The organism is Streptomyces sp. NPDC055749 (assembly GCF_053617235.1).
The window spans coordinates 1-57,508 of record NZ_JBSHFH010000018.1; the positions used below are offsets into that span (position 1 = coordinate 1).

General features: G+C 70.0%; 49 protein-coding genes (1 of these 49 cut by a window edge). 15 read left to right on the plus strand and 34 right to left on the minus strand.

Annotated elements, in window-relative coordinates; translation table 11 throughout:
• The 3 genes from ACWGO0_RS15935 to ACWGO0_RS15945 all read right to left on the minus strand — a co-directional run.
• On the minus strand, positions 1-782 hold a 782-nt coding region (locus tag ACWGO0_RS15935), incomplete at its 3' end, for a transposase (protein ID WP_453534120.1).
• A gap of 142 nt (positions 783-924) precedes the next feature.
• Positions 925-2,103, minus strand: coding sequence for a hypothetical protein (locus tag ACWGO0_RS15940; RefSeq protein ID WP_453534123.1), 1,179 nt, complete (start codon positions 2,101-2,103; stop codon positions 925-927).
• Positions 2,100-3,074 (minus strand): 5-dehydro-4-deoxyglucarate dehydratase, encoded by a 975-nt coding sequence (locus tag ACWGO0_RS15945; RefSeq protein ID WP_453534126.1) that lies wholly within the window; start codon positions 3,072-3,074, stop codon positions 2,100-2,102. The genes ACWGO0_RS15940 and ACWGO0_RS15945 overlap by 4 nt, the downstream gene beginning before the upstream one ends.
• A gap of 256 nt (positions 3,075-3,330) precedes the next feature.
• Here ACWGO0_RS15945 and ACWGO0_RS15950 point away from each other — a divergent pair, with 256 nt between their 5' ends.
• Together ACWGO0_RS15950 and ACWGO0_RS15955 are read left to right on the plus strand one after the other, a co-directional pair.
• The gene (locus tag ACWGO0_RS15950; RefSeq protein ID WP_453534129.1) at positions 3,331-4,140 is read left to right on the plus strand and encodes an NAD-dependent epimerase/dehydratase family protein; all 810 of its coding nucleotides are present in this window, start codon (positions 3,331-3,333) and stop codon (positions 4,138-4,140) included.
• Positions 4,141-4,238: 98 nt separating this feature from the next.
• Positions 4,239-5,450: a TerD family protein gene (locus ACWGO0_RS15955; RefSeq protein WP_453534132.1), complete on the plus strand. Its 1,212-nt coding sequence runs from the start codon at positions 4,239-4,241 to the stop codon at positions 5,448-5,450.
• A 125-nt stretch (positions 5,451-5,575) separates the two neighbouring features.
• Here ACWGO0_RS15955 and ACWGO0_RS15960 read toward each other — a convergent pair whose 3' ends face one another.
• From ACWGO0_RS15960 to ACWGO0_RS15975, 4 genes are all read right to left on the minus strand, one after another.
• Positions 5,576-5,806, minus strand: a complete 231-nt coding sequence (locus ACWGO0_RS15960; RefSeq protein ID WP_073720249.1) for a hypothetical protein — start codon at positions 5,804-5,806, stop codon at positions 5,576-5,578.
• A gap of 266 nt (positions 5,807-6,072) precedes the next feature.
• Positions 6,073-7,551: an alkaline phosphatase PhoX gene (locus tag ACWGO0_RS15965; protein WP_453534135.1), complete on the minus strand. Its 1,479-nt coding sequence runs from the start codon at positions 7,549-7,551 to the stop codon at positions 6,073-6,075.
• Between the two features lie 186 nt (positions 7,552-7,737).
• Positions 7,738-9,225, minus strand: a complete 1,488-nt coding sequence (locus ACWGO0_RS15970; RefSeq protein ID WP_453534138.1) for a hypothetical protein — start codon at positions 9,223-9,225, stop codon at positions 7,738-7,740.
• Between the two features lie 82 nt (positions 9,226-9,307).
• Positions 9,308-10,015: an antibiotic biosynthesis monooxygenase gene (locus ACWGO0_RS15975; protein ID WP_453534140.1), complete on the minus strand. Its 708-nt coding sequence runs from the start codon at positions 10,013-10,015 to the stop codon at positions 9,308-9,310.
• Between the two features lie 163 nt (positions 10,016-10,178).
• Here ACWGO0_RS15975 and dapA point away from each other — a divergent pair, with 163 nt between their 5' ends.
• The gene (gene dapA, locus ACWGO0_RS15980) at positions 10,179-11,060 is read left to right on the plus strand and encodes a 4-hydroxy-tetrahydrodipicolinate synthase (protein WP_453534143.1); all 882 of its coding nucleotides are present in this window, start codon (positions 10,179-10,181) and stop codon (positions 11,058-11,060) included.
• Between the two features lie 50 nt (positions 11,061-11,110).
• Here the strand turns inward: dapA and dapD are convergent, their stop codons facing one another.
• Positions 11,111-12,109, minus strand: coding sequence for a 2,3,4,5-tetrahydropyridine-2,6-dicarboxylate N-succinyltransferase (gene dapD / locus ACWGO0_RS15985; RefSeq protein WP_453534146.1), 999 nt, complete (start codon positions 12,107-12,109; stop codon positions 11,111-11,113).
• A gap of 9 nt (positions 12,110-12,118) precedes the next feature.
• Positions 12,119-13,384 carry an MFS transporter gene (locus ACWGO0_RS15990; RefSeq protein ID WP_453534426.1) on the minus strand — a complete coding sequence of 422 codons (1,266 nt, stop codon included), beginning with the start codon at positions 13,382-13,384 and terminating at the stop codon, positions 12,119-12,121.
• Positions 13,385-13,536: 152 nt separating this feature from the next.
• Here ACWGO0_RS15990 and ACWGO0_RS15995 point away from each other — a divergent pair, with 152 nt between their 5' ends.
• Both ACWGO0_RS15995 and ACWGO0_RS16000 read left to right on the plus strand, forming a co-directional pair.
• Complete coding sequence (locus tag ACWGO0_RS15995; RefSeq protein ID WP_453534149.1) at positions 13,537-14,448, plus strand: winged helix-turn-helix transcriptional regulator; 912 nt, start codon at positions 13,537-13,539, stop codon at positions 14,446-14,448.
• Between the two features lie 214 nt (positions 14,449-14,662).
• On the plus strand, positions 14,663-15,715 hold the full coding sequence (locus ACWGO0_RS16000) for a DUF7847 domain-containing protein (protein WP_453534152.1): 1,053 nt from the start codon (positions 14,663-14,665) through the stop codon (positions 15,713-15,715).
• 27 nt (positions 15,716-15,742) lie between these two features.
• Here ACWGO0_RS16000 and ACWGO0_RS16005 read toward each other — a convergent pair whose 3' ends face one another.
• Positions 15,743-16,543, minus strand: coding sequence for a leucyl/phenylalanyl-tRNA--protein transferase (locus ACWGO0_RS16005; protein WP_453534155.1), 801 nt, complete (start codon positions 16,541-16,543; stop codon positions 15,743-15,745).
• 16 nt (positions 16,544-16,559) lie between these two features.
• Positions 16,560-19,850, minus strand: a complete 3,291-nt coding sequence (locus ACWGO0_RS16010; RefSeq protein ID WP_453534158.1) for an amino acid adenylation domain-containing protein — start codon at positions 19,848-19,850, stop codon at positions 16,560-16,562.
• Positions 19,851-20,088: 238 nt separating this feature from the next.
• On the opposite strand from ACWGO0_RS16010, the gene ACWGO0_RS16015 reads away from it, so the two are divergent.
• Positions 20,089-23,196: an EAL domain-containing protein gene (locus ACWGO0_RS16015; protein WP_453534161.1), complete on the plus strand. Its 3,108-nt coding sequence runs from the start codon at positions 20,089-20,091 to the stop codon at positions 23,194-23,196.
• Between the two features lie 91 nt (positions 23,197-23,287).
• Here ACWGO0_RS16015 and ACWGO0_RS16020 read toward each other — a convergent pair whose 3' ends face one another.
• The 9 genes from ACWGO0_RS16020 to ACWGO0_RS16060 form a co-directional block, all read right to left on the minus strand.
• A complete protein-coding gene (locus tag ACWGO0_RS16020; RefSeq protein ID WP_173312305.1) occupies positions 23,288-23,623 on the minus strand; it encodes a metal-sulfur cluster assembly factor in 336 nt (111 codons plus the stop codon).
• Positions 23,620-24,075, minus strand: a complete 456-nt coding sequence (gene sufU / locus ACWGO0_RS16025; RefSeq protein ID WP_453534166.1) for a Fe-S cluster assembly sulfur transfer protein SufU — start codon at positions 24,073-24,075, stop codon at positions 23,620-23,622. The genes ACWGO0_RS16020 and sufU overlap by 4 nt, the downstream gene beginning before the upstream one ends.
• Before the next feature lie 26 nt (positions 24,076-24,101).
• Complete coding sequence (locus ACWGO0_RS16030; RefSeq protein WP_453534169.1) at positions 24,102-25,370, minus strand: cysteine desulfurase; 1,269 nt, start codon at positions 25,368-25,370, stop codon at positions 24,102-24,104.
• Positions 25,367-26,131, minus strand: coding sequence for a Fe-S cluster assembly ATPase SufC (gene sufC, locus ACWGO0_RS16035; protein WP_453534171.1), 765 nt, complete (start codon positions 26,129-26,131; stop codon positions 25,367-25,369). Before sufC ends, ACWGO0_RS16030 begins: the two co-directional genes overlap by 4 nt.
• A gap of 7 nt (positions 26,132-26,138) precedes the next feature.
• Positions 26,139-26,456, minus strand: coding sequence for a bifunctional 3-phenylpropionate/cinnamic acid dioxygenase ferredoxin subunit (locus ACWGO0_RS16040; protein ID WP_185301523.1), 318 nt, complete (start codon positions 26,454-26,456; stop codon positions 26,139-26,141).
• Positions 26,456-27,673, minus strand: a complete 1,218-nt coding sequence (sufD, locus tag ACWGO0_RS16045) for a Fe-S cluster assembly protein SufD (RefSeq protein WP_453534174.1) — start codon at positions 27,671-27,673, stop codon at positions 26,456-26,458. The genes ACWGO0_RS16040 and sufD overlap by 1 nt, the downstream gene beginning before the upstream one ends.
• Positions 27,674-27,732: 59 nt before the next feature.
• The gene (gene sufB, locus ACWGO0_RS16050) at positions 27,733-29,154 is read right to left on the minus strand and encodes a Fe-S cluster assembly protein SufB (protein ID WP_453534177.1); all 1,422 of its coding nucleotides are present in this window, start codon (positions 29,152-29,154) and stop codon (positions 27,733-27,735) included.
• A complete protein-coding gene (locus tag ACWGO0_RS16055) occupies positions 29,151-29,888 on the minus strand; it encodes a helix-turn-helix transcriptional regulator (RefSeq protein WP_453534180.1) in 738 nt (245 codons plus the stop codon). Before ACWGO0_RS16055 ends, sufB begins: the two co-directional genes overlap by 4 nt.
• A 214-nt stretch (positions 29,889-30,102) precedes the next feature.
• Positions 30,103-33,609, minus strand: coding sequence for a S8 family serine peptidase (locus ACWGO0_RS16060; protein ID WP_453534183.1), 3,507 nt, complete (start codon positions 33,607-33,609; stop codon positions 30,103-30,105).
• A 421-nt stretch (positions 33,610-34,030) separates the two neighbouring features.
• Here ACWGO0_RS16060 and ACWGO0_RS16065 point away from each other — a divergent pair, with 421 nt between their 5' ends.
• From ACWGO0_RS16065 to ACWGO0_RS16075, 3 genes are all read left to right on the plus strand, one after another.
• Entirely contained in the window at positions 34,031-34,957 is a 927-nt protein-coding gene (locus ACWGO0_RS16065) for an ABC transporter ATP-binding protein (RefSeq protein ID WP_453534186.1), read from the plus strand.
• Positions 34,954-35,721, plus strand: coding sequence for an ABC transporter permease (locus tag ACWGO0_RS16070; protein ID WP_453534189.1), 768 nt, complete (start codon positions 34,954-34,956; stop codon positions 35,719-35,721). Before ACWGO0_RS16065 ends, ACWGO0_RS16070 begins: the two co-directional genes overlap by 4 nt.
• 73 nt (positions 35,722-35,794) lie before the next feature.
• Entirely contained in the window at positions 35,795-36,766 is a 972-nt protein-coding gene (locus ACWGO0_RS16075; RefSeq protein ID WP_453534192.1) for a COX15/CtaA family protein, read from the plus strand.
• Positions 36,767-36,786: 20 nt separating this feature from the next.
• Here ACWGO0_RS16075 and ACWGO0_RS16080 read toward each other — a convergent pair whose 3' ends face one another.
• From ACWGO0_RS16080 to ACWGO0_RS16090, 3 genes are all read right to left on the minus strand, one after another.
• Positions 36,787-37,923 (minus strand): amidohydrolase, encoded by a 1,137-nt coding sequence (locus ACWGO0_RS16080; RefSeq protein WP_453534195.1) that lies wholly within the window; start codon positions 37,921-37,923, stop codon positions 36,787-36,789.
• An 86-nt stretch (positions 37,924-38,009) separates the two neighbouring features.
• A complete protein-coding gene (locus ACWGO0_RS16085) occupies positions 38,010-38,366 on the minus strand; it encodes a hypothetical protein (protein ID WP_453534198.1) in 357 nt (118 codons plus the stop codon).
• A 96-nt stretch (positions 38,367-38,462) separates the two neighbouring features.
• Positions 38,463-39,416, minus strand: a complete 954-nt coding sequence (locus ACWGO0_RS16090) for a heme o synthase (protein ID WP_453534200.1) — start codon at positions 39,414-39,416, stop codon at positions 38,463-38,465.
• Positions 39,417-39,701: 285 nt separating this feature from the next.
• Between ACWGO0_RS16090 and tkt the strand changes: the two genes are divergently transcribed.
• From tkt to ACWGO0_RS16120, 6 genes are all read left to right on the plus strand, one after another.
• Positions 39,702-41,789, plus strand: coding sequence for a transketolase (tkt, locus tag ACWGO0_RS16095; protein ID WP_453534203.1), 2,088 nt, complete (start codon positions 39,702-39,704; stop codon positions 41,787-41,789).
• A gap of 34 nt (positions 41,790-41,823) precedes the next feature.
• Positions 41,824-42,942, plus strand: coding sequence for a transaldolase (gene tal / locus ACWGO0_RS16100; RefSeq protein WP_453534206.1), 1,119 nt, complete (start codon positions 41,824-41,826; stop codon positions 42,940-42,942).
• Positions 42,943-42,947: 5 nt separating this feature from the next.
• A complete protein-coding gene (gene zwf / locus ACWGO0_RS16105) occupies positions 42,948-44,480 on the plus strand; it encodes a glucose-6-phosphate dehydrogenase (protein WP_453534209.1) in 1,533 nt (510 codons plus the stop codon).
• Positions 44,477-45,520, plus strand: a complete 1,044-nt coding sequence (gene opcA, locus ACWGO0_RS16110) for a glucose-6-phosphate dehydrogenase assembly protein OpcA (RefSeq protein WP_453534212.1) — start codon at positions 44,477-44,479, stop codon at positions 45,518-45,520. The genes zwf and opcA overlap by 4 nt, the downstream gene beginning before the upstream one ends.
• Complete coding sequence (pgl, locus tag ACWGO0_RS16115) at positions 45,517-46,299, plus strand: 6-phosphogluconolactonase (protein ID WP_453534215.1); 783 nt, start codon at positions 45,517-45,519, stop codon at positions 46,297-46,299. The genes opcA and pgl overlap by 4 nt, the downstream gene beginning before the upstream one ends.
• An 80-nt stretch (positions 46,300-46,379) precedes the next feature.
• Positions 46,380-46,751: a VOC family protein gene (locus tag ACWGO0_RS16120; RefSeq protein WP_453534218.1), complete on the plus strand. Its 372-nt coding sequence runs from the start codon at positions 46,380-46,382 to the stop codon at positions 46,749-46,751.
• Here ACWGO0_RS16120 and ACWGO0_RS16125 read toward each other — a convergent pair.
• From ACWGO0_RS16125 to rapZ, 11 genes are all read right to left on the minus strand, one after another.
• Positions 46,723-48,252: a PH domain-containing protein gene (locus ACWGO0_RS16125; protein ID WP_453534221.1), complete on the minus strand. Its 1,530-nt coding sequence runs from the start codon at positions 48,250-48,252 to the stop codon at positions 46,723-46,725. The two genes, ACWGO0_RS16120 and ACWGO0_RS16125, sit on opposite strands and share 29 nt — an antisense overlap.
• Positions 48,249-48,752 (minus strand): PH domain-containing protein, encoded by a 504-nt coding sequence (locus ACWGO0_RS16130; RefSeq protein ID WP_453534224.1) that lies wholly within the window; start codon positions 48,750-48,752, stop codon positions 48,249-48,251. Before ACWGO0_RS16130 ends, ACWGO0_RS16125 begins: the two co-directional genes overlap by 4 nt.
• A 5-nt stretch (positions 48,753-48,757) precedes the next feature.
• The gene (gene pgi, locus ACWGO0_RS16135; protein WP_453534227.1) at positions 48,758-50,419 is read right to left on the minus strand and encodes a glucose-6-phosphate isomerase; all 1,662 of its coding nucleotides are present in this window, start codon (positions 50,417-50,419) and stop codon (positions 48,758-48,760) included.
• 154 nt (positions 50,420-50,573) lie between these two features.
• Positions 50,574-50,909, minus strand: coding sequence for an RNA polymerase-binding protein RbpA (locus ACWGO0_RS16140; RefSeq protein ID WP_136207022.1), 336 nt, complete (start codon positions 50,907-50,909; stop codon positions 50,574-50,576).
• A 106-nt stretch (positions 50,910-51,015) separates the two neighbouring features.
• Complete coding sequence (gene secG / locus ACWGO0_RS16145) at positions 51,016-51,246, minus strand: preprotein translocase subunit SecG (protein WP_362842466.1); 231 nt, start codon at positions 51,244-51,246, stop codon at positions 51,016-51,018.
• Positions 51,247-51,365: 119 nt separating this feature from the next.
• Entirely contained in the window at positions 51,366-52,142 is a 777-nt protein-coding gene (gene tpiA, locus ACWGO0_RS16150; protein WP_453534231.1) for a triose-phosphate isomerase, read from the minus strand.
• 6 nt (positions 52,143-52,148) lie between these two features.
• Complete coding sequence (locus ACWGO0_RS16155) at positions 52,149-53,360, minus strand: phosphoglycerate kinase (protein WP_453534234.1); 1,212 nt, start codon at positions 53,358-53,360, stop codon at positions 52,149-52,151.
• A gap of 114 nt (positions 53,361-53,474) precedes the next feature.
• Positions 53,475-54,485: a type I glyceraldehyde-3-phosphate dehydrogenase gene (gap, locus tag ACWGO0_RS16160; protein ID WP_453534237.1), complete on the minus strand. Its 1,011-nt coding sequence runs from the start codon at positions 54,483-54,485 to the stop codon at positions 53,475-53,477.
• 243 nt (positions 54,486-54,728) lie between these two features.
• Positions 54,729-55,718 (minus strand): DNA-binding protein WhiA, encoded by a 990-nt coding sequence (whiA, locus tag ACWGO0_RS16165; protein ID WP_362842476.1) that lies wholly within the window; start codon positions 55,716-55,718, stop codon positions 54,729-54,731.
• The gene (locus tag ACWGO0_RS16170; RefSeq protein WP_453534242.1) at positions 55,709-56,743 is read right to left on the minus strand and encodes a gluconeogenesis factor YvcK family protein; all 1,035 of its coding nucleotides are present in this window, start codon (positions 56,741-56,743) and stop codon (positions 55,709-55,711) included. Before ACWGO0_RS16170 ends, whiA begins: the two co-directional genes overlap by 10 nt.
• A protein-coding gene (gene rapZ, locus ACWGO0_RS16175; protein ID WP_453534245.1) for an RNase adapter RapZ crosses the window boundary here: on the minus strand, positions 56,740-57,508 show its 3' portion. 218 nt of this gene lie beyond the right edge of the window; the window shows 769 of its 987 coding nt (coding positions 219-987); the start codon falls outside the window, past its right edge; the stop codon is at positions 56,740-56,742. The genes ACWGO0_RS16170 and rapZ overlap by 4 nt, the downstream gene beginning before the upstream one ends.

The following is a 57,508-nucleotide window of genomic DNA, read 5'->3' on the forward strand; positions in this document are numbered from 1 at the left end:
TTCGAGATCTTGTGGTTGATGTCCTTGTTGCGGCGGGCCTCGCGGCCCGCGTACCTCTTCGCCCGCCGTTTCGCGGACTTGGTGTTCTTCTTCTGTAGTTTGGCCCGCAGTACCCGGTCGTTGGCCCGTTTACGGTTGATGCGGCGGCCCGAGTGTCGGGTGCCGTCGCTGGTGGCGGCGATGTTCACGATGCCCAGATCCACCCCGATGAACGCGACCGGGTGAGCGTTGAGGGTGGCTGCGGGGATCTCGCAGGTCGCGATCAGGAACCATGCACCACCCTGCCGCACCAGGTCCGACTCACCCTGCCGGTGCCGGGCCAGGACCTCCAACTGCCCGGCCTGCCCCATGAAGGCGACGTGCTTCAACCGCCCGGCGGTGGTCCAGATCGACACCGTGCGCCGCTCGTGCTGCCAGGACAGCATCCGGTCGTCGTACGGCACCGCCGCCTGCGGGCGGAAGGCGATCGGTTTGCCGGAGGCGCGGGTGTGGCGTTTGGAGCCGGGCCGGCCGTAGCGACCGGTGCGGAGGTTCGCCTGCAGGGCGGTGTAGGCATCGCAGGCCTTCTTGACCGCATGCTGGGCGGCCTGCGCACCCAGGCCCCACCGAGTCTTGACCTCCTGGTAGGTATGCCTGCGTAGAGGCAGGTTCCGGTAGGTGTTCTTCTCGAACGCGACCGACGCCGCCCAGGTCGCAGCCTCATTACAGGCCGTAAGGGTCGCCTCAAGTGCCGACGCCTGCACGGGCGTCGGCAGCAACTTGACCCGCACCACTACCTTCATGCCCCGGACATTAGTCCGCCGGTCGTACAAACCAGCCGGATCCGTACACCTTTCGCCCGATCAAGCGATCCATCAAACAGGCCTCCGCTTCGCTGTGTCCGGCTCCGCCAGGTAGCGGCACAGGCACTCCGCGCCCGGTCCGTCATCGCCCGATGCGTGAGAGCGCGTCGGCGACGGCTTCGAGGTCCGGTCCTGAGGCCAGCCCTGCGTGGTAGAGCCGCAGTTGGTTCGCGCCGAGCGAGGCCGCGTGCGCGGCGTCCCGGACGAGCGTGCCGGGGCTGCCGCCCATCCCGGAGACGACACCGAAGTTGGCGGCCAGCACACCGGTCCCGCCCGCGAACGGCCCGAGGACCGCCTCGCAGGCCTCGTCACCACCGGTGCAGGGCAGCACCACCCCGTCCGCGACGGAGAGGATGTGCCCCGCGTCGACACCCACGTTGGCGCCCGTACGGTACGCGGCGGGGTCGGCGTGCAGGAGCACCTGGAAGCCGGCCCCCGCGGCCTCCCTCACCGCGGCGACGGCGGACTCCTGGAGCGTACGGGCGACCTGGCCGCGCCACCGGAGTGTGGCATCGGCGACCTCGGCGCCGAGCAGCTCACCGACTCCGGACCAGCCCGCCCCCGCGGTGGCGGAACCGGCCCAGACCGGTTCCAGCGCGCGCCGCACCGAGGCGCTCAACTCATCGGCGTCCAGGCCCTGCTCGCCGTATCCGGCCCGGCAGTCCGGGCAGAAGCAGAGCGACATCAGGTACTGCGCCGCCTCCCCGAGCCCGACGCCCGCGATCTTGTCGTGGGCGTGCAGGTGGGCGAAGCCGTACCAGCCGCAGGACTCCAGCTCGGTGCCGTACGTCCCCTCGCGGACCGCGGCCTCGGCCGCAAGGTCCACCAGGTAGGCGCGGACGGCTCGCTGCGCGATGCAGGGCGCCCACGGGTAGCGGTCGCCGTAGGCGTTGACCACCGAGGTGTCCGGGTGTTCGGCGCCCAGCCGGGAGTTGTGCGCGAGGACGACCCAGCTGTGGACCTGGAGCCCGGCGTCGGTCAGCGCCCGCGCCGCCTCCGCGTACGGGTCGGCGCCCGGCACCCACGACTGCGCGTACGGCCGCAGCGCGCGTCCCGACCAGCGTGCCGCGTCCGACGGGTAGAGCACCGCGGCGTGCTCGGCGGTGACGATGCGGCGGCCCGGGTGACGCGGGGTCAGTGCACGGGTCGAGTGGTAGGCCGATGCGAGGGTGACCTGCTGGACGCCGAGGGCGGCGACGCGCGCCGCCGCGTCCGGGTCGCCGACGACGTCCCAGGGGTAGAGGAAGGCGGAGGTCCTCACTTCTGCTCCCCCGCTCCGCGCTGCCCGGCCCCGCGCCGCTCCAGCAGGGCGCGTCCGCTCGCGATGATCGCGGTGAGCTCCTCGATGTGGGCGGCGGGCGGTTCGGTGAGCGGGGTGCGCACCTCGCCGACGTCCAGCCCACCGAGCCGGACGGCTGCCTTCACGAGCGAGACGGCATAGCCGTGGCCCTTGGCGCGCAGTTCGACGAGCGGCCGGTAGAAGTGGTCGAGCAGTGCGTTGACCAGCTCGTCGTCGCCGGTGTCCAGGGCACGGTAGAAGGCGAGGGCGATATCGGGGGCGAAGGCGAAGACGGCCGAGGAGTAGAGCGTGACGCCGATGCCGCGGTAGGCGAGGCCGGTGAGTTCGGCGGTGGGCAGCCCGTTGAAGTACAGGAAGTCCTGGCCGGGCAGCCCGGTGCGTACGGCGCTGATGATGCGCTGCATCAGGTCGAGGTCGCCGAAGCCGTCCTTGAGCCCGATGATTCCGGGCGTACGGGCCAGGGCGACGACGGTCTCCGGGGTGAAGACGGCGTTGTCGCGCTGGTAGACGATCGTCTCCAGACCGGTGGCGGAGGCGAGCGCCGTGTAGTGGCGCAGCAGCCCTTCCTGACCGGCGACGACGAGGTAGGGGGGCATGGCGAGGAGTCCGTCCGCGCCCGCTTCCTCGGCGAGTTTCGCGTACTGGATCGCGAGCGCGGTGCCGTATCCGGCGCCCGCGACGACGGGCACCCGCCCGGCCGTCTCCTCGACCGCGGCGGCGACGAGGAGACCGAACTCCTCCGGGGTCAGCGCGTGGAACTCGCCCGTGCCGCAGCATGCGAAGACCGCGGCGGCGCCGGCGTCGATACCGTCGCGCACATGCGTGCGGAAGACATCGAGGTCGATGGCACCGTCCGGCCCGTACGCGGTGACGGGGAAGAAGAGCGGCCCGGCGACTCGGGTGAGCCGGGCGGCAAGGGGGGCTGAGGTCACGGACGCTCCCTGAGCAGGTTCAGGCGTGCACAATTCTGATCAGTGTCCATATTTATGAACGGCGCCACGCTAAGCCAGCCACCCGGAGCAGGTCAAGACAGGAACGCCGAGCCGGAGGCGGACTCACCCGCCCCACGAAACACTTGACGCGATCGACCGCGACTTCTTAGCTTGTCCATGCATGTGAATGTCATCCATGGATTTGACGCGTCGCGCGTCTCTGTCACGTCCGCGACCGCACCGAGGAGATCCCCGAATGCCCGCTCCCCGTACCGTCCTGCTCACCGGCGCCGCCGGCGGTCTCGGCACCCTGATGCGCGCCCTGCTGCCCGCGTACGGATACGAGCTCCGGCTCCTCGACATCGCCCCGGTCGAGGGCGAACCGGACGCGATCGTCGCCGACCTCGGGGACAGGGAAGCGCTGCGCGAGGCCGTGCGGGGCGTCGACGCGATCATCCACCTCGCGGGCATCTCCCTGGAAGCCTCTTTCGACAAGATTCTGCGCGCGAACATCGAGGGCACGTACAACCTCTACGAGGCCGCACGCGAAGAGGGCGTGCGGCGCATGGTGTTCGCCTCGTCCAACCACGCCATCGGCTACACCCCCCGCCCACTCCCGGGCGACCCGCTGATCCCGGTCGGCATCACACGCCGCCCCGACACCTTCTACGGGCTCTCCAAGTCCTTCGGTGAGGACCTCGCCCAGCTCTACTGGGACCGGCACGGCATGGAGACGGTGTCCGTGCGCATCGGCTCCTGCTTCGCGGAGCCGACGTCGGTACGGATGCTGTCGGTCTGGATGAGCCCCGCCGACGCCGCCCGGCTCCTCCACGCCGCGCTCACCGCCGAGGACGTCGGGCACACCGTCGTCTACGGCTCCTCGGACAACACCCGCCTGTGGTGGGACCTGAGCTCGGCCCGGTCCCTGGGGTACGAGCCGCAGGACGACTCCGAGCCCTACGCGGAAAAGCTCATCGCCGAACAGGGCGAACTGGACCCCGCCAACCCCGAGCACGCCCACCTCGGCGGCCACTTCGTCACCGACCCGCCGATCTGGCCCCACTGACCGGGGAACAGGCGGTCGCCGCACCCGTACGGAGCATTCGCGGCCGGTCGGCCTAAAGGTAAGGGAACGGCAAAGCGGGGTCGTTCGTTACCCCGTGCATGACCGCAATGACCCCCGGCTCGAACATCCCTCTCTCCGCCGCCCGCGTGGCGGTGGACGTCGCCGCTCCCGTGCGGCTCGACGTCTCGGGCCTGCTGCTCACCGCCGACGGCAAGGTGCGCTCCGACGACGACTTCATCTTCTACAACCAGCCCACGGGCACCGGCGTGACCTACCGGTCCGGCGGCGGCTCGGCGCCCGACGCGATCGTGGTGGACACCACGGCGATCCCGCCCGGCATCGAGAAGATCGTCGTCACCGCGAGCCCGGACGCGGCAGGCCAGTCCTTCCAGGGCATCGAGCCCACCGCCACCGTGCGCAACGCGGACGACGGCACCGCGCTCGCCACCTTCACCCCGCCCCGGCTGGGTGCCGAGACAGCGCTCGTGGTCATCGAGATCTATCTGCGCAACGGCGCCTGGAAGGCCCGCGCCGTCGGCCAGGGCTATGCGAACGGGCTGGCGGGCATCGCCACGGACTTCGGCGTCTCGGTGGAGGAGCCCGCAGCCCCGGCAGCCGCCCCCGTCGCGCCGCCGGTCCCGCAGGCCGCCCCCGTGGACCCGCGCATCGCGCCCCCGGCCCCCGCGGCTCCGCCCGCCCCGCCGGCCGCCGCACCGGCGCCCGCGGGCTCCGGCAAGATCAACCTCGACAAGGGCCGCGTCAGCCTCCAGAAGAACCAGACGGTGTCCCTGGTCAAGGGCGGCAAGCCGCTGCTCTCCCAGGTCAAGATGGGCCTCGGCTGGGAGCCCGCGTTCCGCGGCAAGGACATCGACCTCGACGCATCCGTCATCGCCTACGGCCCCAACCGGAATCACCTGGACAGCTGCTACTTCGGCAAGCTCTCCATCCTGAACGGCGCGATCAAGCACTCCGGCGACAACCTCACGGGCGAGGGCGCAGGTGACGACGAGGTGATCGTCGTGGACCTGGGCCGCATCCCCGCCGAGGCGACCGGCCTGGTGTTCACGGTCAACTCGTTCACCGGCCAGAAGTTCACCGAGGTCGCCAAGGCGTACTGCCGGCTGATCGACGCGGCCACCGGCGAGGAGCTGGTCCGCTTCGACCTGACCGGCGCGGAGCCGCAGACCGGCGTGCTGATGGCCAAGCTGATCAAGCAGTTCTCCGGCGAGTGGGAGATGACGGGCATGGGCGAGTTCGTGAAGTCGCGCACCGTCCGGGGCATGGTGAAGCCCGCCGCCAAGTCCCTGTAACCCGGCGACGGGCATAGGGCCCGAAAGACCCTGCCCGGAAACGGCTTCCGGGGCACCTGATGACTCTCAGGTGCCCCGGGTCCGGAGATTCTCCGGGCGGACGCTTTGTGAGCTCGTCCTCCTTCTCAGAGCTTGGTCAGCTTGGAGTACGGGCTCAGGATCCTCCCCTGTCGCCCAGAGAAGTCGATGAGGACTGCATCGTTGTCGCCCTCGACAGCGAGGATTCTGCCGAGCCCGAACTGGTCGTGCGACACCCTGTCGCCCACATCGAAACATTCGACCGGTGGGGCCGCCTGGGCCGGGCGGTTGAAGGGACTGGAAGGCAGGTGACGCCGGGATCCGGCTGACTGTTTCATTACCTTGAGTATGCGCCTCCGGAGCGCCCGACGCCATGCCCGACCACTCCTGGGGGCGCAGTAGTGCCGGATTCGTAATCAGCCGTTCCGGTGCCGACCGGCGCTCCTGCCCGCTGCCACCAGGGACGCCATCCGGAATGCCGCCCGCGAACACCCCCCGAAGGTGTGGCGGTTCTCGCTTCCCACCGGGGCGTGGCCGACCCGGGAGCCGCCCCTCCCCACGACCTCACCACCCACCGTGCCCGCACGCCGACTTTCAGTGAGGGTCAGTCCGAGGTGGCGCTGCCCGCGGTGCCGGGCCGGTGCGGCTGGCGCTTCCAGGGACCGGTGATGGCGAGCAGGATTCCGGGCGTCTGGATGTTGGCGAAGAGCGTCTTCCCGTCGGGCGAGAAGGTGACACCGGCGAACTCGCTGTACGAGGGGTCCGCCTCCGTGCCGAGGTTGAGCTCATTGCGCGCGATCGGGTACGTACGGCCGCTGTCCGTCGCACCGAAGAGGTGCTGGATGCCCTCGCCGTCCTCGGCGATGACCAGACCGCCGTACGGCGAGACGGTGATGTTGTCCGGGCTGTCGTACGCGCCGTCCACGGAGGGGTCGGGGTTGACGCCCAGAAGCACCTTCAGCGTCAGCGTGCGGCGCTTGGGGTCGTAGAACCAGACCTGGCCGTCGTGGTGGACGGGGCTCTCGTCACGGGCGTACGAGGAGACGAGGTACGCGCCGCCGTCGCCCCACCACATGCCTTCGAGCTTGCGGGCCCGGGTGACGTCCAGCTGGCCGAACTGCTTGCGCACGGGGACGGTCTTCGCGTCGCGGTCGGGTACGTCGACCCAGTCCACGCCGTACACCGTGCCGATCTCCGTGGCACGGGACAGGTCGTCGACGAACTTTCCGCCCTTGTCGAAGCACTTGGTGGCCTGAAGGACACCGGCGTCGTCGGCGAGGGTGCGCAGCTTGCCGCGGCCGTGCTCGAAGCCCTGCGGCGGGACCCAGCGGTAGAAGAGTCCGTTGGGGCCGGAGGCGTCCTCGGTCAGGTAGGCGTGACCGCGCTTCGGGTCGATGACGACGGCCTCGTGGTCGTAGCGGCCGAACGCCTTGATCGGGCGGGGGTCGCGGTTGGCGCGCCGGTCGGAGGGGTCGACCTCGAAGACGTAGCCGTGGTCCTTGGTCATCCCGTTCTGACCGGCCCGGTCCGAGTTCTCCTCGCAGGTCAGCCAGGTGCCCCAGGCGGTGGAGCCGCCCGCGCAGTTGGTGGAGGTACCGGCGATGCCGACCCACTCGGCGGTGCGGCCGTCCTTGCGGGTCTCGACGACCGTGCAGCCACCGGCAGCGGCGGGGTCGTAGACCAGGCCCTCGGCCAGCGGGACCGGGTACTGCCATTTCGAGCGGGGGCCCTTGAGCTCGTGGTTGTTGACGAGCAGCGTCACACCGCGCGGGCCGTCGAAGGCGGCCGTGCCGTCGTGGTTGGAGGGCGTGGGCTCGCCGGACTCCAGCTCGGTGACACCGCTGTGCGTGATGACGCGGTACGAGAATCCGGCGGGCAGTGCCAGGATGCCGTCGGGGTCGGGGAGCAGCGGCCCGTATCCGGGCTTCCTGTCCCGCCCGCGACCGCTGTCCGAGCCGGTCGTGGCGTCCTCGGAGGCGAGAGCGCCGGGCGCGGTGGCCAGCGTGCCCACGGCCCCGGTGAGGGCGATACCCGCACCGGTGAGGGCGGACGTTCTGGTGAATTCCCTGCGACTGATGGACATCGCGGACTCCTGTGTGAGACAACGGGCCGGGTGGTTGGCGCGCCCACGCTGCCCCTCACGCACCAACGGGAGTTGAACGGAGTCCGACTTCGAGCGGCATCCTTCCTGTGAAGCTGTGGCCCCCGGGTGTGCGTGACCTGGTGGTCCGTCCGCGCACCCGGGCGCCGCCCGGCGATTCCCCCGGGCTCAGCCGCTCTTCCTCGACCGCGCCTTGAACGCCGCCTTGCGGGCTTCCTTCGCCGCCTTCTTGTCGCTGTGCAGCCGCCCCATCGCCTCCAGGACCTCGGCCGTCCCCGGGTGGTCCACCCGCCACACCTCGTCGAAGAAGCCGCTGTGCTGACCCGAAAGTCCCTCGACCAGGCCCTGGAGCTCCTCCAGGTCACCGTCGGCGTCCAGCTGGGCGGCGATCGTGTCGACGGCCAGCCAGAAGATCATCGGCTCCGGCGGTGCGGGCACGTCGGCCGCACCCCGCTCGGCGAGCCAGACCCGCGCGAGACCGCCCAGTTCCGGGTCGTCGAGCACCGCGCGCACGGCGGGCTCCGCCGCGGGTCCAGCCAGTGCGAGGGCCTGCTGGCAGTGCAGCCGGCGCAGCGGCGCGCCCGCGTCGGAGCCGCGTGAGGCGCTCAGCAGCTCGTGCGCGGCCGTCACCGCACCGGCGCTCCCGTGGCGGCCGAGCCACAGCTCGATCTCGGCGCGGGAGGCGGGCTCGGGGTAGTAGGCGATGCTGGTGAGAAGCTCTTCGGCGCACTTCTCCGCGAGGTCGCCGATCGCGGGAGCGTCCACCCCCGCCTCCAGCATCCGGGCGCGGACGCCGTACAGGCCGAGCGGGGTGAGCTTCACCATCCCGTAGCGGGTGACGTCGTCCTCGTCGGCCGGCAGGGTGCCGTCCGCGCCCTCCGCGCCTTCCTCGGTCAGCAGCGTCTCGTCCAGCGGCCGGTACTCGACGATGCCGATGGGTTCGAGCACCCGGAACTGGTCGTCGAGGCGCATCATCGCCTCCGACACCTGCTCCAGCACGTCGTCGGTGGGCTCCCCCATGTCGTCGGGCACGATCATCGAAGCGGCGAGGGCGGGCAGCGGCAGCGGACCCTCGCCCGGACCGGCGTCCGAGACGGTGAGCAGGTAGAGGTTGCCGAGCACTCCGTCGAGGAACTCCGCCTCCGCCTCCGGGTCCCAGTCCAGGGCGTCGAAGTCGATCGAACCGTCCTCGTTGACGAGGTCGGCGAAGTCGTCGAAGGCCGGAGCGGTGGCATCGGCGTACACGGCCTCCAGGCCGTCGAGCCAGATGCCGAGCACGTCCTGCGGCGAGCCGCCGGTCAGCAGGGCCAGGTTCTCGCCGACGGAGACAGTGCCCTCCGCCTCCCCGTCCACCGGCTCCCCGTCCTCGGTGTCCGCCGGGTCCTCGACGTCCAGGAGCCCGGTGTCGACGGCGAGGCGCCACGCCTCACTGGCGTACGCGGCACCGTCCTCGTCGGCGTCGAGGCCCAGGTGCTCGGCCGCCGCGGGCAGCTGCGCCTCGACCAGCTCGCCTCCGGCGCCGACCCGGGTCCCGGGTCCGGCCCAGCGGGCGAGCCTGACGGCACGGGCGAGCAGCGGAGCGGCGAGCGCGTCCCGTGCCAGCTCGGCCTCGGAGTGCAGCCGCACCGGCGGCAGGGAGGGGCGCTCTGCGGACATCAGGTGGTTCTCCTCGGGACGTTACGGAGCTAGGGCCGCCCAAGCCTAGACGCAATTCATCCCATGCCACCCGGGACGAGGCTCAGGGCGCCGGGACAAGGCTCAGGGCGGGTGTGTAGCGGTTCACCCCGCCGCCGGTCACACCGGGGAAGGTCTGCACCCTCTTCCATTGCGGGGTCGGGGATCCGACCCCGTCACCGGGCCCGGCCACTGCGTCGATGTGCGCCTGCGCGCTTTCCCATTCCGCGTAGTTGAGGACACGGGTCCCGTCCGTCCCGAGGTGGAAGTGGCCGGAGATGCCGCCAGGAGGAAGGCCCGTATCGGTGCCCAGCGCCTCGAACACCGCGTCCACCCAGTCCCGTTGGCGTGCCGGGTCTGGCCCGTCGAACTCGACGTCGACGGTCACGACGCACCCCGGCTCGCGCGCCTCGCCGTCCCGCGGCGGCGTGGAGCGGTAGAGCTCGAACGTATGCAACCCGAGCCGCTCGATGCCGGGCACTGCGGCGTCGATCTCCGCGTTCCGCTCGTCCCGGGCGTCGGCGACGAAGGCGCGGTAGCTCTCCTCCCCGGACCACTGCGAGTAGTGCAGCAGGGTCTTCCCGTCCTCCCCGGTGTGGACGGTGTACGAGAGCAGCCCGGGGTGCGGCCAGTCGCGGCTGCCCCACGCCTCGCGGATGGCCTCGACCGTCTGTCGCTGCCGCTCGGGTGTGCCGACGTCCCAGGTGCTCGCTTTGGCGATCCCGGCGTCGGAACGGGTGAGGTCGGGCCGGGAGACGAACCGCACGGACATGGTGGTGATCCCTTCTCGGTGCACCCCTGCGGCGCTCCCGTGTTCACCACCCTCGTAGGTCAAGTGCGCTTGAGGTCAAGAGGGCAAATGTTCAGTACCTCTACACCCTCACCCGAAGAAGAACTAAGTAGACCTTCACGATCCAAGGGCCGAGACTACGAACATGACACCCACCACCCCCTTCGGCCGCGCCCTCTGCGCCATGGTCACGCCCTTCACCGCCACCGGCGGACTGGACCTGGACACGGCCGCCCGGCACGCATCCCTTCTGGTCTCCGAGGGATGCGACGGGTTCGTACTGAGCGGCACGACGGGTGAGTCGCCCACCACGACCGACGGCGAGAAGACCGCGCTGCTGCGGGCGGTACGGGAAGCGGTCGGTGACGCGGTCCCGCTCATCGCGGGCGTCGGCAGCCCGGACACCCGTCAGACGGTGCGGCTGGCACAGGAGGCCGAAGAGGCGGGCGCGGACGGCCTGTTGGTGGTGACGCCGTACTACAGCCGGCCGCCGCAGGCCGCCGTGGAGGCGTACTTCGCGCGCGTCGCGGACGCCGTGGGCATTCCGCTGATGCTGTACGACATCCCCGGCCGCACGGGCACCAGGATCGAACCGGAGACCCTGCTGCGACTGGCGGAACATCCTCGCATCGTGGCCGTCAAGGACTGCAGCTACGACCTGCTCGGCGCCACGAAGGTGATGTCGAGGACCTCGCTCGCCTACTACTCGGGCTGCGAGGAACTGAACCTGCCGCTGTACGCACTGGGCGGCGCGGGCTATGTGAGTACGGTCGCCAACGTGGCACCGCGCCAGATGCGGGCCGCACTGGACGCGTTCGACGCCGGGGACACCGCGGAGGCCGCCCGGCTCAATGAACGCACCATCGAACTGGTCGAGCTGATGATGGCATCCGGCCTGCCCGGAACGGTGACGGCCAAGGCCCTGCTGAACGCGGGCCCGGTCCGCGAACCCCTGCAGCCCGCCGGGCAGGAAGCGGCGGACACCCTGCGAAGGGCCCACGAGAAGCTGATCGCCGGGAAGGCTTGAAGATCAAGCCTTCCCGGCGATCGAGGACCAACAGCCAACCGGCCGCCGTCCTAGTTGTGGTGGTGCAGGATCTCGTTGAGGCCGCCCCATACCGCGTTGTTCGGGCGGGCCTCGACCGTGCCGGTCACCGAGTTGCGGCGGAAGAGGATGTTCGAGGCGCCGGAGAGCTCACGGGCCTTGACCACCTGGCCGTCGGGCATCGTGACGCGCGTGCCCGCCGTGACGTACAGCCCGGCCTCGACGACGCACTCGTCGCCCAGCGCGATCCCGACGCCCGCCTCCGCGCCGACCAGGCAGCGCTCGCCGATCGTGATGCGGACGTTGCCGCCGCCGGAGAGCGTGCCCATCGTGGACGCGCCGCCGCCGATGTCGGAGCCGTCGCCGACGACGACGCCCGCGGAGATGCGGCCCTCGACCATCGACGTGCCGAGCGTGCCCGCGTTGAAGTTGACGAAGCCCTCGTGCATGACGGTCGTGCCGGACGCGAGGTGCGCGCCGAGCCGGACACGGTCCGCGTCGGCGATCCGTACACCCTTGGGCGCGACGTAGTCCGTCATCCGCGGGAACTTGTCCACCGAGGTCACCTGGAGGTGCAGACCCTCCGCGCGGGCGTTCAGCCGGACCGTCTCCAGCTCGTCGACGGCGACCGGACCGAGCGAGGTCCAGGCGACGTTGGCGAGGAGGCCGAAGACGCCGTCGAGGTTCTGCCCGTGCGGCTGGACGAGACGGTGGGAGAGCAGGTGCAGACGCAGGTACGCGTCGTGCGCGTCGAGCGGCTTGTCGTCCAGCGAGGAGATGACCGTGGCGACGGCCACGACCTCCACACCACGGCGGGCGTCCACGCCAATGGCCTTGGCGGCGCCCTCGCCGAGCCGGTTCACGGCCTCGTCGGGCGTGAGGCGCTGCGTACCGGCCGGGCCGGGCTCGGCCACGAGCTCGGGGGCGGGGAACCAGGTGTCGAGGACGGTGCCGTCACCGGCGATGGTGGCGAGGCCGGCGGCGACGGCGCCGGTGGTGCGGGAGGAAGCCTGGGAAGTCGTGTCGGTCATGACCAGAACCTAACCGGCCGGAGGCCGCGCGGGCGAACCGGTCTCAACGTCCGGGCCCACCGCACGGCCGGCCCCCGCCGCCCGCGGCGGCCTCCCGGGTTCACGCAGTCGCCTCGCGGCCAGCACGGCAACCCCCGCACCGCCCGCGAGCACCGCGCAGACCGGCCAGAGCAGTGCGGGCGCGGTCGCGTACAGCGCGCCTCCGAGCGGCGGTGCCAGCACCTGGCCGCTGATCGAGGCCCCCGCGTACAGACTCTGGAACGTGCCCTGCGCGTGGGCGGGCGCCTGGTCGGCGACGTACGCGGTGGCCGTGGTCTTGTACAGGATCTCCCCCGCGGTCAGCGACACCATCATGGTGACGGCGAACAGCGCCCCCGCGCCGGGAATCAGTGCGGCGTAACCGGCCCCCACGAGCAGCAGGCCGGTCCCCACGATGGACAGCGGCGCCCGTTTGCGCAGCGCGTGCGCGGCCGGCAGTTCGAGGCAGAGGATGACGCCGCCGTTGATGGCGAGCAGCCAGCCGTAGAACTGGGTGCTCCGGCCGTGGTCGGTGAGGAACACCGGCAGGGTGGAGAACATCTGCCGGTACACGAGGTCGACACAGACGATCGCGGCGAGCAGCACCAGCACGGCCGGCCTGGCCAGCAGTGCGCGCCGGAGGCCGGGCGCGGCCGGATCGTGCACGGGCCTGCTGTGGGCGGTCCCACGGGCCGGGAGCACCTTGGCCGTGTACGCGGCGAAGAGGAGCGTGCCGAGGCCGTCGACGAGGAAGAGCCAGTCGTAGGAGAACCGTGCGGCGATCAGCGCTCCGAGCGGCGGCCCGACGGTGAAGCCGCCGTTCGAGGCGAAGCGGGTGAGGGCGAAGCCCTGACGGCGGCTCCCCTCGGGGACGGACACCGCGACGAGCGCGGAGTTCGCGGCCCGTACGACTCCGGAGGCGTACTCGGCGAGCGGCAGCACCGCGTACAGGGCGGCGATCGGCAGCACGGGAAGGGTGACGAGCGCGGCGCCGCCGACACAGGCCCCCAGCAGGAGCATCCGGCGGTGGCCGTATCTGTCGCCGAACCAGCCGCCGGTGAAGTTCCCCGCGACCAGGCCGATTCCGCCGATGCCGCTGATCAGACCGGCCTGGGTGACGGACAGTCCGCGCGGGCCGGTCAGATAGACGAACAGGTAGACGAAGGTGAAGCTGACGACGCTGTTGAGGAACGCGCCGAACGCCAGGAGCCGCACGGTCCTCGGCACATCCCGCAGCATCCCCGGCATCCCCGGCATCCTCATTCCGAACCGCCCCTCCCCACGGGGGCGCCCCAAGCGAGTTCCCCTTGGGAACGGACTATGGCAGCATGCTTTTCGCAGGTCAACCGAGTACACATACAGATGACCCGGGAAATGAAGCAGGAAGCAGGAACGGAAGAGGACACGCCATGCCCCAGCGAACGAGCCTGGCCGACGCCGACTGCGCCATCGCCCAGGCCCTCGACGTCGTCGGCGACTGGTGGACCCTGCTGATCGTGCGCGACACGGCACGCGGGGTGCACCGCTTCGACGCGCTCCAGCAGGAACTCGGCGTGTCCCGCAAGGTGCTCACCGAGCGGCTGCGGCTGCTCGTCGACGCGGACGTGCTGTCCCGCGAGCCCTATCAGGACCGGCCGGTGCGGTACGAGTACCGGCTCACGTCACGCGGACGCGCACTGCTTCCTGTTCTCATCGCGCTCCAGGACTGGGGCGACGCCTGGGTGTCGGGAGAAGGCGAGACGATGGCGACAACGGCCGGGGCATCCAAGGAGGCCGCACGGGTCCACGCCCTGGTGGGGACTCGCCTGCCGGAACTTCAACTCCTGGACGATGAGGGCGAGTTGCGCGATCCGGTCGCCGACACCCCGTACACCGTCCTGTACTGCTTCCCCGGCGCGTACGCCCGCGCGGACTCCTACCCGCCGGGCTGGGGCGAGATCCCGGGCGCGCGCGGCTGCACCCTCGAATCGTGTACGTACCGGGACCAGCTGGCCGAGTTCACGGCGGCCGGTGCCACGCTGCACGGGGTGTCCACCCAACGCCCGGACGAACAGCGGGCGTTCGCGGAAGCGGAGGGGCTGCGCTTCCCGCTGCTCTCCGACGCCGGACTGGCTCTGACGGCGGCGCTGCGCCTGCCGACGTTCCGGGCGGCGGGGGTCAGCCGGCTCAAGCGGCTGACCCTGGTCGTGGACCGGGACCGCACGGTCCGCGAGGCGCTGTACCCGATCGCGGACATCGAGGCGAGCGTACGTACGGCGCTGGCCGTGGTCCGTGAGGGTGCCGGCCGCGCAGCGGAGGAGGACTCGGCAGCCGGATCGTGACCGGCGGACGTCAGGAGGCCGGGTGGCCGGGACGCTACGGTGTCCCGACCGGTACATCGGACGACTGTACGAACAACAACACGACGGAGAAGCAGTGTCGCAGGACGCAGGGTGGGGCGGCGGCGCATACGGAGGCGCACATATCGGGGGCTCGCCGTACGGCGGTGGCGGACCGTACGGCGGTCCTCCAGGGCCTCCCGGATGGGGTGGCTGGATGCCGCCGCCGAAGCCCGGAGTGATACCTCTCGTACCGCTGAGGCTCGGGGACATCCTGAGCGGCGCCTTCGCCACGATGGGGCGGTACTGGAAGCAGCTGTTCGGGATGGGCCTCGCGCTGTACGGCGGCGCCGTGCTCGTGATGGCGGCGGCCCTGGCCGTCGCGTACTCCGCCGTCGGCGACCACCTGGAACGCCTCGTGGCGCTCTCGTCGGACGAGGAGCCCGCCTCCTCGGACTACGTACCGCTCATCATCGCCTTCGGTGTCGTCGCACTGCTCGGCATCGTCGTCATGATGCTCGCCTCCGCCCTGATGTACGGGGCCGTCCCGGCGATCCTCCAGGACGCGGTGCTGGGCCGGCGGGTCACCTTCGCGACCGTGTTCCGGCGCTCCTGGGCACGCCTGCCCGCCCTGATCGGCACCGTGCTCCTCACGGCTCTGATCGCGGTCGTCCCCATCGGTCTCGCCATGGTCGCCTTCATCGCCATGATGACCGCCTTCATCACCCTCGACAGCAATTCCGGCGCCCTCACCGTGATGTCGCTCGGCGCACTGTGCGCCCTGCTCACGGCGCCGGCGGCGCTCTGGCTGTGGGTGAAGTTCTCCCTCGCCCCGGCGGCCGTGGTCTTCGAGGGGCAGGGCCCGGTCGGGGCGCTGCGCCGCTCGTCCCAGCTGGTGCGCGGCGACTGGTGGCGGGTGTTCGGGATCTCGCTGCTGGCGGGCGTCATGACCTCCGTCGCCGCCTACATCATCCAGATGCCGTTCTCGGTCCTCGGTATGTTCCCGGGCATGATCAGCACCGCGGACCTGGACTCCGACCCGAGCCCCGCCGCCGTGATCATCGCGATGAGCGGCTACATGGTGGCGATGGTGCTCGGGCAGATGGTCGCCCAGATCGTCTCGTCGACGTTCCCGCCGCTGGTGAACGGTCTGCTCTACGTCGACCGGCGGATCCGGACGGAGAACCTGGGCCCGGTCCTGGCCGAGGCCGCCGCCGTACCCCAGCAGGGCGGCGCTCCGCAGGACAGCACTCCGCAGTACGGCGGCTGACGGGACCCGCATTCTGCCCCGCCGCCCTCACCCGGACAGTCCGTGGGCCGGGGCCAGCCGTCGGGCCGGGCGCGCGTCCTCGGGTGGTAGCGGCACCCCGGAGGACCGCAGTGAGGACCGCAGCGTCGCCAGATGCCGCTCCCTGGGGACCGGGGTGAACCCGATTCCCCGGACCTGCGGGCTGTCCCACTGCGCGTCGAGCAGGTGTACGCCGACGGCCCCGAGCCGGTCCGCGAAATCGGCGATCGCCACCTTCGAGGCGTCGGAGCGCCGGTGGAACATCGAGTCCAGGCTGAAGACGGCCCCGGTCCGCATGCCGTACGCCCCGCCGATGAGTTCGTCGCCGTCCCAGACCTCCACGCTGTGTGCCGACCGCTGGGCGTTGAGCAGGATCAGGCTCTGCCGCAGCTCCTCCGTCAGCCACTGCGGACTGCGCCCGCTGCGGCACTCGTCGAGCACCCGGGAGAACGCCCGGTCGGCCGTGGTGGTCCAGCCGAGACGGTTGCGGAGCCGGCGCGCCAGACCGTGCCCGATGTGGATGTCCCGGGGGGATGCGACGGGCCGCGGGTCGGGTGACCACCAGGCCACTTCATAGGGGTTGCGGTCCCCGTCCCCCACGACCGCGATCGCCCCGGCGTCGACCTCCTCCTCGAACAGCGCCTCGTTCATCTCGCACGCGTAGGCGTCCTGTGCGGGGAAGGGGTACAGCCCCGCTCGGTACGCCTCCAGAACCGTCGCCGGACTCAGGTCCGCGCAGAACGCGACGGGTCCGCTGCCGGGTGCGTGCGCGAGGTCGAGCGATGCCCAGGAGCCGCAGCGGTTCACCATGCGCGTGGTCCTCTCCTCAGCCGCCCGGCGGCGGGGGGAGATACCCGTCGTCCAGCAGCGAGTCGATGTACCGGTCGAGCAGTGCGGCGTCCACGGGGGGAACGCCGATGCCGGAACCGTGCAGGGCACGTTCGATGTTCGACCGTGTCGTGGAGGGGAAGTGCCGCTGGAAGTACATCTCCGCGACCGTCATGTCGGCGTGTGCGCACCGGTCGACGAACAACGGGACGAACGGGGTGAGGGGGTGGGTCGGATGCCCCGCGGCGTACCCCACCAGTTCGCGTACCCACGCGTCGTAGGGCAGTTTGCGGACCGGATAGCCGCGTGCGCCCAGCCGGGACGCCAGGTCGCCGATCATCGCGACCCGGGGACTGGTGAGGTGGTAGACGTTCCCCGTGGCGGGCAGCCGGGTGGAGACATGGGTGATGACGCGGGCGAAACAGTCCGCGGGAATGAAGTCCAGCGGCAGGTCGACGTCCGGGTAGAAGGACGAGTCGGCGATGAATCTGATGAGCGCGCAGATCTCCGTGCCGGTGTTCATCACTCCCGTGGTCCGGTCCCCCGTGACGTCGTTGGGACGGTAGATGGCGACCGGCAGGCCCCGGGCCGCGGCGTTGTGGAGCAGCTTCTCGGCCGTCCACTTGGATTCCACGTACCCCACTCCGAGATACTCGGAGTGCGAGAGCGGGGTCTCCTCCGTCGCGTGCCGTACGCCCGCCGCCCCGAGGCCGGCGAGCACCGCCATGCTGGATATGTAGTGGACGGGGATGGAGCGCAGCGCCCCCGCGAGCCGGATGATCTCCCGGGTGCCGCTGACATTCGCCTCTCTCAACTCGGCGTACGGGTAGATGAAGTTGACCTGGCCACCGCAGTGGTACACCAGGTCCATCGCCGCAGCGAGGTGCTCGAAGCGGTCCTCGGGCAGTCCCAGGAGCGGCTTCGCCAGATCGCCGACGACCGGGAGGACCCGGTCGGGTGGAAGGTCCCGCAGAAGGTAGCGCTGGTGGGCGCCGCGGATGCGTTCCAGGGCGTGGCTCTCGTCGGGCGCACGCACCAGGCAGTGGATCCTCGCCCGGGTCGACGCCAGGAGTTCGCCGAGCAGGTGCGTTCCGCAGAACCCCGTCGCACCGGTGAGGAGGATCTCCGTCGGGCGCTCCGGGTGCGGGACGCGGGTGGCCGCGCGGCGGACCGGCATGCTCGGCAGGCCCGCCTCGGCCTCGAAGTCCGGGAGCGGCGCGGGCGCGCCGTCCGTGGTGCCCGCCCTCGCCGCCCGTACGACCTCGGCGAAGGCGTTCAGGTGTGCGTCGCGCAGGAGCGAGCGGGTCAGGTTACGGATCTCCGTCACGCCGATCCCGAACATGATGCGGGCGCGCGCCAGCATCTCCATGGCGAGCAGGGAGTTGCCGCCCAGCTCGAAGAAGTCGTCGGCCGGGCCGACGTGGTCGATGTCCAGTATCTGCGCCCACAACTGTGCCATTCCGGTCCGCACGGACGGCTGTTCCGTCCGGTCGCCCCCGGCCGGTGCCGTCCCGCGGCGGGTGAGGGCCCGGTGGTCGATCTTCCCGTTGTGGGTGAGCGGGAGTTCGCCGACGGCGGTGAGGGTCGCCGGGACCATGTGCCCGGGGACTGTCCCGGCGACGAACGACCTGATCTGCGCCGGGGTCACCCCTCCGTCGGGGGGTGGCAGCACCGGCGTGTAGTACGCGGCGAGTGCCCGGTCCCCGTCGCCCCGGTCACGTACGACCACGGCGGCCCGGTCGACCGCCGGATGGGCGGCGACCGCGGACTCGACCTCGGCGAGGTCGACCCGGAAGCCGGAGACCTTCGCCTGGCGGTCCTTCCGGCCCAGGAACTCCAGGTTGCCGTCCGGACGCCACCGCCCGAGATCGCCGGTGCGGTACATCCGCTCGCCGGGGACCGGGCCGTAGGGGTCCGGCAGGAAGTGCTCGGCGGTCAGTCCTGGCCGGCGCCAGTAGCCGCGGGCGACCGCGGGGCCGCCGATGTAGATCTCGCCCCTGCGGCCGGGCGGCACCGGCCGCAGATCGTGGTCCAGGACATGGATGCGGGTGTCCGCGAGTGCCCGGCCGATCGGTGCCGGTCCGCGGGCGTGCGGGGGCAGGAGGTCCTCGGTCAGGACGCACAGCGCCGAGGTGATGGTGGCCTCCGTCAGCCCGTAGGCGTTGACCAGGCGCGCGGCGGGCATCCTGCGGAACGTGGTGCGGCAGTCGTCCGGGAGCACGGTGTCGCCGCCCACGATCATCAGCCTCACGGAACGCAGCGCCTCGCTGTCGTCCTCCGCGACCTTGAGCAGGTGGTGCCAGTAGGCGGGTGTCAGGTCCGCCACGGTGATCCCGTGCTCCGGCAGCCGGTGCAGCAGCTCGGTCGGCGCCCACGTGTGCCGGCCGCCGAGTACGAGCGTGGCCCCGCTGATGAGCGTGGCGAGAATCTGCTCGATCGCGGTGTCGAAGCCCGGCGCGGCCAGTTGCAGTACGCGGTCGCCCGGGGACAGTCCGTACGCGGCGGCCACCTGCGACAGCACACCGGACAGCGAGCCGTGGCTGACCATGACGCCCTTGGGCAGGCCCGCCGATCCCGAGGTGTGGATCATGTAGGCGAGATCGTCGGCCCTGGGCCCGGCCCTCGGCTGCTCGGTGGACCAGGAAGCGGCGTCCGCGAGGAAGTCCTCCATGAGGAGCACCCGGCCCGGACCGCCCGCGAAGGTCCCGGCGTGCTCGCGGGTGGTGAGCACCACCCGGGAACCCGCCTCCGCGGCCAGCCTGGCCGAGCGGCGGGGCGGGAAGCCGGGGTCGACCGGCAGGAAGGCCCCGCCGCTCCTGAGTACCGCCAGCATCCCGGTCACCAGATCCGCGCTGCGTTCCATGCAGAGGGTGACCATCCCGTCGCTGGTCACTCCGAGGGCGTTCAGCCGGTGGGCGAGCTGGCTGGCGCGGCGGTCCAGCAGCCCGTAGGTGAGCTCGTCCCCGCCGGACGCCACCGCGACCGCGTCGGGCTGCCGGGCCGCGTGGCCGCGCAGGCACCGGGAGACGGCGGGAACGGCGGGGGCGTCCTCCCGCCGTCCGGCGGACCAGATCCCGTCGGTCCCGCGTGGACGTGACCCTCGCGGGCGCATGTCCGTCCACAGGGTCTCCACGGTGGCCAGGCACTCGGCCCGGGAGCCGGGACCGCCCACGGGGTACCACCCGGCCGGGACCGGAAATTCGGCGGGCCAGATCGCGTACTGCTCCGCATCGTTGACGAGAACCCGGCATACGGCGTCCCGCGGCAGGAGGCTGGGGAGGTTGGTCACTATCCGGACCTCCTGAACAGTGAGGTCCCCCACTTCCGATGATGCACGATGCGGTGACAATGAGCGCGCCGCGCGGTATTTGGCGGTTGCGGCGTTCCGAGGAACGACAATTGGCCCGTTCGGGAATCCTGTGGAACGCTTGAAATGGCGGCACTCGCGCTAAAAGGCGACTACAGACGCCGAGGAGGTGGCTGGGTTGTTGACCAGCGAATCGCCAGCCAGGGGACGGCAGCGTCTCATGATCGGCTATTTCGCGTGGATGGCCCTCCTCACCTCCCTGTATTACGTCTTTCCCGGCCACCGGGTTATCTGGTGGGGGGTGATGGGGCTCAGCGGGGTCCTCGCCATTCTGGCGGGCGTTCTTCTCAACCGGCCCTCGCATTACGTTTCCTGGCTGCTGCTGGCCGTGGCGAATCTCAGCTTCCTCACGGGTCAGCTGATGAACGTCGTCTACACCCAGTACCTGCACCAGGTGAATCCGTTCCCTTCCATCGCCGACGGCTTCTATCTGGCGCAGTACCCGCTCTACGCGGCGGGGGTGCTGGGCTTCATCCGATGGAGAACGGCGAGCCGCGACCGGGGCAGTCTGATCGACGGTCTGATCCTGACGGCCGGTCTGGCGCTGCTCTCATGGACCTTTCTGATCGTCCCGTATGTGCGCAACCCCGAACTGACGTGGATCCAGAAGGCGTTCTCCATCGCCTATCCGCTCGGGGACCTCCTCGTACTGGCGATGCTGGCGCGCCTGCTCGCACCCCGTACCGGAGGAAGCCGTTCCCTTCAGCTGCTGACCATCGGTTCCATCGGGATTCTCACCTCCGACGTCCTGTTCGGACTGATCCAGCTCGACGGCACCTGGCGCATCGGCACCGCCGTCGACCTGGGCTGGGCGGTCCTGTACACCTGCTGGGGCGCCGCGGCGCTGCATCCGTCGATGGTGACGCTGACCCGGCCCGCCCCCGTGCAGCCGCCGACACTCGCGCCCGCGCGCCTGGGCCTGCTGACCCTCGCGTCTCTGATCGCTCCCCTGATGCTGCTGCTCGAAGCAGGGAACGCGGGCACGGACGCCCGGGTCGTCGGCGCGTTCTCCGCCGTCCTCTTCTTCCTCGTGCTCGCGCGGCTGGCGGGCGTGGTGACGAACCATCGCAAGGCGATCGCCAGGGAACGAGTGCTGCGGACGGGCATTGAGTCGCTGGCCTGGGCGCGCTCCGTCGAGGAGGTCGCGGAGGCCGTCGAGGGCACGGCCACGACCCTGACGCGCGGCCCGCGGCACAATGCCGTTCTCGCTGTCCGCGACAGCGAGGAGGAGCTGCGGATCGTCCGCGAGAACGGCGACGGGGACGCGTCGCCGCTCCGGAACCTCGACGAGGTGCTCGCGCTGCCCGCGGTCCGCGAACAGCGCCCCCTGCCCTTCTCGGATCTGGATCCGGGCGTGGCCGCGGGGCTTCCGGACGCCCCCAGCGCACTGCTGTGCCCCCTGGTCCTCGACCGTCCCGCCGGGGAGATGCCGATCGGCGTACTGGCGGTGGCGGGGGTCGAGAGCGAACTGCTCGACGTACGGACCACGCTGGCGACCCTCGCCGCCCAGGCGGTGCTTGCCGTCGAGCGCATCAGTCTCGCCAAGGAGATCAACCGCCGGGACAGCGAGGCGTACTTCCGCACACTGGTGCACAACGCCTCGGACGTCATTCTGATCCTGGACGCCGACGCACGGATCCGTTACGCCAGCTCCTCGGCGCTGCCGGTGCTCGGCTACCCGGCCCTGGAGGGGCGCCGGCTGACCGATCTCGTCGCGCACGGGGACACCGCGACCATGGTCCGGATGCTGGACGACATGCGCACCCGCGACTGGTCGGACCGGCGTGAGGACTGGCGGGTGCTGCGGAGCGACGGGGCCTGCATCGAGGTCGAGGTGCGGTGCAGCGACCTGCGGGACGAGCCCACCGTCGGCGGGCTCGTCCTGACCCTTCAGGACGTCACTCAGCGCCGCCGCCTCGAACGCGAGCTCACCCACCGTGCCTTCCACGACTCCCTGACGGGTCTGGCGAACCGGGTGCTCTTCCAGGACAGGACCGGTCACGCCCTCACTCGGGGCCAGCGCGAAGGCACCGTCGTCGGAGTGCTCTTCGTCGATGTGGACGACTTCAAGGTCATCAACGACACGCTGGGACACGGCGTGGGCGACGAACTCCTCGTGGCCGTGTCCCTGCGGCTGGCCACCACGATCCGGGCTTCCGACACCGTGGCGCGCATCGGCGGTGACGAATTCGCCATGCTCACGGGGGACTCGATGGCCCCGCGCGATGTCGAGACGTTCAGCGACCACGTCATCGAGGCGTTCAGAGAACCGTTCAAGCTGTCCTCCGGCATGGTCAACGTGTCCATCAGCGTGGGCGTCGCGACCACGGAGGACAGCGTCGACGCGGACGAACTGTTCGCCCACGCCGACCTGGCGCTGTACTCGGCCAAGACCGCGGGGAAGGGCCAGTGGCGCAGATATCTGCCGAAGCTGCAGAGCGACCTGCTGGAGCGTCACGAGCTCCAGGAGTCCCTGGACGCCACCGTCGTCGAGACGTCGTTCGCCGTGCGCTACCAGCCGATCGTCGATCTGGCCAGCAGTGAACTCGTGGGCTTCGAAGCGCTGGTGCGCTGGCCGCACAAGACCCGGGGTGTCGTGCTCCCCGAGCAGTTCATCGCGCTGGCCGAGGAGAGCGGCCGGATCGTCCCGCTCGGCGCCTGGGTGCTGCGCCAGGCGGCGTCCGACGCCGCCCGGTGGCGCAGGGAGGGCGTCCACCGGCCGCCCGGCGCCCGTCCGAACGCACCGGCCGTGCCGCTCTATGTCAGCGTGAACGTCTCCGCACGGCAGTTCCGCGACGCGGGGTTCGTGGACATGGCGCGGACGGCGCTCGAAACGTCGGGGATCGGCCCCGAGTCACTGGTCCTGGAACTGACCGAGAGCGTGCTGATGACCCGCGGCGACAACGTCCTGGAGGACATGAAGGAGCTGACCGACCTCGGCATCCGTATCGCCATCGACGACTTCGGGACGGGCTACTCCTCGCTCAGCTACCTCCGCGAGTTCCCCATCAAGATCCTCAAGATCGACAAGTCCTTCATCGACGGCCTCGGGGTGTCCAGTCAGCAGTACGCCCTCATCGAGGGCATCGCCAACATCGCCGAGACGCTGGGCATCGTGGTGATCGCCGAAGGGATCGAGAACAGGACGCAGCGCGATCTGCTGGCGTCCCTGGGCTGCCCGCTCGGGCAGGGCTACCTCTTCGCGCAGCCCATGGAGGCCGCCGAGGCCGAGCGCCTCGTGCGCTCCTCGCAGCGGCTCGGCGTCTGAGGGGTGCCGGACAGCACTACGGGGCGCCTCCCCCGTACAACGACCAGGGAAGACGCCCCGCGGCGAGCGACACGCGCCGTACCGGCAGCGGTCAGACGTTGAAACCGAGCGCGCGAAGCTGCTCGCGCCCGTCGTCCGTGATCTTGTCCGGGCCCCACGGCGGCATCCAGACCCAGTTGATCCGCAACTCGCTGACGATGCCGTCCGTCGCGGACTTCGCCTGGTCCTCGATGACATCGGTCAGCGGACAGGCCGCGGACGTCAGGGTCATGTCGAGGGTGGCGATATTGGCGTCATCGACGTGGATGCCGTAGATGAGGCCCAGGTTCACGACGTCGATGCCCAGCTCGGGGTCGACTACGTCGTACAGCGCCTCGCGGACCTCCTCCTCGGAGGCCGGCTTCAGTGCGACTGTCTCTTCACTCATGCGGTCTTCCCTTCGGACAGCGCCTGCGCCGTCGCGTCCTTCCACGCCATCCAGCTCAGCAGCGCGCACTTGACCCGGGCCGGGTACTTGGAGACACCGGCGAACGCGACCGCGTCCTCCAGTACCTCCTCCATCGCTTCGTCCGGCTCCAGCTGACCCTTGGACTGCATCAGTTCCAGGAACGCGGCCTGGACCTTCTGCGCCTCGGCGAGCTGCTTGCCGACGAGCAGATCGTTCAGTACGGAGGCACTGGCCTGGCTGATGGAGCAGCCCTGGCCCTCGTAACTGATGTCGGCGATGGTCTCGCCGTCGTACTTCACCCGGAGTGTGATCTCGTCGCCACACGTCGGGTTGACGTGATGCACCTCGGCGTCGCCGTCCCGCAGGCCGCGCCCGTGGGGGTGCTTGTAGTGGTCCAGGATCACTTCCTGGTACATGGAATCAAGCTTCACCAGTCAACCCTCAGCAGTTGTGGCATTTAACCGAAAAAGTTCCGGACGTGCTCCAGACCGTCCACCAGGGCGTCCACCTCGGCGGGCGTGGAGTACAGATAGAACGACGCTCGCGTCGTCGCAGGAATTCCGTACCGCAGGCACACCGGCCGCGCGCAGTGGTGACCGACCCGGACGGCGATGCCCTGCTCGTCCAGGACCTGGCCCACGTCGTGCGGGTGGATGTCACCGAGCGTGAACGAGATCGTCGCGCCGCGGTCCACGGCCGTCGACGGGCCGATGATCTTGAGGTCCGGGACCTCCAGGAGCCGCTTCACCGCGTACTCGGTGATCGCGTGCTCGTGGCGGTAGATGTTCTCCATGCCGATCGCCGAGAGGTAGTCCACGGCCGCACCGAGGCCGACGGCCTGGGCGATCGGGGGCGTACCCGCCTCGAACTTGTGCGGCGCGGGAGCATACGTCGACGAGTGCATCGACACGGTCTCGATCATCTCGCCGCCGCCGAGGAACGGGGGCAGGTCCTCCAGGAGCTCCTGCCGTCCCCACAGCACGCCGATACCGGTCGGGCCGACCATCTTGTGGCCGGTGAAGGCCACGAAGTCGGCCTGCAGCGCCTGCACGTCGAGCACCATGTGCGGGGCCGCCTGCGAGGCGTCGATGCAGACCAGCGCGCCGACCTGCTGGGCACGGCGGATGATCTTCTCGACCGGGTTGATCGTGCCCATGATGTTCGAGACCAGCGTGAAGGAGACGATCTTCGTCTTCTCCGTGATGATCTCGTCGATGTTGGACAGATCGAGGCGGCCGTCGTCGGTGATGCCGAACCACTTCAGCTTCGCGCCGGTGCGCTGCGAGAGCAGCTGCCACGGCACGATGTTGGAGTGGTGCTCCATCTCCGTGGTGACGATCTCGGTGTCACGGTCCACCCGATAGGGCTCGTCGGCCCAGCCGAGCATGTTGGCCACGAGGTTGAGCGACTCGGAGGCGTTCTTCGTGAAGATGACCTCGTTGCGGCTCGGCGCGTTGATGAAGGCCGCGACCTTGTCGCGAGCACCCTCGTACAGCGCGGTGGCCTCCTCCGCGATGGTGTACACACCGCGGTGGACGTTGGCGTTGTGCCGCTCGTAGTACTCGTTGAGCGCATCGAGGACCTGGCGCGGCTTCTGCGAGGTCGCCGCACTGTCCAGGTAAACGATCTTCTTGCCGTCGTGGACCGTGCGGTCCAGGATCGGGAAGTCCTTGCGGATCGCCTCGGTGTCGAGGAGGCCGGAGAGCCCCTGTCGGGCGTCAGTCACGCGGAAGCGCCACCCTTCGTGTAGGCCTCGTAGCCCTCGTTCTCCAGCTTGTCGGCGAGCTCGGCGCCGCCGGACTCGGCGATGCGGCCGTTGGCGAAGACGTGGACGAAGTCGGGCTTGATGTAGCGGAGGATCCGCGTGTAGTGCGTGATCAGCAGGGTGCCGACCTCGCCGGTCTCGCGGACCCGGTTGACGCCCTCGGAGACGACGCGCAGGGCGTCGACGTCGAGGCCCGAGTCGGTCTCGTCGAGGACGGCGATCTTCGGCTTGAGGAGCTCCAGCTGAAGGATCTCGTGGCGCTTCTTCTCACCGCCGGAGAAGCCCTCGTTGACGTTGCGCTCGGCGAAGGTCGGGTCCATCTGGAGGCCGGCCATCGTCTCCTTGACCTCCTTCACCCACGTACGCAGCTTGGGCGCCTCGCCGCGGACGGCGGTGGCGGAGGTACGCAGGAAGTTGGAGACCGAGACACCGGGGATCTCGACCGGGTACTGCATGGCGAGGAACAGACCGGCGCGGGCGCGCTCGTCGACGGTCATGTCCAGGACGTTCTCGCCGTCCAGGGTGACCGTGCCACTGGTGATCGTGTACTTGGGGTGTCCCGCGAGCGAGTACGCGAGGGTGGACTTGCCGGACCCGTTGGGGCCCATGATGGCGTGGGTCTCGCCCTGCTTCACGGTCAGGTCGACGCCCTTGAGGATCTCCTTCGTGGCGTTGTCGGCCTCGACGGTGACGTGCAGGTCGCGGATTTCAAGCGTTGCCATGGGTGACTCAGGTCTCCTGGGTGACGGAGACGAGCACATCGTCCCCTTCGATCTTTACGGGGTAAACGGGAACGGGGCGCGTCGCGGGAAGGCCGGACGGCTTGCCGGTGCGCAGATCGAAACTCGATCCGTGCAGCCAGCACTCGATCATGCAGTCCTCGACCTCGCCCTCCGAGAGCGACACGTTCGCGTGCGAGCAGATGTCGTTGATCGCGAACACCTCGCCCTCGGTGCGCACCACGGACACCGGCGTGCCGTCGAGCTCCACCCGCTTGGGGGTGTCGTCCTCCAGCTCGCTCAGCGCACAGGCTTTGACGAAGGCCATCAGACGGACGCCTTCAGCTCGGTCTCGATCTTGTCGAGGAGACGGGCTTCGACGTCCGGCAGACCGATCTGCTGGACCAGCTCGGCGAAGAAGCCGCGCACGACGAGGCGGCGGGCCTCCTCGGCCGGGATGCCGCGCGACTGGAGGTAGAAAAGCTGCTCGTCGTCGAAACGGCCGGTCGCGGACGCGTGGCCCGCGCCGACGATCTCGCCGGTCTCGATCTCCAGGTTAGGCACGGAGTCGACCCGGGCGCCGTCCGTGAGGACGAGGTTGCGGTTCATCTCGTACGTGTCGGTGCCCTCGGCCTTGGCCTGGATGAGGACGTCACCGATCCATACGGCGTGCGCGCCGTCGCCCTGCAGCGCGCCCTTGTAGGCCACGTTGGACTTGCAGTGCGGGGTGTTGTGGTCGACGAGGAGGCGGTGCTCCTGGTGCTGGCCCTTGTCGGTGAAGTACAGACCGAAGAGCTCGGCCTCGCCGCCGGGGCCCGCGTAGCTGATACGCGGGTGGATACGGACGAGGTCGCCGCCGAAGGTGACGACGATCGACTTGAACGAGGCGTCCCGGCCGATCAGCGCGTTGTGCTGGCCGACGTGGACGGCCTTCTCGTCCCAGTCCTGGACCGAGACGACGGTGAGCTTGGCACCGTCGCCCAGCACGTAGTCGACGTTGGCGGCGAGCACCGCGTCACCCGTGTGGTCGATGACGACGACGGCCTCGGCGAAGGCTCCCAGCTCGATGAGCTGGTGGCCGTAGGCGATGCCGCCCTCGCCGTGCACGGCGATACGGATCGGCTCGGTGAGCAAGGCCTCCTTTGCGACCGTGACGACCGATGCCTGCTCGAAGGACGTGTACGCCTGGGCGGCGACACGGTCCACCGGGGTGCCGGCCTTGCCGAGCCGCGAGTCCTCGCGGCCGACGGTCTCGACGGTGACCCCTTCCGGGGCCTCGATCGCGACCTTCACACCGTCGCCGGTGGCGACGGCGCTGCCGTCGTGCAGCCCGCGGAGACGCTCCAGCGGCGTGAACCGCCACTCCTCCTCGCGGCCGTGCGGGACGGGGAAGTCCGCGACGTCGAAGGACGGGGGGGCGCTCATGCGCGTGGCGACGGTCGACTCGGCGGCCACCGCGATGGAGCCGGCGGTCGTCGAACCGGCCGGAGGGGGTCCCCCCGCTCGAGCGGAGTCGAGAGTGGGGGAGTTCTGAGCCTCAGCCATGGCTGTCGTAGTGCTCGCTTTCTCAGTCAAGAAGTCGGGGGACGCGGTCGGCGGGCGTACTAGCCGACCGAACCCTCCATCTGCAGCTCGATCAGCCGGTTGAGCTCAAGGGCGTACTCCATGGGCAGCTCCTTGGCGATCGGCTCGACGAAGCCGCGCACGATCATCGCCATGGCCTCGAACTCGGTGAGTCCGCGGCTCATGAGGTAGAAGAGCTGGTCCTCGGAGACCTTGGAGACGGTCGCCTCGTGCCCCATCGACACGTCGTCCTCGCGGACGTCGACGTACGGGTAGGTGTCGGAGCGCGAGATCGTGTCGACCAGCAGCGCGTCACAGAGCACGTTGGACTTCGCGCCCGGCGCACCCTCGCCGATCTCGATGAGACCGCGGTAGGAGGTACGGCCGCCGCCTCGTGCCACCGACTTGGAGACGATGTTGGACGAGGTGTTCGGGGCCATGTGGACCATCTTGGCGCCGGCGTCCTGGTGCTGGCCCTCGCCGGCGAAGGCGATGGACAGGGTCTCGCCCTTGGCGTGCTCGCCCATCAGGTAGATGGCCGGGTACTTCATGGTGACCTTGGAGCCGATGTTGCCGTCGACCCACTCCATGGTCGCGCCCTCGTACGCCACGGCGCGCTTGGTGACGAGGTTGTAGACGTTGTTCGACCAGTTCTGGATCGTCGTGTAGCGGCAACGGCCGCCCTTCTTCACGATGATCTCGACGACCGCGGAGTGCAGCGAGTCCGAGGAGTAGATCGGCGCGGTGCAGCCCTCGACGTAGTGGACGTAGGCGTCCTCGTCGACGATGATCAGCGTCCGCTCGAACTGGCCCATGTTCTCCGTGTTGATACGGAAGTAGGCCTGGAGCGGGATCTCGACGTGCACGCCCTTCGGCACGTAGATGAACGATCCGCCGGACCACACGGCCGTGTTCAGCGAGGCGAACTTGTTGTCGCCGACCGGGATGACGGTGCCGAAGTACTCCTTGAAGAGCTCCGGGTGCTCCTTCAGCGCGGTGTCGGTGTCCATGAAGATGACACCCTGCGCCTCCAGCTCCTCGTTGATCTGGTGGTAGACGACCTCGGACTCGTACTGGGCCGCGACACCGGCGACGAGGCGCTGCTTCTCCGCCTCGGGGATGCCGAGCTTGTCGTACGTGTTCTTGATGTCCTCGGGCAGGTCCTCCCAGGACTCCGCCTGCTTCTCCGTGGACCGCACGAAGTACTTGATGTTGTCGAAGTCGATGCCCGAGAGGTCGGAGCCCCAGTTCGGCATGGGCTTCTTGCCGAAGAGCTTCAGGCCCTTGAGCCGCAGCTTCAGCATCCACTCGGGTTCGTTCTTCTTCTCCGAGATGTCGCGGACGACAGCCTCGGAGAGGCCGCGCTTGGCCGCAGCGCCTGCCGCGTCGGAGTCGGCCCAACCGAATTCGTACGTGCCCAGACCCTCGAGCTCAGGGTGGGCAGTCTCCGTGGGGAGCGTCATGCGGGGTTCCTCCCGGCAGTGCTTGCAGATACTGAGGTGGTCTGTGGTGTTGCGTGGCCGCTGCGCGGCACATACGTCGTACACACGCCGTCGCCGTGGGCGAGGGTGGCCAGACGCTGCACATGGGTCCCGAGCAGGCTGGAGAAGAGTTCCGTCTCCGCCTCGCACAGCTGCGGGAACTGCTCGGCGACATGCGCGACCGGGCAGTGGTGCTGGCACAACTGCTCGCCCTGCTGCGGGCCGGGCGCACTTCGCGCCGTAGCAGCATACCCGTCTGCGGACAAGGCCCTGGCCAGGGCCTCGGTGCGGTCCTCGGGGTCCGCCGATTCGACCGCGGCGCGGTACACCTCGGCCTGTGCGGCCATCCGGGCGCGGGCGAAAGCGACGACCGCTTCGTCGCCCGAGGTCTCGGCGATCCAGCGCAGGGCGTCGGCGGCGAGCTTGTCGTAGGACTGGTCGAAGGCGTCCCGGCCGCAATCGGTCAGGGCGAACACCTTGGCGGGACGCCCACGGGTCCGTGCCCCGTACACCCGCTGGTCGCGGGCCTCGACGACACCGTCGGATACGAGGGCGTCGAGGTGACGGCGGACGGCGGCCTGGGTGAGCCGGACGCGCTTGGCCAGATCGGCGGCGGTGGACGGGCCGTGGTCCAGGATGGAGCGCGCGACCCGGTTGCGCGTAGAACGCTCACCGGTCGCGAGTTCCTCCTGCGGAGCCTCGCCAACGTATTTCACAACGCCATTGTTGCTTAATTCATCGGAGCCTGACAACCCGCGCTCCGATCATGGCCTGATGGGGTTCATCACTTAGGCATACCTAAGTTGACCTGCGGAAATGATCATTCCGAGCCCCGGCCCCGCACGACGGCCCACACGACGGCCCGCCCGGCAGATGCCGGGCGGGCCGCGGTGTCCGGCGTGTCGGCCGGGGGTGGTTCAGGTGCTCAGGTCACGTCAGGTCCGGCCGCTGCGAGACCCGGACGGAGTTCACCAGAGACTTGCCCTGGATGGCCGACAGCCGCACATTGAGCTGCCCGTCGGTGACCTCCACCGTGACCGTCTTGTCCAGGGCGGTGTACGTGCCCTTCTCCAGCGCGATATCGAGGTTGGAGACGTACTCCTTGCCCTCGGCGAGCACGTCGAAGACCCTGGCACCCGGCTTGGTGCCGGTGACCTCGGCGAATCCCAGCTCGACGCGGTAGACGCCGTTGGGGACGTTGTCGAAGCGGTACTCCAGCACACCGCTGCGGGCGGTGCGGTACAGCGCCTGCTCACCGGTGCCGGAGATGGTCTTCGTCGTGCCGATCCTGCTCGTTGTCCCGATGTAGCCGTACGAACCGGCCGCGTACTCCCGGTCCGCACCCCAGGTGTCGCCGAGCAGGTCCGTCGTCGAACCGGCGACGCCGGCGTCGAGCGCCGCCTGGTAGGCCGGGACGACGATCTTCAGCGGGATCTCGGTCACGGGCGCCCTGCCGCTCTCCGAGGAGACGAGCAGGGTGCCGGTGAGCACCGTGCCGGGCGTGGCGCCCGTGGTGTCGAAGGTGAGCTCCACCTTCTGTTCGGCGCCCTTGGCCAGCTCGCCGGAGGCGGGCGTGGCCGTGACCCAGGTGGCGTCGCCCCGTTCCTTGACCGTGTACGGGGTGGTGGTGCCCGTGTTGCTCACGGTCAGCGTGCGGGTGCGGTCCTGGTCCGCCGGGACGACCAGGGCGTAATCCGCCGCGGATGCCTTGACCGCACCGGTCTTCAGCACGGCGTCGGCCACGGCGATGTCCTTGGCCTTCAGTCCGCGCTCCGCCGTTACGCCGGAGTAGTGGTCCGCCACGACCGCGATGTCGTAGGCGGCCTCCGTGGTGCCCGCCGGGACCTGGACGAGATAGCTGCCGTCGGCGCCCGTGGTGCCGGTTGCGACGCCGGTACCGCCCTGGCCGACCTTCACGGTGGCGCCCGCGACCGGCCGGCCGTCGTTGTCGTCGGTGACCGTGCCGGTCAGCACGGCGCTCTTGCTGGTGCTGAAGGTGATGCTCATACCGTCCGTGACGGCCGCCTGGTTGTGGGAATACAGCAGGGCGTCCGTACCGGTGTCGTTCTCGGTGCCGACGGTGGCGCCGGACCCGTTCTCGAAGGTGCCGTCGCCGATGTCCTTGTAGTGGTAGGAAACGGCGCCGTCCTCACCGATGACCGCGGCGAAGCTGATCCGCTGGGCCGTGGAGGAGCTGATCTGCACGTCCCGCCACTCGACGACCACCGAGCGGTGCGGCGCGGTGCCGCGGGCCGCCCAGTAGACACCGGAGACGCTTGAGCCGCTGTCGATCTGGAGGTTGTCCCAGAAGGGGTAGAGCGCGCCGTTGGGATTACCCGTGGTCGGCAGGCTGGCGTTCACCGAAGAGGTACTGACGGTGCCGAACCCGAGGACGCCCTCGGTGGTGGCGGTGGCGGCGCGGTACGTCTTTCCGTACAGCCCGACCGGGAACGGCAGGTCGAAGCGGGCCGAACCGCTCGTCGCGCTGGACATCGCCAGCTTGGTGTCACCCGTCGGGAAGGCTCCGGTGCCCGCGCGGCAGGTCGTGCCGAAGGTGTCCGCGCGGGCGGCCAGGTCGAGGTCCCTGGTGACCGAGGCGGTCAGCTCAACGCTCACGCTCGACGCCGACGCGCAGCGGCTGACCGGGGTGACGGCCACGTTGTACGTACCGACCGGCAGGGTCAGCGTGTACGTGCCGTCGGCGGCCGAGACCGTCTTCACCGGGGTGCCCTGGGCGACGACGTTCGCGCCGGCCTCGACGCCGGCCTCGGTCCTCACGGTGCCGCTGAGCGTCGCGCTGGGCGCCTGCGTCAGGGTGAGGTCCTTGGTCGTCGTCTCGTTCTCGAGGATCGTGACGGTGGACTCGGTGGCGTGGAACCCGAACTTGGAGACGGTGATCCGGTAGTCGCCGACCATCACCTTGGGCAGGGCGTAGGAGCCGTCCGCGCCGGTGGTGACGGTGGACTTCATCGGTCCGTCCAGCGACACGAGGGCGTCCGCGACGGGCGCGTCACCGGAGCCGACCTTGCCGCCGAGTGCGCCGAGCGGTCCGCGCGGGGTGGCGCTGACCGCGGCGTACGCGTCGAGGCGTCCTTCGCCCCAGACGTTGTTCTTCGCCGCGGTGCCGCCACAGGTCGTGTTGTCCGTGTCGATCGCGGTCTGGTCGAGGAGCTTCTCCGTCTCCGCGACGTTGCCGCGGATCGCGGGCGAGGCCGCCCACATCAGCGCCACGGTGGCGGCGGTGTGCGGGGAGGCCATCGACGTACCGGAAATGGCGTTGTAGCCGCCGCCCATCCACGAGGAGCGGACGTTGACGCCGGGCGCGGAGAGGTTCGGCTTGAGGGTGCCCGCCTCGCCGGTGCCGCGCGAGGAGAAGCTCGCGATGGTGTTGTTGATGTCGAAGGCGCCGGAGGAGTAGCTGTTGGCGTAGGCGCCGGGCGATCCGGAGGTGTTGCAGCCGGGGCCGTTGTTTCCGTTGGAGAAGGCCGGGAAGATGCCCGCGTCACGCCAGGACTGGACGGTGGCCTTGTACCAGGTGTCGATGACGTTGGCGCCCCACGAGTTGTTCACCACGTCAGGCGCGAGGTCCGGCCGCGGGTTGGCGCCCGAGGCGTCCGTGGGCGCGACCATCCACTGGCCCGAGGCGAGCAGCGTCTCCCGCGCGCAGGAGCTGGTCCCGCAGCCCTTGGCGGCGATCCAGCGGGCGCCGGGTGCGACACCCACCTGGTTGGCGCCGCCGTCGTCGCCGACCATGGTTCCCATGGTGTGGGTGCCGTGACCGTTGTTGTCGCAGGGCGTGGTGCCCGAGCAGACCTTGGTCGGGTCGAACCAGTTGTACGCGTGGTCGTACGTGCCGTCCGCCTTCAGGCCCCGGTACTTGGCCGCGACCGCCGGGTGGTCGAACTGGACGCCGCTGTCGATGTTGGCCACGACGATGCCGTCACCGCGTACGCCCAGGTCGTTCCAGACCTTCGGGGCGTTGATGCGGTCGAGGTTCCACTCGACGGCGTCGACCTCGGGCTCGCTGGTGCCGGGCAGCGGGTCGGGAATCGTGACCGGGTCGTCGGCCTCGATGGTGGCCACGTCCGCACGGGCCGCGATCTTCTCGGCGAGTGCCTTGTCGCCGGTGATCTGCACGGTGTTGGCGATCCAGAACGACTTGTACGTCGCTCCGGCGTCCTTGGCCAGCGCGATGACCCCGGCCTGGGACTTCTTGGCGAACGCTGTCTTCGTTTCGAGAACGGCGCGGGCCTTGGCCGTCTTGCCCTTCGCCTTGCGGGCGGACGCGACATCCGCTTCGGCCTTCAGGCCGACCCAGAAGGTCACCTCGTCCTCGGCCGCGAACCGCTTGAGCAGTTCGGCCTCGGACTTGGCCTGGTACGCGGACCGCGGCGCCGGCTCGGCCTCCCTGGCCTGAGCGGGCGAGGCGCTGATCATGAGGGGTAACGCGGTCGCTGCCGCGGTGAGAAGTGCGGCGGCTGACCGCCGTCTGAGACGCGTGGAACGTCGGATCACGAGCTCTCCTTCAGGAGCGGCGGGGGTCGCCCGCCGTAGTGGATGAAGGAACAGGCGCGGGTGCCACTCACTACTGCCGCTGCCCGTGTACATGTGGGGGGCGCAGCAACCGCATGAGCTCAGGGAGGAGCATGGGGGATGTGACGCAGGGCACGTAAGGGGGCGACGGGGAGCCCGGGACTGCCATTGGCCGGACTTTGAGGTGTGACGAGGTTTCGCCCGGGGAAGTACGCGTCGGACCCGGCGGAGCCGCCCCGTCCCGGTTCGGCCCCACATTGGCGAAATCGCGCTCCACGGGACCCAGGCCCCGGGGCCCTTCGGTCGCTGCCTAGACTTACCGGCCATGAACAGCGAGTGGGTCGTCCAGGTCGCCGGCCTGGTGAAGCGGTACGGCACCAAGACCGCGGTGGACGGCCTCGACCTCGACGTCCGGGCCGGCGCGGTCACCGCGGTCCTCGGTCCCAACGGCGCGGGCAAGACCACCACCATCGAGACCTGCGAGGGCTACCGGAAGCCGGACGCCGGGACCGTACGCGTCCTCGGCCTCGACCCGGTCGCCGACGCCGGGGCACTGCGCCCCCGGGTCGGGGTGATGCTCCAGTCCGGCGGGGTGTACTCCGGCGCGCGGGCCGACGAGATGCTGCGCCACATGGCCAGGCTGTACGCCCGCCCGCTGGACGTCGACGCCCTGATCGAACGCCTCGGCCTCGGCAGCTGCGGACGCACGACCTACCGCCGGCTCTCCGGCGGCCAGCAACAGCGGCTCGCCCTGGCGATGGCCGTCGTGGGCCGTCCCGAGCTGGTCTTCCTCGACGAGCCGACCGCGGGCCTCGACCCGCAGGCCCGGCGCTCCACCTGGGATCTCGTACGGGAACTGCGCGGCGACGGCGTCTCGGTCGTCCTGACCACCCACTTCATGGACGAGGCCGAGGAGCTGGCCGACGACGTGGCCATCATCGACGCCGGCCGGGTCATCGCCACGGGCAGCCCGGAGTCGCTGTGCCGCGGCGGCGCCGAGAACACCCTGCGCTTCACCGGCCGCCCCGGCCTCGACCTCGGCTCACTGCTCAAGGCGCTGCCCGACGGCACCGAGGCGGCCGAGCCGGCCACGGGCACGTACCGCATCACGGGAGAGATCGACCCGCAGCTGCTGGCCACCGTGACCTCCTGGTGCGCCCAGCACGGCGTGATGCCGTCCGGTATCGCCGTGGAGCGGCACACGCTCGAGGACGTCTTCCTGGAACTGACCGGCAAGGAGCTGCGCGCATGAGCGCCGGTACGTACACCCCCCGTCCCGGCGCGGCCCCGCTGCCCCGCATGATCGCCGCGCAGACCGCGCTGGAGACGCGGATGCTGCTGCGCAACGGCGAGCAGCTGCTCCTCACCGTGATCATCCCGACGCTGCTCCTCGTGCTGTTCAGCGCGGTCGACATCGTGGACACCGGCGCGGGCGAGGCGGTCGACTTCCTGACGCCCGGCATTCTCGCGCTGGCCGTGATGTCCACCGCCTTCACCGGCCAGGCCATCGCCACCGGCTTCGAACGGCGCTACGGGGTGCTCAAGCGGCTCGGTGCCTCGCCGCTGCCGCGCTGGGCGCTGATGACAGCGAAAACCCTGTCGGTGCTGGTCACCGAGGTGCTGCAGATCGTGCTGCTGACGGCGATCGCTTTCGCGCTCGGCTGGTCACCGCACGGCAACCCCTTGTCCGTACTGCTGCTTCTGGTGCTGGGCACCGCGGCGTTCTCGGGCCTCGGGCTGCTGATGGCCGGGACGCTGAAGGCGGAGGCGACCCTCGCCGCAGCCAACCTGGTCTTCCTGCTGCTGTTGGTGGGCGGTGGCGTCATCGTGCCGCTCGACAAGTTCCCGGACGCGGTCCAGTCGGTCCTGGGTCTGCTGCCGGTCTCGGCCCTCTCCGAGGGACTGCGGGACGTCCTCCAGCACGGTGCCTCCATGCCGTGGGGCGAGGCAGGAATCCTCGCGGTCTGGGCGGTGCTCGGGCTCGGGGCGGCGGCGAAGTTCTTCCGCTGGGAGTAGGCGCACGCGTGTGACGCATGGCATTCGGGCGTAACGCACCCCTCGTGAAAACGTGCACAAGCCCCCGCCTACGATGGTTCGCGTGGAAACCCCCCTCTCCTACATCGCCAAGCGCTGGACTCCGTCCACAGAGGTGGTCCGGCGCGCCGCTCTCTCCGCCGTCGTGATGACCGTGTTCATCATCGTCACGGGCGGTGCCGTCCGGCTGACCGGTTCCGGTCTCGGCTGCGACACGTGGCCCAAGTGCACCGACGACAGCCTCTTCGCGACGCCCGAGCAAGGTCTGCACGGCGCGATCGAGTTCGGCAACCGGATGCTCACCTACGTCCTGTCGGCCGCCGTCGGCTGGGCGATCATCGCGGTGCGCTCTTCCAAGCCCCGTCGTAGCGGGCTGACCCGCCTCGCCTGGTCACAGTTCTGGCTCGTGATGGGGAACGCCGTCCTCGGCGGAATCACGGTCTGGGCGGGCCTCAACCCGTGGACGGTGGCCGGGCACTTCCTGCTCGCCAACACCCTGCTCGCGGTGGCCGTCATCACCTGGGTGCGGGTCGGCGAGGGCGACGGCGCGCCGCGTCCGCGTGCCCCGCGCCCGGTGCGCGGCCTGTCCTGGGCAATCGTCGTCACCACGGTCGTCCTGATCGCTCTCGGTACGACGGTGACCGGTTCCGGCAAGCACGCCGGCGACAGCAGCGACGTACCGCGCATGCCGTGGGACTGGAACGCCGCCGCCCATGTGCACGCCATCTCCGCGTGGGTGGTCTGCGCCCTGGCCGTCGCCATGTGGCTGGCGCTGCGCGTGGTGGACGCCCCCGCCGACACCCGGGCACGCGCCCGTGACCTGCTGATCGTGCTGCTGGCGCAGGGTGCGATCGGGTACGTGCAGTACTTCAGCGACGTCCCCGAAATCCTGGTCGGCGTCCATATGCTCGGCTCCTCGCTGATGTGGATCGCCGTGCTGCGACTGTTCCTGAGCATGCGGGAGCGTCCGCAGGTCACGGCAGGCATCCCCGCACAGGAGACCCCGGCCGTGACCGTCGCGAGCTGACGCCCGCGAGCGTCCGCGTGTCAGCGGTCCAGCCCGTACACCCGGCGCGCGTTGCCCGAGCCGATCAGCTCGGCGACGCGCGTCGCGTCGTTACGTGACCACGCGCCGTCCGTCACCCAGCCGCCCAGCACCCGGCCGAGCGCCTCGTGGAACTGCCGTGCCCCGACCAGATGAAGCTCGGGCAGTGCACTCGCCCCGCTGGAGAACAGCAGCTTGCCGAACGGGGCGAGTTCCAGGATCTCCGCCAGTACGGCATCGGCGCGCGCTCCCGTACGGGCGAGGGCGGAGCCCAGATCCGCGTAGACATGCGAGTGGGCGTCCGCGAGCTGGGCGGCGCGCCGGTGGTGCGGGTAGCTGTGCAGCAGCACCAGGTCGGTGCCGAGACCGGCGGTGGCGGTGGCGAATCCCGCCAGCCGCATCGGATCGGCGGCGCCCAGATGGAGTTGCAGCGGCAGACCGCAGGCGACGGCGCTCCACAGCAGATGGCCCAGCAGTACGGGGTCGGCGGGCGGACCGCAGCCGGTGCGCCGGTCCGCCGCGCCGCTGCGCGCCGCGCGCCGGTCCGCCTCCCGGCCGGCGAGCCACCGGCCGGCCGCGGTGCGCACCTCCCCGGGGCCGGGTGGTCCCGGATTCCGCTCCGTGCCGTGGCGTGCGCCGGCCACCGAAGTAAAGGCGACGGCGGAGGCGGCAGCCGCGTGGACGGCCTCGCCGAGGTTCACGAGGAAGGTGTCGACGGTGCCGGAGGTGTCGGCGACCTGCTCGGCCAGCACGTCCAGCCGGACGATCTCCCGGGCCCCCGCGCCGGCCGCCGAGGCGACCTCGGCGGGACCCGTGAGGTCTCCGGGGAGCCCGGTGTCGACGAGATACGTGGAGACACCTGTGGCGCGCAACAGGCGGCGGGTGGTCTCCACGACGCCCAGCTCCCTGCGCCTCGCGAGGTAACGCGCGGGCGCGCAGTGCGCTTCCAGGTCCAGCAGGGGCGGGCACCAGCGGCGTACCGCGAAGCCGGTCTGGGTGTCGAAGAAGGTGGTGCCCGGGGCGGGCCCGGATCCGGCCGTTGACAGCTGGGCCTCGAAGGTGGCGAGGCCCAGCTCGGCGCGGAGCACCCCGTGGCAGTGCTGATCGACCAGGTCCGCCACGGGCAGTGTGTCGGTCATCCGGGACTCCCTGCGATGGCGTGCGTATGCACGGCCTAACGGGTGAGCCCCGTGTCAGGTGTTGCCCGTGTGCTGTCCCGAACGGCTCAGCGGTTGTTGGAGGGTCCGCCGAGCTGGATACCGGCCATCCGGGTCCACTCGTACGGTCCGGTGCTGACCTTGGCGGCGAAGTCGCCGTCGAAGCTCTCGTGCATCGTGATCCCGGACTTCCGCGCCGCACTGTCGGCCACCGCGTACGAGGGTGCGACGAGGTCGCCCCAGCCGCCGTCCTGGCCGACGAGGACGATGCGGGTGCCCGACTGCCCTATGTGGGCGAGGTGGCCCTCGGCGCCGCCGTGCTCCTTGGCGAACGCGCCGATCTGCTTGGCCAGCTTCGCCGCCCTGCGCTCCGCGCGGGCCGCCTGCTTGCTCTCCACCTGCTGGGTCTCTGCCGTCTCTGCCATGCCAAGGATGCTACCGAGGGGTAGATCGACTGGCGACGGGCGGGCCACGTGGCCTGTGCCACGTGACCCGCCCGTCGGCGGAAGTTGATGCGCGAGTTACCGCAGGAAGGGGTCCACCGCGACAGCGACGAAGAGCAGCGAGACATAGGTGATGGACCAGTGGAACAGCCGCATCTCCTTGAGCTTCGCGCCCGTCACCCCGGACTTGGCCCGGTTCTGCAGGCCGTGCGCCTCCCAGAGCCAGAACCCGCCGGTCACCAGGGCCACCGCCGTATAGAACCAGCCGGTGTAGCCGAGCGGGGTCAGCAGCAGCGACACCGCCACCATCACCCAGCTGTAGATGACGATCTGGCGGGCGACCACCTGATTGCTGGCGATCACCGGAAGCATCGGAACGCCGACCCGGGCGTAGTCGTCCTTCACCTTCATCGAAAGCGGCCAGTAATGCGGCGGCGTCCAGAAGAAGATGACGGCGAAGAGAATGACCGCTGCCCACGAGAGCGAATTGGTCACGGCCGACCAGCCGATGAGGACGGGCATGCAGCCGGCGATTCCGCCCCAGACGATGTTCTGCGAGGTACGGCGCTTCAGCAGCATCGTGTAGACGACGACGTAGAAGAGCAGTGCGCCGAGAGCGAGGGCCGCGGAGAGCCAGTTGACGAGCAGCCCGAACCAGACGGTGGAAATCACCGCGAGCGAGATGCCGAATACCAGGCACTCGACCGGGCTCACCATGCCGGTGACCAGCGGGCGCTGCGACGTACGGTCCATCAGCGCGTCGATATCACGGTCGATGTACATGTTCAGCGCGTTGGCACCGCCCGCGGAGAGATATCCGCCGATGGTGGTAGTGAGTACGAGCCACAGGTCTGGAACACCTTGAGCGGCCAGGAACATCACCGGAACGGTGGTGATGAGCAACAGCTCGATGATTCGTGGCTTCGTAAGCGCCACGAATGCCTTGATGCGGGCCCCGAACGGGCGATGGCCCCCTGGGCTCGGAGTCAAGGCGACCCCTGCGGGTCGGGACTCGACGGCCGTCACGCACACCCCTGACAGAGAAATCCCAGCAAGCTCCGGGAGTGAAGGCCCGGTAAAGACTTGCGCGAACCAGACCATCGTAGACGTTGCGGATACGCCGCCCTTCGCGGGGGTGGGCTCGTGTTGAGGTGGCGTGGCAATGAACGGGCGCCGTCCGTCGAGAGGCGAAGTCCGCAGGTCGCCGTCACCCTGGAAAGTGCTCCGAAGGAGCGTGTCCGTCGGGGGTAGGCTCGACATCGCCCGGTGCGGTATCAGCCACCGGTTTACGACAGTGGAGAGGAGCCCTGACTCAGGGTGAGCACCAAGCCGACCACCACAGACCTCCAGTGGACCGAATTGGACCAGCGGGCCGTGGACACTGTCCGCGTCCTCGCCGCGGACGCCGTACAGAAGGTCGGAAACGGCCACCCGGGTACGGCGATGAGCCTGGCTCCCGCCGCGTACACCCTCTTCCAGAAGGTGATGCGGCACGACCCCGCCGACCCGGAGTGGGTCGGCCGTGACCGGTTCGTGCTCTCCGCGGGCCACTCCAGCCTGACCCTCTACATCCAGCTCTACCTGGCCGGTTACGGCCTGGAGCTCGACGACCTGAAGGCCTTCCGTACCTGGGGCTCCAAGACCCCGGGCCACCCGGAGTACGGCCACACGACGGGCGTCGAGACGACGACCGGGCCGCTCGGCCAGGGTGTCGCGAACGCTGTCGGTATGGCCATGGCCGCCCGCTACGAGCGCGGTCTGTTCGACCCGGAGGCGGCCCCCGGCACCTCCCCGTTCGACCACAACGTCTGGGTGATCGCCGGTGACGGCTGTCTCCAGGAGGGCATCTCCGCCGAGGCGTCCTCGCTGGCCGGGCACCAGAAGCTCGGCAACCTCGTCATGCTGTGGGACGACAACCACATCTCGATCGAGGGCGACACGGAGACCGCGGTCTCCGAGGACACCCTGAAGCGTTACGAGGCGTACGGCTGGCACGTCCAGCGTGTCGAGCAGCTGCCCAGCGGCGACCTCGACCCGGCGGGCCTGTACAAGGCGCTCCAGGCGGCCAAGGCCGAGACGGATCGCCCGTCGTTCATCGCGGCCCGCTCGATCATCGCCTGGCCCGCCCCGAACGCCCAGGACACCGAGGCCGCGCACGGCTCGGCGCTCGGCGACGACGAGGTCGCGGCCACCAAGCGCGTGCTCGGCTTCGACCCCGGGAAGAGCTTCGAGGTCTCCGACGAGGTCATCGGGCACACGCGTGAGGCGCTGGACCGCGGCCGTGAGGTCAAGGCCGAGTGGGAGAAGTCCCTCGCCGCGTGGCGTACCGCCAACCCGGAGCGCGCCGCCGAGTTCGACCGGATCTCCGCGGGTGAGCTGCCCACGGGCTGGGAAGAGAAGCTTCCGGTGTTCGAGCCCGGCAAGGGTGTCGCCACCCGCGCCGCCTCCGGCAAGGTCCTCCAGGCCCTGGGTGACGTCATCCCCGAGCTGTGGGGCGGCTCCGCCGACCTGGCCGGTTCGAACAACACGACGATCGACAAGACGTCGTCGTTCCTCCCCGCGGGCAACCCGCTGCCCGAGGCGGACCCGTACGGCCGCACGATCCACTTCGGTATCCGCGAGCACGCGATGGCCGCCGCCATGAACGGCATCGCGCTGCACGGCCACACCCGTATCTACGGCGGCACCTTCCTGGTGTTCTCCGACTACATGCGCAACGCGGTGCGCCTGTCCGCGCTGATGCACCTTCCGGTGACGTACGTGTGGACGCACGACTCGATCGGTCTCGGCGAGGACGGCCCGACCCACCAGCCGGTGGAGCACCTGGCCTCGCTGCGCGCGATCCCGGGCCTGAACGTCGTACGCCCGGCCGACGCGAACGAGACCACCATCGCCTGGCGCGAGATCCTGCGCCGCTACACCAAGGTGTTCGGCAAGGGTGCCCCGCACGGTCTGGCGCTGACCCGGCAGGGCGTGCCGACGTACGAGGCGAACGAGGACGCCGCCAAGGGCGGTTACGTGCTCTTCGACGCCGAGGGCGGTGAGCCCCAGGTCGTGCTGATCGGTACGGGCTCCGAGGTCCACCTCGCGGTCGAGGCGCGCGAGCAGCTCCAGGCCGCCGGTGTGCCGACGCGTGTCGTGTCGATGCCGTGCGTCGAGTGGTTCGAGGAGCAGGACCAGGCGTACAAGGACAGCGTTCTGCCGCCGTCCGTGAAGGCCCGCGTCGCCGTCGAGGCGGGCATCGGCCTGACCTGGCACCGGTACGTCGGTGACGCCGGCCGGATCGTCTCGCTGGAGCACTTCGGTGCCTCCGCGGACGCGAAGGTCCTCTTCCGCGAGTTCGGCTTCACCGCCGAGCACGTGGCTGCCGCCGCCCGGGAATCTCTGTCCGCCGCCGCACGCTGACGCCGGTATACGACTAGTAGGAGATGCATTTCCCATGACAGACGCACTCAAGCGCCTCTCCGACGAGGGCGTGGCGATCTGGCTCGACGACCTGTCGCGCACGCGGATCACTTCGGGCAACCTCGCCGAGCTGATCGACCAGAGCCACGTGGTCGGTGTCACCACCAACCCGTCGATCTTCCAGAAGGCGATCTCGCAGGGCCACGGTTACGACCAGCAGCTCACGGACCTCGCCGCCCGCAAGGTCACCGTCGACGAGGCCATCCGCATGATCACGACGGTCGACGTCCGCGACGCCGCCGACATCCTGCGGCCGGTCTTCGACGCGACGGGCGGCCAGGACGGCCGGGTCTCCATCGAGGTGGACCCGCGCCTGGCCCACAACACGGTGGCCACGATCGCCGAGGCCAAGCAGCTGGCCTGGCTGGTGGACCGGCCGAACACGCTCATCAAGATCCCGGCGACGAAGGCCGGCCTGCCGGCGATCACCGAGGTCATCGGCAAGGGCATCAGCGTCAACGTGACCCTGATCTTCTCGCTGGAGCGCTACCGCGAGGTGATGGACGCGTACCTGGCGGGCCTGGAGAAGGCGCGGGCCGCCGGCCTGGACCTCTCCAAGATCCACTCGGTCGCCTCGTTCTTCGTGTCCCGCGTGGACACCGAGATCGACAAGCGTCTCGACGCGATCGGCACCGACGAGGCGAAGTCCGCCAAGGGCAAGTCCGCCCTCGCCAACGCACGCCTGGCCTACGAGGCGTACGAAGAGGTCTTCGCGGGCGACCGCTGGGCCGCGCTGGACAAGGCGCAGGCCAACAAGCAGCGTCCGCTGTGGGCCTCCACCGGCGTGAAGGACCCGTCCCTCAAGGACACCCTGTACGTCGACGAGCTCGTCGCCCCGAACACGGTCAACACCATGCCCGAGGCCACGCTCGACGCCGTCGCCGACCACGGCGAGATCACCGGCAACACCATCGCGGGCAGCTACGACCGGTCTCGTGCCGACCTCGACGCGATCAAGAAGCTCGGGGTCAGCTACGACGACGTCGTCCAGCTGCTCGAGGACGAGGGCGTCGAGAAGTTCGAGGCGTCCTGGATCGACCTGCTCAACTCCACCGAGGCGGAACTCAAGCGCCTCGCCCCTTCGGAGGGCTGACCACCTTGTCTGGTGTTCCCGGAGCCAACCCGCTTCGTGACGCCCAGGACCGACGGCTCCCGCGTATCGCGGGGCCGTCGGGCCTGGTCATCTTTGGCGTCACGGGCGATTTGTCCCGTAAAAAGCTGATGCCCGCTGTCTATGACCTGGCCAATCGCGGCCTGCTGCCGCCGGGCTTCTCGCTCATCGGCTTCGCACGCCGCGAGTGGCAGAACGAGGACTTCGCGCAAGAGGTCCACGACGCCGTGAAGCAGCACGCCCGTACGCCGTTCCGTGAAGAGGTCTGGCAGCAGCTCATCCAGGGGATGCGCTTCGTCCAGGGCAACTTCGACGACGACGACGCGTTCGAGACCCTGAAGGAGACCATTCAGGAGCTCGACAAGGCACAGGGCACGGGCGGCAACTTCGCCTTCTACCTGTCCGTGCCGCCGAAGTTCTTCCCCCAGGTCGTCCAGCAGCTCAAGAAGCACGGGCTGGCCGACCAGAAGGAAGGCTCCTGGCGGCGTGCCGTCATCGAGAAGCCGTTCGGCCACGACCTCACCAGCGCGCAGGAGCTCAACCAGCTCGTGCACGATGTGTTCCCGCCCAACGAGGTCTTCCGGATCGACCACTACCTGGGCAAGGAGACCGTCCAGAACATCCTGGCGCTCCGCTTCGCCAACACGATGTTCGAGCCGATCTGGAACCGGTCCTACGTCGACCATGTCCAGATCACGATGGCCGAGGACATCGGCATCGGCGGCCGGGCCGGTTACTACGACGGCATCGGCGCGGCCCGTGACGTCATCCAGAACCACCTGCTCCAGCTGCTGGCGCTGACGGCGATGGAGGAGCCCGGCTCCTTCCACCCGAAGGCCCTGGTCGCCGAGAAGCTCAAGGTGCTCACGGCGGTGGAGCTGCCGGAGGACCTGGGCAAGCACACCGTGCGCGGCCAGTACGCCCACGCCTGGCAGGGCGGCGAGGAGAACCTCGGCTATCTGGAGGAGGAAGGCATCGACCCCAAGTCGACGACCGACACCTTCGCCGCGATCAAGCTGACGATCAACAACCGCCGCTGGGCGGGCGTCCCGTTCTACCTCCGTACCGGAAAGCGGCTCGGCCGCCGGGTCACGGAGATCGCGGTCGTCTTCAAGCGCGCCCCGTATCTGCCCTTCGAGTCCGGGGCGACCGAGGAGCTGGGCGGCAACGCCCTGGTCATCCGGGTCCAGCCGGACGAGGGTGTGACCGTGCGGTTCGGTTCGAAGGTGCCCGGCACCTCGATGGAGGTCCGGGACGTCACGATGGACTTCGCGTACGGCGAGTCCTTCACGGAGTCCAGCCCGGAGGCGTACGAGCGGCTCATCCTCGATGTGCTGCTCGGCGACGCCAACCTCTTCCCCCGCCACCAGGAGGTCGAACTCTCCTGGAACATCCTCGACCCGATCGAGGAGTACTGGGACAAGCACGGCAAGCCCGCGCAGTACAAGGCCGGTACCTGGGGTCCGGCCGAGGCGGACGAGATGCTCGCACGCGACGGACGGAGCTGGCGCCGGCCATGAAGATCGATCTCACGGAAACCACGTCCAGCAAGATCAATCAGGCGCTCGTGTCGGCCCGCCGTGCCATCGGCACGCCGGCCATCGGCATGGTGCTGACCCTGGTCATCGTCACCGACGAGGAGAACGCGTACGACGCCCTCAAGGCGGCGGGCGACTCCTCCCGCGAGCACCCCTCGCGGATCATCGCGGTGATCAAGCGGGTCAGCCGTTCACCGCGCAGCCGGCGTGACGCACGGCTCGACGCCGAGGTACGGGTCGGTTCCGACTCGGGCACCGGCGAGACCGTCGTCCTGCGGCTGCACGGCGAACTGGCCAACCACGCCCAGTCGGTGGTCCTGCCGCTGCTGCTGCCGGACGCACCGGTCGTGGTGTGGTGGCCGCAGGACGCGCCCGCCGACCCGGCGAAGGACCCGCTGGGCGCGCTGGCCCAGCGCCGGATCACGGACGCCTACTCGGCGGCCCGGCCGCTCGACGAACTCGCCGTGCGCGCCAGGACGTACAACCCGGGCGACACCGACCTGGCCTGGACCCGCATCACGCCGTGGCGTTCGATGCTGGCCGCCGCGCTCGACCAGCAGGTGGCCGAGGTCGTGGCCGCCACGGTCGAGGGCGAATCGGACAACCCGAGCTGTGAGCTGCTCGCCATGTGGCTCGCGGACCGGCTCGGCGTCCCGGTGGAGCGGACGCAGTCCTCGGGCCCCGGTCTGACGGCCGTCCGCATGGAGACGAAGAACGGCACCATCACGCTGCACCGGCCTGACGGTTCACTGGCCACGCTCTCCATGCAGGGCCAGCCGGACCGCGGAGTGGCACTGAAGCGGCGGGAGACCGCCGAACTCCTCGCGGAGGAACTGCGGCGCCTCGACCCGGACAACACCTACGCGTCGGCGGTGAAGTTCGGCCTGGAGAGGCTCGGCGGCCAGGGGACGAAGCCGGCCGCTGCCGAGGAGAATTCCGAGGCGGCCACGCCCACCCCCACCGCGACGGCCACGGCAGCGGCGGCCAAGAAGGCCGCTGCCAAGAAGGCGGCGTCGAAGTGAGCACTCCCCAACTGGTCGTGCACCGCGACAAGGAGCTGATGGCGCAGGCCGCGGCTGCCCGGCTGATCACGAAGATCGTGGACGCCCAGGCCGCACGCGGTTACGCCTCGGTGGTGCTGACCGGCGGGCGCAACGGCAACGGCCTGCTGGCCGCGCTCGCCGCCACGCCCGCACGGGACGCGATCGACTGGTCGCGGCTCGACCTGTGGTGGGGCGACGAGCGTTTCCTGCCCGAGGGCGATCCGGAGCGCAATGTCACGCAGGCCCGCAAGGCTCTGCTCGACTCGGTGGAGCTGGACCCGTCCCGGGTGCACGCGATGCCCGCTTCGGACGGCCCGTACGGCGACGACGCGGATGCGGCGGCAGCGGGGTACGCGGCCGAGCTCGCCGCGGCCTCCGGTCCGGAGAACCACGGCCCCGTACCGACGTTCGACGTGCTGATGCTGGGCGTCGGCCCGGACACGCATGTCGCGTCGCTCTTCCCGGAGTTGCCCGCGGTACGGGAGACCGAGCGCACCGTCGTCGGAGTGCACGGCGCGCCCAAGCCGCCGCCGACCCGTGTCTCGCTCACGCTGCCCGCCATCCGGGCGGCGCGCGAGGTGTGGCTGCTGGCGGCGGGCGAGGACAAGGCGGAGGCCGCGGCCATCGCCCTGTCGGGCGCCGGGGAGATCCAGGCCCCGGCGGCGGGGGCGTACGGGCGCAGCCGCACCCTGTGGCTGCTGGACGCGGCGGCGGCCTCGCAGCTGCCGCGCGCGCTCTACCCGCCGGCCTCTCCCTGAGAGGTCGTCAGCAAGGCTGTACGGAGGCCCGGTTCGCTCTCAGGAGCGGGCCGGGCCTCTGTCGTGAAAGGCTTCGGCCCATGGTGCGTATCGGAACTGTGGTGATGGGTGCGTCGGACGTACGGCGTGCGGCGTCGTTCTGGAAGGCGGCGCTGGAGTACGTCGAGCGCGAACCGCCGACGGACGACTGGGTGGTGCTGGTCCCGGCACAGGGTCAGGAGCACGGTGCCGGGCTGGCCCTGGGGCGGAGCGAGTCGCCGGTGCAGGAGGTTCCCCGGGTCCATCTCGACCTGTACACCGACGAGCAGGACGCCGAGGTGGACCGGCTGCTCGCGCTCGGCGCGGTCCGGGTGGCCTGGGAGCTGTACCCGCCGGACCCGGATTTCGTGGTGCTCGCCGACACGGAGGGCAACCGTTTCTGCGTCATCGACACGACGCACGGTCAGGTCTAGAGGGTTCACGCTCCAGGAACGGCTCCAGCAGGCCCGGGACGGCGCCGGAGGCGAAGTCGAGGCCCTCGGAGGCATCCGTGTCGTACGCCGTGTACGCGCCCGATCCGGCGGCCGTCGTGGCGGTGATGTCCAGGAGCCCGGCCCGCCGCTGGAAGTAGGACTGCTTCACGGTCCAGCCGATCACTCCGGCGCGCTCCAGCGCGGCCGTGGAGCGCCGCACCGTACCGGAGCGGGTCACCAGGTAGTCGCCGCCGACGGCGTGCCCCAGGGCGCGGTACGCGTCCAGGGCGAGGAGGACCGCGAGGGGCAGGAACACCACCGCGCAGGCCAGCGCGATCCAGAGCAGGACGGGCGTCAGCAGGGCGCCGAGGAGGGACAGGACGGCCACGGGGCCCAGCACGGACCAGAGGGCCCAGCCCAGCCTTCGGCGGCGGGCGGCGCGCGGGTGGCCGGTCAGAGCGGCTCCCGTGGGGGTCTTCGCCTCGCGCAGGACATCGGCGGCGACGCTGTCGGCGAGCTCGCGGGGCACGGCGGGCAGCAGGGTGTTGTGGTCCCCGTGCTGTTCCTTGTCGTCCTTGGCGAGACCCGTCGTGATCGCGTCCAGCCGGGCGGCGCCCATCAGACGGACCCCGAGCGGCTCGACGAGGTCCACCCCGCGCAGCCGCCGTTCCTCGATGGAGACCGACCGGGAGGTGAAGAGCCCGCGCCGGACCCGCAGGGTGCCGCCCGGTTCTCGCTCCAGCCGGTAGCTCCACCACATCTCGACCCAGAGTCCGAGCGCGCCGACGACGCCCGCGGTCACCGCCGCGACGACCAGGACGAGGACCGTCCAGAGCACCGGGGTGCCGCGGAACAGGTCGCCGATCCAGGCGATCACCTGGCCCTGCGCCCCGACCCACTCGCTGACCTGCATCACGGCCCCGGCCGCCGCGCCGCCCAGCATGGGGGCGACGAAGGACACCGGCGCGTACCGGATCCACCGGAGGTTCAGCCCGATCAGCTCGCCCTCGCGGTGACTCCCCGCCGGAGCGTCGGCCGCGCGTTCCAGGAGCAGCAGGCGCAGCCGCTCGCCCTCGGCGCGGGTGACCGGGTCGAGTTCAAGCGTCGAGTCGTTGCCGGCGTGCTCCCCGGTGCCGATCCGGACCGTGACGAGGCCGAGGAGGCGCAGCAGCGGGCGTGCGGTGAGGTCGACGCTGCGGATCCGTTCCCGGGCCAGCGAACGCTCCTTCACCAGCAGGAGGCCGGTGTGCAGTTCGACGCGTTCGGCGCCGACGCGGTAGCGGGTGCGGCGCCAGCGTACGTAGTCGGTGCCTGCCGAGCCGCCGGTGAGGACGACGACGGCGGCCGGTACCCAGAGCAGGGCGCTGCCGGTCCCGAAGCGTCCGGAGAGTGCGAGGCCGACCGGTACGGCAGCGCCCAGCAGTACCCCCGCCGTGACGAGTGCGGTGACCAGGACCGTACGCCGGTCGAGGGGCAGCCAGTCGTCGGCGGGGGTGCTCATGTGGCGTCCCCGGGGGTGTCCTGCGTGATCCGGGTCAGCCGTTCGGCCAGCTCAGCCGCCACCTCGTGGTCGAGGCCCTCGATCCGCACGGCGCCCCTGGCGGAGGCGGTCGTGACGGTGACCGTGGCGAGTCTCCAGAGCTGTTCCAGGGGGCCGCGCACGGTGTCCACGGTCTGGATCCGGGACATGGGCGCGATCCGCCACTCCTGCCGGAAGACGCCGGTGCGGACGTAGACGGCCTCGTCGGTGACCTCCCAGCGGTGCGTACGGAACCACCAGAGGGGGAAGAGGACGGCGCAGGCCAGTCCGACGGCCGCCAGGACCGCGGCGGACATCAGCAGCCAGAACCGGGCGGACCCGATGAACGCGCCCAGCAGGCCCAGCACCAGCACGGGCACCGCGGTCAGCAGCAGCCACTGGGCCCGCCACCAGCCGACGGCCCTGCGGTCCAGCGTGTTGCGCGGTGGCCGCAGCCGTACCGTCCCCTCCCCCGTCACCATGGAGCTCAGCGTCCCCGCAGCGAGCGGTAGGCGGCGACGAGCGCGGCGGTGGAGCTGTCGAGCTCCTCGCCACCGGTGCCCTCGGTCAGGACGGGCTCGATCCTCTTGGCGAGGACCTTGCCGAGCTCGACGCCCCACTGGTCGAAGGAGTCGATGTTCCAGACGGCGCCCTGGACGAAGACCTTGTGCTCGTACAGCGCGATGAGCTGGCCGAGCACCGACGGGGTCAGCCTGTCGGCGAGGATCGTCGTCGTCGGGTGGTTGCCGCGGAACGTCTTGTGCGGCACCAGTTCCTCGGGGACACCCTCCGCGCGGACCTCGTCGGCCGTCTTGCCGAAGGCCAGCGCCTGGGTCTGGGCGAAGAAGTTGGCCATCAGCAGGTCGTGCTGGGCGGCCAGACCGGGCAGCAGGTCCTCGACCGGCTCGGCGAAGCCGATGAAGTCGGCGGGGATGAACTTCGTACCCTGGTGGAGCAACTGGAAGTAGGCGTGCTGACCGTTGGTCCCGGGCGTGCCCCAGACGACCGGTCCGGTCTGCCACTGGACCGGATTGCCTTCCCGGTCCACGGACTTGCCGTTGGACTCCATGTCCAGCTGCTGCAAGTACGCGGTGAACTTGGACAGATAGTGGCTGTAGGGCAGCACGGCATGCGCCTGGGCGTCGAAGAACGCGCCGTACCAGACGCCCAGCAGACCGAGCAGCAGCGGGACGTTGTCCTCGGCGGGGGCGGTGCGGAAGTGCTCGTCGACGAGGTGGAAGCCGTCGAGCATCTCGCGGAACCGCTCCGGACCGATGGCGATCATCAGCGAGAGGCCGATCGCCGAGTCGTACGAGTAACGGCCGCCGACCCAGTCCCAGAACTCGAACATGTTGTCCGTGTCGATACCGAAGTCCGCGACCTTGCCGGCGTTGGTCGACAGCGCCACGAAGTGCTTGGCGACGGCTTCCTGACCGGTCCTCAGACCGGTGAGCAGCCAGTCGCGGGCCGAGGTGGCGTTGGTGATGGTCTCGATCGTGGTGAACGTCTTCGAGGCGATGACGAACAGCGTCTCGGCCGGGTCCAGGCCCTGCAGCGCCTCGTGGAGGTCGGCTCCGTCGACGTTCGACACGAAGCGGAAGGTGAGCGAGCGGTCCGTGAAGGAGCGCAGCGCCTCGTACGCCATGGCGGGACCGAGGTCGGAACCGCCGATGCCGATGTTCACCACGTTCTTGATCGGCCTGCCGGTGGAACCGGTCCACTCCCCCGACCTGACACGGTCGGAGAAGGCCGCCATCCTGTCCAGGACGGCGTGCACGGCGGGCACGATGTTCTCGCCGTGCCCGCCGTCGCCCCCGATCACAGCCTCGCGCGGGGCGCGGAGCGCGGTGTGCAGGACGGCGCGGTCCTCGGTGGTGTTGATCTTCTCGCCGCGGAACATCGCGTCCCGCAGCTCCTCCACACCGGTGGCGGCGGCGAGCTCGCGCAGCAGGCGGAGCGTCTCGTCGGTGACCAGGTTCTTGGAGTAGTCGATGCCGAGGCCGCCCACCCGGAGGGTGAATTCGGTTCCGCGGTCCGGTGACTCGGCGAACAGCTGTCGCAGCTGGGTCCCGCCGAGTTCCTCACGGTGCTTGGCGAGAGCCGTCCACTCGGGTGTCTGATTGAGCTTCGTTCGGCTTTGTGCGTTCATCCCGGGTATCAGCCCACTTCTTCTCGTACCTGCGCATGCCCCGCTGCCCCTCCAACCTAATTGATCGGAAGGGTGTGCGGTGCGAGGGCGGGATGCGGCACGGGAAAAGCAGTCCGGCCGGACACCCCTGGGGTGTCCGGCCGGTGAACAACTTCTAGATCTCGCCGCGGAGTTTCGCGAGTGCTTCGGCAAGAATGGCCTCGCCGTCCGCGTCGCTGCGCCGCTCACGTACGTACGCGAGATGCGTCTTGTACGGCTCGGTGCGCGGCGGGTCGGGCGGGCTGTCCCGGTCCTGGCCGGCCGGGAAGCCGCAGCGCGGGCAGTCCCATGTCTCCGGTACCTGCGCGTCATGGGCGAAGCTCGGCTGCGTCTCGTGCCCGTTCGAGCACCAGAAGGAGATGCGGAGGCGCGGTGCGGACTCGCCCCGCTCGGCCTCTCCCATCGGCCCCGCTCCGACCCGGCTTCCCCGGATCGCGTTGCCACTTGCCACGGTCGTAACTCCCTGCGTGATGGTGCTCGAAGATGCCCCAGTCTACGTAAGGCCCAACGCGCGTCCAGTGATTGGAGTTACTTCACCGGGAATCGCGAACGCCGGGTCAGTTGTCCAGCTTCATCAGCAGACCAAGTACGACAATGCATGCGAACCACGCCAGACCGACCACCACGGTGATGCGGTCGAGGTTGCGCTCGGCGACTGAGGAGCCACCGACGGACGACTGCATACCGCCACCGAACATGTCGGAGAGGCCGCCGCCCTTTCCCTTGTGCATCAGCACCAGCAGCATCAGCAGCAGGCTGAAGACGATCAGGGCGATCGAGAACCCCATAATCACGGCTGGTCCCTACTTTCCGGAATTCCCTTGGACTGCACATACGGACAACGGGGGCCGGAGGGGTACCCCCCTCGGCCCCCGCTAGGGTACGACGGATCCGCGCTACCGCATACTCACTGGTCGCGGAAGCGGACGATCTTGACGAACTCCTCGGCGTCCAGCGCCGCGCCTCCGACCAGTGCGCCGTCCACGTCGGGCTGCGCCATGATGGCCGCGACGTTGCCGGACTTCACGGAGCCGCCGTACTGGATACGGACGGCGTCGGCCAGCTCCTGGGAGTACAGCTCGGCCAGCCGGCCACGGATCGCCGCGCAGACCTCCTGGGCGTCCTCGGGCGTGGCGACCTCGCCGGTCCCGATGGCCCAGACCGGCTCGTAGGCGATCACGATGGATTCGGCCTGCTCGGCGGGGATGTCCTTGAGGGCTCCGTCGAGCTGCGCGAGGGTGTAGGAGACCTGGTCACCGGCCTTGCGGATGTCCAGGCCCTCACCGACGCAGAGGATCGGGGTCAGGCCGTGCTTGTACGCGGCCTTCACCTTGGCGTTGCAGATCTCGTCGTTCTCGCCGTGGTACTGACGGCGCTCGCTGTGGCCGACGGCCACGTACGTGCACTTCAGCTTGGCGAGCATGGAGCCGGAGATCTCGCCGGTGTACGCACCGGATTCGTGCGCCGAGATGTCCTGGGCGCCGTACTTGATCTTCAGCTTGTCGCCGTCCACCAGCGTCTGCACGGAGCGCAGGTCGGTGAAGGGCGGCAGGACGGCGACCTCTACGGCGTCGTAGTCCTTGTCGGCCAGGCCGAAGGCGAGCTTCTGGGTCTGGGCGATGGCCTCGAGGTGGTTGAGGTTCATCTTCCAGTTGCCCGCCATCAGCGGGGTGCGGGTGCTCATAAAGGTTCAGTCCTCCAGTGCGGCGAGGCCGGGAAGCGTCTTGCCCTCGAGGTATTCGAGGCTGGCGCCGCCACCGGTCGAGATATGGCCGAAAGCATTCTCGTCGAAGCCCAGGATGCGTACGGCGGCGGCACTGTCCCCGCCACCGACGACGCTGAAGGCCGAGGAGTCGACGAGGGCCTGGGCGACGGCCCTGGTGCCCTCGGCGTAGTCGGGGTGCTCGAAGACGCCCATGGGCCCGTTCCAGAAGACCGTGGCGGCGTCGGCGAGCTTCGACGCGTACAGCGCGTTGGTCTCCGGTCCGTTGTCCAGGCCCATCGCACCGGCCGGGATGGCGTCCGCGGCAACGGTCGCCGGGTTGCTCGGGGCCTTGGTCTTCAGGTCCGGGAACTGCTCGGAGACGACGACGTCGACGGGGAGCACGAACTCCACGCCCTTCTCCTCGGCCCGCTTCAGGTACTGCAGCACCGCCGGGATCTGGTCCTCCTGCAGGAGGGAGCTGCCGACCTCGTGGCCCTGGGCCTTGAGGAAGGTGTACGCCATGCCGCCGCCGATGAGGATGCGGTCGGCCTTCTCCAGCAGGTGGTCGATGACGCCGAGCTTGTCGGAGACCTTGGAGCCGCCGAGCACGACGGCGTACGGACGCTCGACGTTCTCGGTGAGCTTCTTCAGGACGCCGACCTCGGTGGCGATCAGGTCGCCGGCCGCGTGCGGCAGCCGGGCCGGGAGGTCGAAGACCGAGGCGTGCTTGCGGTGGACGGCACCGAAGCCGTCGCCCACGTACACATCGGCAAGCTCGGCAAGCTGGTCGGCGAACGCGCCGCGCTCGGCGTCGTCCTTCGAGGTCTCGCCCGCGTTGAAGCGGAGGTTCTCGATGACGGCGACCTGGCCGTCGGTGAGAGCGGCGGCCGTGGCACGGGCGGAGTCGCCGACCGTGTCCGTCGCGAAGGCGACGTCGGTTCCGAGCAGCTCACCGAGGCGCGCGGCTGCGGGCGCGAGCGAGAACGCCGGGTCGGGTGCGCCCTTGGGGCGGCCGAGGTGCGAGGCCACGACGACGCGCGCGCCGGCTGCGGCGAGTTTGGCGACCGTGGGTGCGACGGCGCGGATGCGGCCGTCGTCCGTGATCGTGGTGCCGTCGAGCGGCACGTTGAGGTCGGCGCGGACGAATACCCGCTTGCCCGCGACCCCTTCGGTGAGAAGTTCGTCGATCGTCTTCATCTTGTTTCCGGATACTCCTTGGAAGGACGAGAGAGCATGCAACGGGGCTCGAACGGCGCTACGTTGCGCCGTCCGAGCCCCACGCTCACATCGAGTTGCCTGCCGCTCCGAGGATCAGAGCTGGCCGCCGACGAAGACGGTCAGGTCGACGAGACGGTTGGAGTAACCCCACTCGTTGTCGTACCAGCCGAGGATCTTCACCGTCTTGCCTTCCTGAACCATCGTCATGGACGAGTCGAAGGTGCAGGACGCCGGGTCACCGACGATGTCCGAGGATACGATCGGGTCCTCGGTGTACGCGAGGTACCCCTTGAGGTCGCCGTCGTCGGACGCCTTCTTGAACGCGGCGTTGACCTCGTCCTTGGTGACCTCGCGCGACAGCTCGACGACCAGGTCGGTGGCCGAACCGGTCGGGACCGGCACGCGCATCGCGATGCCGTCGAGCTTGCCCTTGAGCTGCGGCAGGACCAGAGCGGTGGCCTTGGCGGCTCCGGTCGTGGTCGGGATGATGTTCTCGGCGGCGGCGCGGGCGCGGCGCAGGTCCGAGTGCGGGAAGTCCAGGATGCGCTGATCGTTCGTGTAGGCGTGGACCGTCGTCATCAGGCCCTTGACGATGCCGAAGTTCTCGTCGAGAACCTTGGCCATCGGCGCCACGCAGTTGGTGGTGCAGGAGGCGTTGGAGATGACGTGGTCGTTGGCCGCGTCGTACTTCTCCTGGTTGACGCCCATGACGATGGTGATGTCCTCGTCCTTGGCCGGAGCCGAGATGAGGACCTTCTTGGCGCCACCGGCGATGTGCTTCTCGGCGTCGGCCTTCTTCGTGAAGATGCCGGTCGACTCGATCACGATGTCGACGCCCAGGTCGCCCCAGGGCAGGTCGGAGGGGTTGCGCTCGGAGAGCACCTTGATGGTGTGACCATCGACGGTGATGGTGTCGGCGGTGTGGCTCACCTCAGCCTTGAGACGACCCAGAATGGTGTCGTACTTCAGCAGGTGGGCAGTGGTCGCAGTGTCACCCAGGTCGTTGACAGCCACGATCTCGATGTCCGCACCCTGCTCCAGCAGCGCGCGGAAGTAGTTACGTCCGATGCGGCCAAAGCCGTTGATGCCTACGCGGATCGTCACGAACCGATCTCCTCGTATAGGTACGCCGGTTTTCGACGCCGGCGAGTTGTATAGGGATGTCCCCGACCGCCTCCGACCCTACCTCTCCAAGGGCCCCGGAGTGACATCGTGCGGGGCCGGGCGCGGCCGGGAAGTCCGTACTCCCCAGTAGGAGTCAGGGCCTCCGCTCCCCCCGTACATGCCGCTGCCGACGCACCCTTTACGGGGCGCCGGCAGCGGCATGTACGGGGGGAGGCGAGCCGGTCAGCCGACGAGGCCGTCGGCCAGCTCCTCGCTCAGGGTGGATTCCGTCCCCGGGATGCCCAGGTCCTGGGCCCGCTTGTCGGCCATGGCCAGCAGGCGGCGGATACGGCCCGCGACGGCGTCCTTGGTCAGCGGCGGCTCGGCCAGCGCGCCCAGCTCCTCCAGGGACGCCTGCTTGTGCTCCATGCGCAGCCGTCCGGCCGCCGCGAGGTGCTCGGGCACCTCCTCGCCGAGGATCTCCAGCGCGCGCCCCACACGGGCGCCGGCGGCCACCGCGGCGCGCGCCGAGCGGCGCAGGTTGGCGTCGTCGAAATTGGCGAGGCGGTTCGCCGTGGCGCGGACCTCGCGGCGCATCCGGCGCTCCTCCCAGGCCAGCACCGCGTCGTGCGCGCCGAGGCGGGTGAGGAGCGCACCGATGGCGTCGCCGTCGCGGACGACGACACGGTCCACGCCGCGCACCTCGCGGGCCTTCGCCGCGATGGAGAGCCTGCGGGCCGCGCCGACCAGGGCGAGCGCCGCCTCAGGACCGGGGCAGGTCACCTCCAGCGAGGAGGAACGGCCGGGCTCGGTGAGCGAGCCGTGCGCCAGAAAGGCCCCGCGCCAGGCGGCCTCGGCGTCGCAGGTGGCCCCCGAGACCACCTGCGGGGGCAGCCCGCGGATGGGACGGCCGCGGCCGTCCACCAGTCCGGTCTGACGGGCCAGCTGGTCGCCGCCCGCCACCACCCGTACGACGAAGCGGGAGCCGCGCCGCAGCCCGCCGGGTGCCATCACGATCAGTTCCGAGCTGTGCCCGAAGATTTCGAGAATGTCCCGCTTCAGCCGGCGCGCCGCGTTCGCGGTGTCCAGCTCCGCCTCGATCACAATCCGGCCGCTCACCAGGTGCAGCCCACCCGCGAACCGAAGAATCGCCGAGACTTCTGCCTTGCGGCAGCAGGTCCGGGTTACGGGAAGCCGAGAGATTTCGTCCTTCACCGCTGGCGTCATCGCCATGGGCCGATCCTTCCATGCATCCGAAAAATACGGTCGTACGCGGCGGCCAACAGCTCCGGATCATGGATCGGAACACCATCGGGCGAAGCCACCGGCGCCAGCTCGACCGCGGCACCGAGCCGTTCTGCGGCATCGGCGAGGGACTCGCGGTCGGGCACGGCGGCCTCGTCGGCCAACACCACGTCCAAGGCGAGTTTAGGGGCGTGTCGTCCCAAAACCTCCAAATGACGCTGCGGTGAGAAGCCATCTGTTTCACCGGGTTGCGGCGCGAGGTTCAGCGAAAGGACCTTCCGGGCCTTCGTCGAGACCAGCGCGTCGTGCAGTTCCGGGACGAGAAGGTGCGGAATCACCGAGGAGAACCAGGAGCCGGGACCGAGCACCACCCAGTCCGCGTCGAGGACGGCGGCGACCGCTTCCGGGACGGCCGGCGGGTCGGCGGGGACGACGTGCACGGACTGCACCTCGCCCGGGGTGAGCGCCACGGTCGCCTGCCCCCGGACGGTCACGATGTCCTCGGGGCGCTCCGGATCATGGCCCCGTACGAGCGCCTGGAGCTCCAGGGGTACGGCGGACATCGGCAGCACCCGGCCGTGGGCGCCGAGGAGCTTGCCGACGAGGTCGAGCGCCTGCACGTGGTCACCGAGCTGTTCCCAGAGCGCGACGATCAGCAGATTGCCGACCGCGTGCTCGTGCAGATCGCCCTTGGACTCGAAGCGGTGCTGGATGACCTGGGCCCAGGTCTGGCCCCACTCGTCGTCCCCGCAGAGCGCGGCGAGCGCCTTGCGCAGGTCGCCGGGGGGCAGCACGCCCAGCTCCTCGCGGAGCCGGCCGCTGGAGCCCCCGTCGTCGGCCACGGTGACCACGGCCGTGAGGTCGCCGGTGATCCGGCGCAGCGCCGTGAGCGAGGCGGAGAGCCCCATGCCGCCGCCCAGGGCGACGACCTTGGGCTGGGCGCCTCGCTTGCGTCCGGACAGCGCAGATGTCGCTCTGCTCAACCGCCGCAGACGCAGAGTGCGGTTGGTCACTCGCGCCCCATGTCCCTGTGGACGAGGACGGTCTCGATGCCTTCGGCGGCCAGCCGCGCGGCCAGCTTCTCGGACATCGCGACGGAGCGGTGCTTGCCGCCCGTGCATCCGACGGCGACGGTCACATAGCGCTTGCCCTCGCGGCGGTACCCGGTGGCGATGAGCTGGAGCAGCTCCGTGTACTGGTTGAGGAACTCCTTGGCACCCGGCTGGTCGAAGACGTACGCGGACACCTCCTCGTTGAGCCCGGTGAACGGCCGCAGCTCCGGCACCCAGTGCGGGTTCGGCAGGAAGCGGCAGTCCACGACCAGGTCGGCGTCGACGGGCAGGCCGTACTTGTATCCGAACGACATCACCGTGGCCCGCAGCTCCGGCTTCTCGTCGCCGGCGAACTGGGCGTCCATCTTGGCCCGCAGTTCGTGCACGTTGAGGCTGGAGGTGTCGATCACCAGGTCGGCGTCGCCGCGCAGCTCGCGCAGCAGATCGCGCTCGGCCTCGATGCCGTCGACGATACGGCCGTCGCCCTGGAGGGGGTGCGGGCGGCGGACCGACTCGAAGCGGCGTACGAGGGCGTCGTCCGAGGACTCCAGGAACACGATCCGCCGGGTGACGTGCTTGGCCTCCAGGTCCGCCAGGGACTCCCGGAGGTTGTCGAAGAAGCGGCGGCCCCGGACGTCGACGACGACGGCGATACGGGCCACGTTGCCCTGGGACCGGGCGCCGAGCTCCACCATCGTGGGGATCAGCGCGGGCGGCAGGTTGTCG

What these genes read in the sequence shown, in the direction of transcription:
- ACWGO0_RS15950 (WP_453534129.1), top strand. Translation starts at nt 3,331, where the DNA reads ATGCCCGCTCCCCGTACCGTCCTGCTCACCGGCGCCGCCGGCGGTCTC.
- ACWGO0_RS15955 (WP_453534132.1), top strand. Translation starts at nt 4,239, where the DNA reads ATGACCGCAATGACCCCCGGCTCGAACATCCCTCTCTCCGCCGCCCGC.
- ACWGO0_RS15960 (WP_073720249.1), bottom strand. Translation starts at nt 5,806, where the DNA reads ATGAAACAGTCAGCCGGATCCCGGCGTCACCTGCCTTCCAGTCCCTTC.
- ACWGO0_RS15965 (WP_453534135.1), bottom strand. Translation starts at nt 7,551, where the DNA reads ATGTCCATCAGTCGCAGGGAATTCACCAGAACGTCCGCCCTCACCGGT.
- ACWGO0_RS15970 (WP_453534138.1), bottom strand. Translation starts at nt 9,225, where the DNA reads ATGTCCGCAGAGCGCCCCTCCCTGCCGCCGGTGCGGCTGCACTCCGAG.
- ACWGO0_RS15975 (WP_453534140.1), bottom strand. Translation starts at nt 10,015, where the DNA reads ATGTCCGTGCGGTTCGTCTCCCGGCCCGACCTCACCCGTTCCGACGCC.
- dapA (WP_453534143.1), top strand. Translation starts at nt 10,179, where the DNA reads ATGACACCCACCACCCCCTTCGGCCGCGCCCTCTGCGCCATGGTCACG.
- dapD (WP_453534146.1), bottom strand. Translation starts at nt 12,109, where the DNA reads ATGACCGACACGACTTCCCAGGCTTCCTCCCGCACCACCGGCGCCGTC.
- ACWGO0_RS15990 (WP_453534426.1), bottom strand. Translation starts at nt 13,384, where the DNA reads ATGCCGGGGATGCCGGGGATGCTGCGGGATGTGCCGAGGACCGTGCGG.
- ACWGO0_RS15995 (WP_453534149.1), top strand. Translation starts at nt 13,537, where the DNA reads ATGCCCCAGCGAACGAGCCTGGCCGACGCCGACTGCGCCATCGCCCAG.
- ACWGO0_RS16000 (WP_453534152.1), top strand. Translation starts at nt 14,663, where the DNA reads ATGCCGCCGCCGAAGCCCGGAGTGATACCTCTCGTACCGCTGAGGCTC.
- ACWGO0_RS16005 (WP_453534155.1), bottom strand. Translation starts at nt 16,543, where the DNA reads ATGGTGAACCGCTGCGGCTCCTGGGCATCGCTCGACCTCGCGCACGCA.
- ACWGO0_RS16015 (WP_453534161.1), top strand. Translation starts at nt 20,089, where the DNA reads ATGATCGGCTATTTCGCGTGGATGGCCCTCCTCACCTCCCTGTATTAC.
- ACWGO0_RS16020 (WP_173312305.1), bottom strand. Translation starts at nt 23,623, where the DNA reads ATGAGTGAAGAGACAGTCGCACTGAAGCCGGCCTCCGAGGAGGAGGTC.
- sufC (WP_453534171.1), bottom strand. Translation starts at nt 26,131, where the DNA reads ATGGCAACGCTTGAAATCCGCGACCTGCACGTCACCGTCGAGGCCGAC.
- ACWGO0_RS16040 (WP_185301523.1), bottom strand. Translation starts at nt 26,456, where the DNA reads ATGGCCTTCGTCAAAGCCTGTGCGCTGAGCGAGCTGGAGGACGACACC.
- sufD (WP_453534174.1), bottom strand. Translation starts at nt 27,673, where the DNA reads ATGGCTGAGGCTCAGAACTCCCCCACTCTCGACTCCGCTCGAGCGGGG.
- sufB (WP_453534177.1), bottom strand. Translation starts at nt 29,154, where the DNA reads ATGACGCTCCCCACGGAGACTGCCCACCCTGAGCTCGAGGGTCTGGGC.
- ACWGO0_RS16060 (WP_453534183.1), bottom strand. Translation starts at nt 33,609, where the DNA reads ATGATCAGCGCCTCGCCCGCTCAGGCCAGGGAGGCCGAGCCGGCGCCG.
- ACWGO0_RS16065 (WP_453534186.1), top strand. Translation starts at nt 34,031, where the DNA reads ATGAACAGCGAGTGGGTCGTCCAGGTCGCCGGCCTGGTGAAGCGGTAC.
- ACWGO0_RS16070 (WP_453534189.1), top strand. Translation starts at nt 34,954, where the DNA reads ATGAGCGCCGGTACGTACACCCCCCGTCCCGGCGCGGCCCCGCTGCCC.
- ACWGO0_RS16075 (WP_453534192.1), top strand. Translation starts at nt 35,795, where the DNA reads ATGGTTCGCGTGGAAACCCCCCTCTCCTACATCGCCAAGCGCTGGACT.
- ACWGO0_RS16080 (WP_453534195.1), bottom strand. Translation starts at nt 37,923, where the DNA reads ATGACCGACACACTGCCCGTGGCGGACCTGGTCGATCAGCACTGCCAC.
- ACWGO0_RS16085 (WP_453534198.1), bottom strand. Translation starts at nt 38,366, where the DNA reads ATGGCAGAGACGGCAGAGACCCAGCAGGTGGAGAGCAAGCAGGCGGCC.
- tal (WP_453534206.1), top strand. Translation starts at nt 41,824, where the DNA reads ATGACAGACGCACTCAAGCGCCTCTCCGACGAGGGCGTGGCGATCTGG.
- opcA (WP_453534212.1), top strand. Translation starts at nt 44,477, where the DNA reads ATGAAGATCGATCTCACGGAAACCACGTCCAGCAAGATCAATCAGGCG.
- ACWGO0_RS16120 (WP_453534218.1), top strand. Translation starts at nt 46,380, where the DNA reads ATGGTGCGTATCGGAACTGTGGTGATGGGTGCGTCGGACGTACGGCGT.
- ACWGO0_RS16125 (WP_453534221.1), bottom strand. Translation starts at nt 48,252, where the DNA reads ATGAGCACCCCCGCCGACGACTGGCTGCCCCTCGACCGGCGTACGGTC.
- ACWGO0_RS16130 (WP_453534224.1), bottom strand. Translation starts at nt 48,752, where the DNA reads ATGGTGACGGGGGAGGGGACGGTACGGCTGCGGCCACCGCGCAACACG.
- pgi (WP_453534227.1), bottom strand. Translation starts at nt 50,419, where the DNA reads ATGAACGCACAAAGCCGAACGAAGCTCAATCAGACACCCGAGTGGACG.
- secG (WP_362842466.1), bottom strand. Translation starts at nt 51,246, where the DNA reads ATGGGGTTCTCGATCGCCCTGATCGTCTTCAGCCTGCTGCTGATGCTG.
- tpiA (WP_453534231.1), bottom strand. Translation starts at nt 52,142, where the DNA reads ATGAGCACCCGCACCCCGCTGATGGCGGGCAACTGGAAGATGAACCTC.
- ACWGO0_RS16155 (WP_453534234.1), bottom strand. Translation starts at nt 53,360, where the DNA reads ATGAAGACGATCGACGAACTTCTCACCGAAGGGGTCGCGGGCAAGCGG.
- whiA (WP_362842476.1), bottom strand. Translation starts at nt 55,718, where the DNA reads ATGGCGATGACGCCAGCGGTGAAGGACGAAATCTCTCGGCTTCCCGTA.